Source organism: Aromatoleum tolulyticum (genome assembly GCF_900156155.1).
GTDB lineage: Bacteria > Pseudomonadota > Gammaproteobacteria > Burkholderiales > Rhodocyclaceae > Aromatoleum > Aromatoleum tolulyticum.
This window is the reverse complement of sequence record NZ_FTMD01000006.1, coordinates 288,358-334,441: the sequence shown is the minus strand read 5'-3', so window position 1 is coordinate 334,441 and position 46,084 is coordinate 288,358. Positions and strand designations below refer to the sequence as shown.

43 protein-coding genes and 2 tRNA genes are annotated in these 46,084 nt (G+C 65.1%); 8 read left to right on the top strand and 37 right to left on the bottom strand.

From position 1 onward, the window contains the following. On the top strand, positions 1–357 hold a 357-nt coding region (locus tag BW991_RS11700), incomplete at its 5' end, for an integrase core domain-containing protein (RefSeq protein WP_139335925.1). Between the two features lie 156 nt (positions 358–513). Here BW991_RS11700 and bamC read toward each other — a convergent pair. The 3 genes from bamC to BW991_RS11685 all read right to left on the bottom strand — a co-directional run bounded on the left by bamC (position 514) and on the right by BW991_RS11685 (position 3,616). Further along, positions 514–1,653 carry an outer membrane protein assembly factor BamC gene (gene bamC / locus BW991_RS11695; RefSeq protein ID WP_076602275.1) on the bottom strand — a complete coding sequence of 380 codons (1,140 nt, stop codon included), beginning with the start codon at positions 1,651–1,653 and terminating at the stop codon, positions 514–516. Between the two features lie 24 nt (positions 1,654–1,677). Continuing rightward, positions 1,678–2,556, bottom strand: coding sequence for a 4-hydroxy-tetrahydrodipicolinate synthase (gene dapA, locus BW991_RS11690; protein ID WP_076602274.1), 879 nt, complete (start codon positions 2,554–2,556; stop codon positions 1,678–1,680). A gap of 133 nt (positions 2,557–2,689) precedes the next feature. Continuing rightward, on the bottom strand, positions 2,690–3,616 hold the full coding sequence (locus BW991_RS11685; protein WP_076602273.1) for a histone deacetylase family protein: 927 nt from the start codon (positions 3,614–3,616) through the stop codon (positions 2,690–2,692). Positions 3,617–3,751: 135 nt separating this feature from the next. Between BW991_RS11685 and BW991_RS11680 the strand changes: the two genes are divergently transcribed. From BW991_RS11680 to mltB, 4 genes are read left to right on the top strand one after another with little or no spacing between them, the layout of a single operon-like run. Then, the gene (locus tag BW991_RS11680) at positions 3,752–4,669 is read left to right on the top strand and encodes an AAA family ATPase (RefSeq protein ID WP_076602272.1); all 918 of its coding nucleotides are present in this window, start codon (positions 3,752–3,754) and stop codon (positions 4,667–4,669) included. Between the two features lie 32 nt (positions 4,670–4,701). Further along, on the top strand, positions 4,702–5,664 hold the full coding sequence (locus BW991_RS11675) for a DUF58 domain-containing protein (RefSeq protein WP_244551673.1): 963 nt from the start codon (positions 4,702–4,704) through the stop codon (positions 5,662–5,664). Continuing rightward, positions 5,657–7,606 (top strand): transglutaminase TgpA family protein, encoded by a 1,950-nt coding sequence (locus tag BW991_RS11670; protein WP_076602270.1) that lies wholly within the window; start codon positions 5,657–5,659, stop codon positions 7,604–7,606. Before BW991_RS11675 ends, BW991_RS11670 begins: the two co-directional genes overlap by 8 nt. After that, positions 7,603–8,613, top strand: a complete 1,011-nt coding sequence (gene mltB, locus BW991_RS11665; RefSeq protein ID WP_076602269.1) for a lytic murein transglycosylase B — start codon at positions 7,603–7,605, stop codon at positions 8,611–8,613. Before BW991_RS11670 ends, mltB begins: the two co-directional genes overlap by 4 nt. 27 nt (positions 8,614–8,640) lie before the next feature. Here mltB and rpoS read toward each other — a convergent pair whose 3' ends face one another. The 21 genes from rpoS to BW991_RS11560 form a co-directional block, all read right to left on the bottom strand. Further along, positions 8,641–9,576, bottom strand: a complete 936-nt coding sequence (gene rpoS / locus BW991_RS11660) for an RNA polymerase sigma factor RpoS (RefSeq protein WP_076602268.1) — start codon at positions 9,574–9,576, stop codon at positions 8,641–8,643. 10 nt (positions 9,577–9,586) lie between these two features. Continuing rightward, the gene (locus tag BW991_RS11655) at positions 9,587–10,294 is read right to left on the bottom strand and encodes a murein hydrolase activator EnvC family protein (protein WP_425290211.1); all 708 of its coding nucleotides are present in this window, start codon (positions 10,292–10,294) and stop codon (positions 9,587–9,589) included. A gap of 230 nt (positions 10,295–10,524) precedes the next feature. Beyond that, a complete protein-coding gene (locus BW991_RS11650; protein WP_076602299.1) occupies positions 10,525–11,181 on the bottom strand; it encodes a protein-L-isoaspartate(D-aspartate) O-methyltransferase in 657 nt (218 codons plus the stop codon). Next, positions 11,178–11,921, bottom strand: coding sequence for a 5'/3'-nucleotidase SurE (gene surE, locus BW991_RS11645; RefSeq protein WP_076602266.1), 744 nt, complete (start codon positions 11,919–11,921; stop codon positions 11,178–11,180). The genes BW991_RS11650 and surE overlap by 4 nt, the downstream gene beginning before the upstream one ends. Before the next feature lie 166 nt (positions 11,922–12,087). Beyond that, positions 12,088–12,164: transfer RNA gene (locus BW991_RS11640), tRNA-Pro, on the bottom strand. A gap of 48 nt (positions 12,165–12,212) precedes the next feature. Further along, on the bottom strand, positions 12,213–12,593 hold the full coding sequence (locus BW991_RS11635; protein ID WP_076602265.1) for a MerR family transcriptional regulator: 381 nt from the start codon (positions 12,591–12,593) through the stop codon (positions 12,213–12,215). Then, positions 12,574–12,885: an integration host factor subunit alpha gene (locus BW991_RS11630; protein WP_076602264.1), complete on the bottom strand. Its 312-nt coding sequence runs from the start codon at positions 12,883–12,885 to the stop codon at positions 12,574–12,576. Before BW991_RS11630 ends, BW991_RS11635 begins: the two co-directional genes overlap by 20 nt. 7 nt (positions 12,886–12,892) lie before the next feature. Continuing rightward, entirely contained in the window at positions 12,893–15,271 is a 2,379-nt protein-coding gene (gene pheT / locus BW991_RS11625; protein ID WP_076602263.1) for a phenylalanine--tRNA ligase subunit beta, read from the bottom strand. A 7-nt stretch (positions 15,272–15,278) separates the two neighbouring features. Next, positions 15,279–16,310, bottom strand: coding sequence for a phenylalanine--tRNA ligase subunit alpha (gene pheS / locus BW991_RS11620; protein ID WP_076602262.1), 1,032 nt, complete (start codon positions 16,308–16,310; stop codon positions 15,279–15,281). 67 nt (positions 16,311–16,377) lie between these two features. Further along, positions 16,378–16,737, bottom strand: coding sequence for a 50S ribosomal protein L20 (rplT, locus tag BW991_RS11615; protein WP_018988925.1), 360 nt, complete (start codon positions 16,735–16,737; stop codon positions 16,378–16,380). 12 nt (positions 16,738–16,749) lie between these two features. Continuing rightward, on the bottom strand, positions 16,750–16,947 hold the full coding sequence (rpmI, locus tag BW991_RS11610; protein WP_076602261.1) for a 50S ribosomal protein L35: 198 nt from the start codon (positions 16,945–16,947) through the stop codon (positions 16,750–16,752). Positions 16,948–17,089: 142 nt separating this feature from the next. Beyond that, positions 17,090–17,614, bottom strand: a complete 525-nt coding sequence (gene infC / locus BW991_RS11605) for a translation initiation factor IF-3 (RefSeq protein ID WP_076602260.1) — start codon at positions 17,612–17,614, stop codon at positions 17,090–17,092. A 27-nt stretch (positions 17,615–17,641) separates the two neighbouring features. Next, positions 17,642–19,558, bottom strand: coding sequence for a threonine--tRNA ligase (thrS, locus tag BW991_RS11600; RefSeq protein ID WP_076602298.1), 1,917 nt, complete (start codon positions 19,556–19,558; stop codon positions 17,642–17,644). Between the two features lie 154 nt (positions 19,559–19,712). Beyond that, positions 19,713–19,789 (bottom strand) — tRNA-Val (locus tag BW991_RS11595). Between the two features lie 102 nt (positions 19,790–19,891). Beyond that, positions 19,892–21,484 (bottom strand): cytochrome D1 domain-containing protein, encoded by a 1,593-nt coding sequence (locus tag BW991_RS11590; RefSeq protein WP_139335924.1) that lies wholly within the window; start codon positions 21,482–21,484, stop codon positions 19,892–19,894. Between the two features lie 12 nt (positions 21,485–21,496). Then, entirely contained in the window at positions 21,497–22,702 is a 1,206-nt protein-coding gene (gene nirJ / locus BW991_RS11585) for a heme d1 biosynthesis radical SAM protein NirJ (protein ID WP_076602259.1), read from the bottom strand. Positions 22,703–22,791: 89 nt separating this feature from the next. Further along, complete coding sequence (ahbB, locus tag BW991_RS11580; RefSeq protein WP_076602258.1) at positions 22,792–23,298, bottom strand: siroheme decarboxylase subunit beta; 507 nt, start codon at positions 23,296–23,298, stop codon at positions 22,792–22,794. Then, positions 23,295–23,777, bottom strand: a complete 483-nt coding sequence (locus BW991_RS11575) for an Lrp/AsnC family transcriptional regulator (protein ID WP_076602257.1) — start codon at positions 23,775–23,777, stop codon at positions 23,295–23,297. Before BW991_RS11575 ends, ahbB (BW991_RS11580) begins: the two co-directional genes overlap by 4 nt. Beyond that, a complete protein-coding gene (gene ahbB / locus BW991_RS11570) occupies positions 23,774–24,835 on the bottom strand; it encodes a siroheme decarboxylase subunit beta (RefSeq protein ID WP_170879088.1) in 1,062 nt (353 codons plus the stop codon). Before ahbB (BW991_RS11570) ends, BW991_RS11575 begins: the two co-directional genes overlap by 4 nt. Before the next feature lies 1 nt (position 24,836). Then, a complete protein-coding gene (locus BW991_RS11565; protein WP_076602256.1) occupies positions 24,837–26,024 on the bottom strand; it encodes a cytochrome D1 domain-containing protein in 1,188 nt (395 codons plus the stop codon). Between the two features lie 46 nt (positions 26,025–26,070). Next, positions 26,071–26,388: a c-type cytochrome gene (locus tag BW991_RS11560; RefSeq protein ID WP_076602255.1), complete on the bottom strand. Its 318-nt coding sequence runs from the start codon at positions 26,386–26,388 to the stop codon at positions 26,071–26,073. A 282-nt stretch (positions 26,389–26,670) separates the two neighbouring features. Between BW991_RS11560 and cobA the strand changes: the two genes are divergently transcribed. Next, a complete protein-coding gene (cobA, locus tag BW991_RS11555) occupies positions 26,671–27,489 on the top strand; it encodes a uroporphyrinogen-III C-methyltransferase (RefSeq protein ID WP_244551677.1) in 819 nt (272 codons plus the stop codon). Between the two features lie 141 nt (positions 27,490–27,630). Then, positions 27,631–29,358 carry a nitrite reductase gene (locus tag BW991_RS11550; protein WP_076602253.1) on the top strand — a complete coding sequence of 576 codons (1,728 nt, stop codon included), beginning with the start codon at positions 27,631–27,633 and terminating at the stop codon, positions 29,356–29,358. A gap of 81 nt (positions 29,359–29,439) precedes the next feature. Here BW991_RS11550 and BW991_RS11545 read toward each other — a convergent pair whose 3' ends face one another. From BW991_RS11545 to gyrA, 13 genes are all read right to left on the bottom strand, one after another. Next, entirely contained in the window at positions 29,440–29,682 is a 243-nt protein-coding gene (locus tag BW991_RS11545; protein WP_076602252.1) for a GlsB/YeaQ/YmgE family stress response membrane protein, read from the bottom strand. 13 nt (positions 29,683–29,695) lie between these two features. Continuing rightward, the gene (locus tag BW991_RS11540; RefSeq protein WP_076602251.1) at positions 29,696–30,490 is read right to left on the bottom strand and encodes a 3'-5' exonuclease; all 795 of its coding nucleotides are present in this window, start codon (positions 30,488–30,490) and stop codon (positions 29,696–29,698) included. Positions 30,491–30,511: 21 nt separating this feature from the next. Further along, positions 30,512–31,402: a cysteine synthase CysM gene (gene cysM, locus BW991_RS11535; RefSeq protein WP_076602250.1), complete on the bottom strand. Its 891-nt coding sequence runs from the start codon at positions 31,400–31,402 to the stop codon at positions 30,512–30,514. 114 nt (positions 31,403–31,516) lie between these two features. After that, positions 31,517–32,839: a UDP-glucose dehydrogenase family protein gene (locus BW991_RS11530; RefSeq protein WP_076602249.1), complete on the bottom strand. Its 1,323-nt coding sequence runs from the start codon at positions 32,837–32,839 to the stop codon at positions 31,517–31,519. A gap of 74 nt (positions 32,840–32,913) precedes the next feature. Continuing rightward, the gene (lapB, locus tag BW991_RS11525; protein ID WP_076602248.1) at positions 32,914–34,089 is read right to left on the bottom strand and encodes a lipopolysaccharide assembly protein LapB; all 1,176 of its coding nucleotides are present in this window, start codon (positions 34,087–34,089) and stop codon (positions 32,914–32,916) included. Positions 34,090–34,094: 5 nt separating this feature from the next. Continuing rightward, positions 34,095–34,412 (bottom strand): LapA family protein, encoded by a 318-nt coding sequence (locus BW991_RS11520; RefSeq protein WP_076602247.1) that lies wholly within the window; start codon positions 34,410–34,412, stop codon positions 34,095–34,097. Positions 34,413–34,504: 92 nt separating this feature from the next. Beyond that, positions 34,505–34,789, bottom strand: coding sequence for an integration host factor subunit beta (locus BW991_RS11515; protein ID WP_015437141.1), 285 nt, complete (start codon positions 34,787–34,789; stop codon positions 34,505–34,507). 12 nt (positions 34,790–34,801) lie between these two features. Next, a complete protein-coding gene (gene rpsA / locus BW991_RS11510; protein WP_076602246.1) occupies positions 34,802–36,478 on the bottom strand; it encodes a 30S ribosomal protein S1 in 1,677 nt (558 codons plus the stop codon). A 141-nt stretch (positions 36,479–36,619) separates the two neighbouring features. Continuing rightward, positions 36,620–38,554, bottom strand: coding sequence for a bifunctional 3-phosphoshikimate 1-carboxyvinyltransferase/cytidylate kinase (locus BW991_RS11505; RefSeq protein WP_076602245.1), 1,935 nt, complete (start codon positions 38,552–38,554; stop codon positions 36,620–36,622). A gap of 2 nt (positions 38,555–38,556) precedes the next feature. Next, a complete protein-coding gene (locus tag BW991_RS11500; RefSeq protein ID WP_076602244.1) occupies positions 38,557–39,459 on the bottom strand; it encodes a prephenate dehydrogenase in 903 nt (300 codons plus the stop codon). 112 nt (positions 39,460–39,571) lie between these two features. Further along, entirely contained in the window at positions 39,572–40,636 is a 1,065-nt protein-coding gene (gene pheA / locus BW991_RS11495; protein ID WP_076602243.1) for a prephenate dehydratase, read from the bottom strand. A gap of 41 nt (positions 40,637–40,677) precedes the next feature. Next, positions 40,678–41,775: a 3-phosphoserine/phosphohydroxythreonine transaminase gene (gene serC / locus BW991_RS11490; protein WP_076602242.1), complete on the bottom strand. Its 1,098-nt coding sequence runs from the start codon at positions 41,773–41,775 to the stop codon at positions 40,678–40,680. Between the two features lie 25 nt (positions 41,776–41,800). Next, positions 41,801–44,413, bottom strand: a complete 2,613-nt coding sequence (gene gyrA, locus BW991_RS11485) for a DNA gyrase subunit A (protein ID WP_076602241.1) — start codon at positions 44,411–44,413, stop codon at positions 41,801–41,803. A 257-nt stretch (positions 44,414–44,670) separates the two neighbouring features. On the opposite strand from gyrA, the gene BW991_RS11480 reads away from it, so the two are divergent. After that, on the top strand, positions 44,671–45,990 hold the full coding sequence (locus tag BW991_RS11480; protein WP_076602240.1) for a TRZ/ATZ family hydrolase: 1,320 nt from the start codon (positions 44,671–44,673) through the stop codon (positions 45,988–45,990). Positions 45,991–46,084 lie beyond the last annotated feature (94 nt).

Genomic DNA, 46,084 nt, shown 5'->3' with positions numbered 1-46,084 from the left:
GAGGTCAGCCAAGCCTTGAAGATGGCGCTGAAGGGACGCCGGGGAAGTCAGCCGCTGGTCCATCATTCCGATCGCGGCGTCCAATACTGCGCCCATGAATACCAGGCCATTCACCGCAAACACGGGCTGATCTGCTCGATGACCGACGGCTACGACTGCTACCAGAACGCCTTGGCCGAACGGGTCAATGGCATTCTCAAGCAGGAATTCCTGCTCCAATTGCCCGACGATCTACACGAGGCTCGGCGCATGGTCAGTCAGTCTATCGCCATCTACAACACGGAACGGCCGCATTGCTCGCTACAATTGAAAACGCCCGATGAGGTTCATCGGGCATCTATGCAGGCCGGCCATTAAGCCGGCTTGTCCGTCACAACAGGTGTCAACCTAATTCAGGACGGGTCAACTTTCCCGATCTCGTCCGCTGCAGTTCAGCTGCGACGCCACCCGGACAAGGTCGCAGCTTCCGGCAACGGCCCGCCATGGGCCGTCGCCACAGCCACGACAGAACGCTTACCGCAACTGCTCCTGCAGCAACGCCAGGATCTTGCGGGCGGTTTCGGACGAATCCTCGCCCCCCTCGCGGGTCATCACGCTAACCACCGATTTCTCGCCCTCGCCGCGGACACGCAGGCGGTATTCGCCGCCCTTCTGCACCACCTGCTCGTTGCTGCGCCAGAAAGCGAGCTTGGACAGGATGCCCTCGGACTTCTTCGTCTGCACGTCCGCATCCGGATCCACGTAGCGGACGAAGAAGAGTCCCTTCGAGCGGTCACGGTCCTCGACCGTGAAGCCGATGCGGTCCAGCGCGAGACCCACGCGACGCCACGCCCGGTCAAAGGACTCGTCCATTGCCAGCGTCACGCTGCCGCCGGTCGCCCCCTTGAGTGCGGCACGCTCGGCCGCCGGCGCCGCCGCGACGATTGCCGCCGCGCGCTCTTCCGCAGCACCGAGTCGGACCATCAGGCGACGCAGCATTTCCGCTTCGAGCTCGGGATCGGCCGGGCGCGGCTGCCACACGGTCGAGTCCTTGGCCTCGTTGGGATAGATCTCCATCATGCCGCGGTGACTGATATAGATCTCGACGGTATCGGGATCCTTGCCCGCCTCCAGCCGCGTGCGGAACTTGTCGCGCACCGGCGTCGAGAACACGCCGTCGAGCACCTTGCCCAGCGCCGAGCGGATGAAGTCCTGCGGGATCTTCGCACGGTCCTCTGCCCAGTCGGTCTCCATCACCCCGACTTCAGGACGCTCGACGTTGAGGATGAAACCCGTTTCGAGCCAGAAGTCTTTGACCTTGGGCCACATGGTTTCCGCCGACCCCTGGACCACCAGCCAGCGCTGGCTGCCTGCGCGCTCGACGCGCATGCTTTCGACCTTCGGCAGCACCTGCTGCTGGCTCGCAGCCGGCTGGGGCTGCGCGCGGTCGGTCGCATACGCCGAGTAGGTCGCCACACCCTTGGGCGAGACGTCCGGCACCACATAGCGGTCGTCGCGCGTCGGTGCCGTGAGGTCCGGCGGAATCTCCAGCGACGGCAACTGCCGCGCGCTCTTGTAATCGATCTTCTTGGATTCGACGAGGGAGCCGGAACAACCCGACAAGGCGATGGCCGCGCCGAGCAGCGAGGCCGCAGTACGCAAGGTACGATTCATGAGTTTCGGTAATTCCAGGAAATATCAGACGTTCACGCCGGCACGACGCATTGCGGCACGTACCCGTTCGTGCAAGCCCTCGGACAGCGGCGTGAGCGGGAGGCGGATGCCGGACTTGATCAGGCCCATCTGCTCGACCGCCCACTTCACCGGAATCGGGTTGGCCTCGCAGAACAGGTCGCGGTGCAGACCGACCAGACGCGCATTGATCTCGCGCGCCTTGATCGCGTCGCCGGCGATGGCCGCGGCGCACATCTCGTGCATCGCACGCGGAGCGACGTTGGCGGTCACCGAGATCGCGCCATGACCGCCCAGCAACATGAAGGCCATGCCGGTCATGTCGTCGCCGGTATACAGCGCAAACCCCTTGGGCGCGCGCTCGATCAGGTCGCACGCCCGGTCGATGCTGCCCGTGGCGTCCTTGATGCCGACGATGTTGGGAATCTGCGCCAGCCGCAGCGCCGTGTCGTTGGACAGATCGGCCACCGTGCGCCCCGGCACGTTGTACAGGATCAGCGGCAGTTCGACCGCCTCGGCGATCGAGCGATAGTGGCGGTACAGGCCTTCCTGCGTGGGCTTGTTGTAGTACGGCACGACCGACAGGTGCGCCACGGCGCCCGCCTTCTGCGCGAAGCGCGTGAGCTCGATGGCTTCGGCCGTCGAATTGGCGCCGGTACCGGCGATCACGGGGACGCGTCCTGCCGCGTGTTCGACGGCGACGCGGATCAGCTCGCAGTGTTCTTCGACGGTCACCGTGGGCGACTCGCCGGTCGTTCCGACGATGACGATACCGTCGGTCCCTTCGGCAAAATGGAAGTCGATCAGGGCGCGCAGGCGCGGAATGTCCAGGCTGCCATCTTCGTTCATCGGGGTGACGATGGCGACAATCGATCCGGTAATCATGGAAGCGGCCGAAAATTAAAAGAACCGATTCTACCTGATCGAAGCCGGACGGCCAGTGGCTTGCTTGCAGGACCGGGCCGCGGATCCGGCTCGCGCCCGCACGATTCGCATCGGGCGCCCCGCAACCCGGCGCTCAAAGGTCGGCAAGCGCCTTGATATGCGCCACGACCGAACGCGCCAGCGACGACAGCGAATAGCCGCCCTCGAGGATCGACACGATGTTCTTGTGCCCGCATTCCTCGGCCACGGCCTTGATCTGCTCGGTGACCCACACGTAGTCCGACTCGACCAGCCCAACCGAACCCATGTCGTCCTCGTAATGCGCATCGAAGCCGGCCGAGATGAAGACCATCTGCGGCTTGTGCTCCCTCAGCGCAGGCATCCAGCGCTCGGCGACGATGGTGCGGAAGGCGTCGCCGCGCGTCCCCGCGGGCACGGGCACGTTGACCATGTTCGGCGCCGTGCAGTCCGCACCGCTGTAAGGATAGAAAGGATGCTGGAAGATGCTCACCATGAGCACCCGCGGGTCGTCGCGAAAGGCGTCTTCCGTACCGTTGCCGTGATGCACGTCGAAATCGACGATCGCCACGCGCTCCAGCCCGTGCGCCTCGAGCGCGTGACGCGCGGCGATGGCGACGTTGTTCAGGAAGCAGAACCCCATCGCCTTGCCGCGCTCGGCGTGGTGGCCCGGCGGACGCACCGCACAGAATGCATTCTCGATTTCGCCCTTCAGCACCAGATCCGTCGCCAGAACGCCAGCGCCCGCCGAGCGCAACGCCGCCTTCATCGTCCCGGAGCTCATCGCGGTATCGGGGTCGAGGTGGCGGATGCCGTGATCGGGCACGCTGGCGTTGAGTTCCGCGAGGTAGTTCGCCGGATGCACCCGGACGATCTGCTCGTCCGTCGCCAGCGGGGCGTCATAGAACGACAGGTACATGTCGAGACCGGCGGCGATCAGCCGATCGTTGATGGCCGCCAGCCGATCCGGACATTCCGGATGGAAGGTTCCCATGTCGTGCAACCAGCAATCGCGGTGCGTGATGAACGCAGTCGTCGTCATACCCCCCCTCTCTCGCGTGCGGGCCAAGCTTCCCGCATCCCTGTCTTCGAATCGGCGCGTCCTTGAAGGGCGCGGCCTGTCGGTCTTTGTTCTATTATCACCGCTTCCCGGTGAATTTCACAGTACGCCCGCGCCATGCCCCACCGTTACGCAATTCGCGTTCTCGAAGCCGCCAACTGCATCATCCTCGGCAAGGACCGCGAACTGCGGCTCGCCCTCGCCTGCCTCGTCGCGCGCGGACACCTGCTGATCGAAGACCTCCCCGGCGTGGGCAAGACCACGCTGGCGCACGTCATCGCACGTCTCATCGGCCTGCACTTCCAGCGTATTCAGTTCACGAGCGACCTTCTTCCCGCCGACATCGTCGGCGTGTCGATATTCGACCGCGAAGCAAGCAGCTTCCGCTTCCACCACGGCCCCATCTTCAGCCAGCTCATCCTCGCCGACGAGATCAACCGTGCCACACCCAAGACGCAGAGCGCGCTGCTCGAAGCCATGGAAGAGCGCCAGGTCACGGCAGACAGCGAAACGCACCCGCTACCCGAGCCGTTCTTCGTCATCGCGACGCAGAATCCGTCTCACCAGATCGGCACCTTCCCCCTGCCCGAGAGCCAGCTCGACCGCTTCCTGCTGCGCATCCGCCTCGGCTATCCCGACCGCAGCGCCGAGCGGGCACTGCTGATGGGCGAGGACAGGCGCGAACTCCTCGACCGCCAGCGAGCCGTTATCCAGCCGGACGATCTACTGGCCATGCAGCAGGCCGCACACTCGATCACCGTATCCGAACGTCTCATCGACTACGTCCAGGCGCTCCTCGCGAGCACACGCCATAGCCCCGAGCTCGCCGCCGGCCTCAGCCCGCGCGCGGGCCTGGGTTTGATCGCCGCGGCCCGCGCATGGGCCCTCATCGAGGGTCGCGACCACGTCCTGCCCGAAGACATCCAGACCGTATTTCCGCACGTCGCCGCCCATCGCCTGCATACCGCGGGTGATGGGCGCAGCATCGCCCCCGAGGTGCTAAGCCAGCTCATCCGCGACGTACCCGTCGTCTGATGCCCCCTCGCTCCGACGCTTGGCGCCGCCAATTGATCGCCCTGCGTCGCCACCTCGATCGCTGGCTGTTTCGCGTCGGCCCGCCTGAGACGGCCCCGATCGTGCTCGGCCAGCGGCGCATCTTCGTATTGCCGACACCCGCAGGGCTGGCCTTCGCGACCGCGCTCCTGGTCATGCTTATCGCATCGATCAACTACAACCTGAGCCTCGGCTACGCGCTGGTGTTCCTCCTCGGCGGAGTATCGGTCGCGAGCATCGTGCACGCCTTTCGCAACCTGCTGCACCTGTCCTTCACTCCGGGACGCGCCGAGCCGGTCTTTGCCGGCGAACGTGCCAGTTTCCACATCGTCGTGGCCAACCACCGGCCTGCGCGGAGACCTGCGCTGCGTCTCACGGCACGCGGAACGGTCGTGCCGTTCGAGATCGGCGCCGGCGACAGCGCCGACTTGATCGTTCCGGCCGTGACCGCAGGACGCGGCTGGATGGCGCTCGGCCGTGTACGCATCGAAACGACTTATCCGCTCGGCCTTATCCGCGCGTGGAGCGTACTGGTTCCCGAGCAGCGTTGCCTCGTGTATCCGGCCCCCGAACCGACGCCCCCGCCGCTGCCCGAAGGCGCATCCCGAAATCTCGGGCGGCGGACCGGCTCGGCCGGCGACGATGACTTCGCGGGGCTGCGCACGCATCAGCCGGCGGACTCTCCACGCCACGTCGCCTGGAAGACGCTCGCCCGCGGCGGCCCCATGCTCACCAAGCAGTTCAGCGGCATGGACGGCGGGGAAATCCATCTCGACTGGAGCACCCTGCCGGCCGAACTCGGCACCGAGGCCCGCCTGTCGCGCATGACGGCCTGGATCGTGGCCGCCGGGCAGCGGGGCCTCGCCTTCTCGCTCGCGCTGCCCGACGTCAGAATCGCAACCGGGCGCGGTTCCGAGCACAGCGCGAACTGCCTGCGGCGTCTTGCTCTCTTCGGAACGGACGCCGCCGATGCGTGACACGCACTCCCCCACTCGCACCCAGTTCGGCTGGCTGCTGGCCGCCGTGTCCGCGACGCTCGCGCCTCACGCGATCGAACTCCCCTACTGGCTGGTCATCCTCTGCGCCGGCCTCATCGCCATCCGCAGCACGCTGCTGTGGCGGCGCGGGAAGCCGCCCCGCCAGCTTCTCATCCTGCTGGTTGCGGTCGCGGCGGGCATCGGGGTGCGGTTCGAATTCGGCCATTTCTTCGGCAAGGATCCGGGCGTCGCGCTGCTTGCCGTGCTGCTGTGCCTCAAGCTGCTCGAATCGCGCACTACACGCGACCTGCGCGCGGCCGTCCTGCTCGCCTACTTCCTGCAGGTCGGACTGTTCTTCTACAGCCAGACGCCGGGTATTGCAGCCCTCGCGCTCGCCGGCGCGCTGCTGACCACGACGACCCTGCTGAGCCTCGAGGACGCTGCCGCACGGCCCGCGGCCCAGCTGCGCACCAGCGCGGTGCTCCTCGCGCAGGGCCTGCCCTTCATGCTGGTGCTGTTCGTGCTATTCCCTCGCGTGCAGGGACCGCTGTGGGGCCTGCCGTCGGATGCGTACAGCGGCATGACCGGACTCTCCGACACGATGACGCCCGGCTCGATCAGCCAACTCGGCCTGTCCGATGCCATCGCTTTCCGCGCCGAATTCAGCGACACCCCGCCGCCCCCTTCCCAGCGCTACTGGCGCGGCCCGGTCCTCACCCGCTACGACGGGCGAAGCTGGCGACCGGGCTTCAGCACGATCGCCGCCGCGCCTCGTTACGCCCCCTCGGGCCGTGCCTACGAGTACCGTCTCACGCTTGAGCCGCACAATCAGCCGTGGCTCCTCGCGCTCGATTTCCCGGCTGCGAACATCCCGAAAACGCGCTATGCGGACGACTTCCGGCTGCTCGCCGAACAGCCCGTGCGCATGCGCACACGTTTTGACCTGCGCTCGTATCCCGCAACCGCGGTGGGCAAGGACGAGAACGCCATCGTGCTCGCCGAGGCGCGGCGCCTTCCGGCCAACTTCAATCCGCGCAGCACGCGCCTGGCACAGGAAATCGCGGCCGAAGCTCCCGACTCCGCCGCGATCCTCGCTCGCATCCTCGAACGCCTGCAGGGGATGGACCTGACGTATACGGTCAGCCCGCCCCTTCTGGGCACCCATGCAGTCGACGAATTCCTGTTCGACACCCGGCAGGGGTTCTGCGAGCATTTCGCATCGGCCTTCGTGTTCCTGATGCGGGCGGCAGGCGTTCCGGCCCGCGTCGTCACCGGCTATCAGGGCGGCGAGATCAATCCGGTCGACGGCAGCCTCGTCGTGCGGCAGTCGGATGCCCACGCCTGGGCGGAAGTGTGGTTCACCGGACGCGGCTGGGTTCGCGTCGACCCCACCGCGCTGTCCGCTCCGGCCCGCATCGAGTCGGGCCTGAGCGCGGCCCTGGGGGACTGGGACGCCCTCCCGCTGCTCCGGCGCCCCGGCATGGACTGGCTGCGCGAGGTGCGACACCGCTGGGAAGCCCTGTCGAATACGTGGAACCAATGGGTTCTTGGATACAATCCCGACCGGCAACGCGACCTCCTCGAGCGGATCGGATTCCCGCAGCCCGACTGGCGCACGCTGGCGATGCTCCTGGGCACCTCTGCGGCGGGCTTGATGATGCTGCTCCTGGCGTGGGCCTTTGCGCTGCGCCGTCGCCGCGATCCGCTCGACGCCGTATGGGCACGCTTTTCCCGCAAGCTCGCCCGCCACGGCGCGGCCAGACATCCGTGGGAGGGCCCCCTCGATTACGGCAAGCGGCTGGCAATGACCTTCCCCGAGCGCGCCGAACCGCTGCGCACGATCAGCGAAGACTACGCCCGACTGCGCTATGGCGCGGAGCCTGCCGACCCGCGCAGCGTGCGCTTGCTTGCCCGATCCATCCGGAGACTGAAGCTGAAATGAAACGAACCCTCGCCGTCGCCGCCCTGAGCCTCGGACTGATATCACAGCCGAGCCTCGCCAACGGCTCCTACGCGGAACGCCCCGAAGCCATCCGCTTCGCGGACTCGATGCAGGAAAAACACGGCTTCGACCGCGACGCAGTGCTGGCAGCGCTCGCACAGGCCCGCCCCGAACCTCGCGTCATCGACCTCATCCGCCCGCCCGCGACGCCCGGCACACGCTCCTGGCAGCGCTACCGCGCCCGCTTCCTCGACGGCAAGCGGATCGACGGCGGCATCGCATTCTGGCAGGCACACGCGGCCGCACTGCAGAAGGCCGCCGATCGGTACGGCGTCCCGCCGGAAATCGTCGTCGCCATCATCGGCGTGGAAACCTATTACGGGCGCAACACAGGCAACTTCGAGACCGTCTCGGCCCTCGCGACCCTCGCCTTCGACTACCCGCCGCGCGCCGCGCTCTTTTTGGGCGAACTCGAACAACTGTTCCTGCTCGCGCGCGAACAGGTCCGCGACCCGCTGTCGTACTACGGCTCCTACGCGGGCGCGCTCGGCTATCCCCAGTTCCTCCCCAGCAGCATCCGCAGCTATGCCGTCGACTTCGACGGCAACGGGCACATCGACTTCGACAACGAGCCCGTCGACGCCATCGGCAGCGTCGCCAACTACCTTGCCAGGCATGGCTGGGTACGCGGCGAAGCGGTCGCCATTCCGGCCCTCGTGCCCCCCGAAGCGGATGCGCAGACACTCGTCAACGCCGGCATCGAACCGTCACTCGCGCCCGAGACAATCGCCTCCGCCGGTATCGTCGCCGCCAGCGCCAGTCCGCCGGCAGCGCCGGCGACCCTGGTCGACCTCGCGACCCCTGGCGCGCCCACCGAATACTGGCTCGGCTATCGCAACTTCTACGTGATCACGCGCTACAACAAGAGCAGCTTCTACGCGATGGCCGTGTACGAGCTGGCGCGCGCACTGCGCGACCAGTACGCGAACCTCGCCGCGCCGCAATAGCCACGGCCGCAAACGACGGGAAAAGCGTCAGAGCAGTTCGTCGCGCGAGATGCCGCGCCGCTTGACGGTGCGCCGCAACTGGCTCAGCGCCTCGAGCTGGATCTGGCGCACCCGCTCGCGCGTGAGCGACAGGCGTGCGGCCAGCTCCTCCAGCGTCATCACCTCGCATTCGTCGAGGCCGTAGCGGTGGCGAATCACCAGGCGCTGCTTCTCGTTGAGCATGCCGATCCACTCGCGGATCAGCTCCTCCACCTCGGCGTCCTGGATCGACACGTCGGGCGAGGTCGCCTGGTCATCGGCCAGCGACTCCCCGATCGACAGCGTCGGATCGATATCCAGCGGCGCATCGAGCGAGGCCGTGTGCTCGCTCAAGGACAGGATCGCACGCACCTCGTCGACGGACTTGTCCAGCATCGTCGCCACCTGCTCCAGCGTGAACTCGCCGTTCCCCGCCGCCTCCAGGCTGCGCTGGGCGCGCAACACCTGATTGAGCTCCTTCACCACGTGGACCGGTAGCCGGATCGTGCGCGACTGATTCATGATCGCCCGCTCGATGTTCTGGCGTATCCACCAGGTCGCGTAGGTCGAGAAGCGGAACCCGCGCTCGGGATCGAACTTCTCCAGCGCATGCATCAAGCCGAGATTGCCCTCCTCGACCAGGTCGAGCAGGGGAATGCCGCGATTGAGGTAATGTTTGGCGATGTTGACGACCAGGCGCAGATTGCGCTCGATCATCGTCTGGCGGGCCTGAAAATCTCCCACTCTCACGCGGCGCGCCAGCGCCGCCTCCTCTTCCGCGGTCAGCAGCGGATTCGCGCCGATCTCGTTGAGGTAGATCTGGGTGACGTCGCTGAGAAACTCGTTCTCGAAAACCGGCGCGGCCCGCTCGACAAAAACCTCCACCTCGAGGGGCAGATCCGGTTCCTGACTCTCTACATCGTCATGACTTGCCGGATCGTACATAGCCTCCTCGTCAGCGTGCAGGCAAATACTTCAGCGGATCTACCGGACGGCCCTGTTTGCGGATCTCGAAATGCACCTTGGGACGATCCGTATCGGTGCTCCCGAGCTCTGCGATCTTCTGGCCTTTCGACACCGAATCGCCTTCCTTCACCAGCAGCTGCTGATTATGCGCATAGGCTGTCAGGTAATTGGCATCGTGCTTGATGATGACCAGTTTTCCGTAGCCACGCAAGCCGCTTCCGGAGTACACCACCTTTCCGCCCGCCGACGCCACCACCGGGTCACCCGGCTTGCCGGCGATATCGACACCCTTGTTCGTCCCCTCGTCGAAGGTCTCGACCACCTGACCCGCGGCCGGCCACAGCCACGAGGTATTGCCCGGCGCCTTGTCCGGCTCCGGTGCGGCAGGGGCCGGGGCGGCAGGCACGCTCGCCCCCGCCCGCGGATTCAGCGAGGCCCACGCCTCGTCGCTATAAGGCTGCTTGCCTCCGCGGGGTTCCTGCTTGAACCCACCGGCGGCCGGCGGCGTAGTTTCGCCCGGCGGCTTGACCGGCTGGATGTCCACCGGCTGCGCGATCGCGATCGGCTGTGCCACGGCACCGGTCGTCGCACCTCCCGCCACTGCCGCGCCAGCCGGTCCGGCGCCTACCCTCAGCGCCTGCCCGACATGGATCTGGTTCGGGTCAGCGAGGCCATTCCAGCCGACCAGATCCTTCACCGTGACTCCGTACTGCCGCGCGATCCCCAACAAGGTGTCCCCGGGACGAACCACGTGAGTCGGGACCTCCGTTTTCGACACCGTTGCTGCACCCGAGACGGGTTCGGCAGCCGGCGGCGGTGTGCCGTCCCTGACAGGGGCAGGCCGCGGGGCTGCGCATCCCACCAGCACCGCGACGACGCCGCACAGCGTCAACCAGCGGCACATATGACCAAGCTTCACTGAATCACTCATTCCGTACCAGTCAATAATGGGACGAACCGCACAGCTTCGAGGCGGCTCTCCCGGAAAACATTCCCCTGCCGCTCGATCATCACGAGCCTCTGGTCCGCACCACCGACCGGCAGCATCAGCCGCCCGCCCGGAGCAAGCTGCTCCTTGAGGGACGCGGGCACACTCGCTGCAGCAGCCGCGACGATAATCGTGTCATACGGAGCGGCCTCGGGCAAACCCATCGTGCCATCGGCACATTTCAACCGCACATTGGGCAGGCGCAACGGCCGGAGATTTTCACGGGCGACATCGAGCAGCGGACGGATCCGCTCCACCGCATAGACTTCCGTGGCAACAAAGGACAACACCGCCGCCTGGTAGCCACAACCCGCTCCGACCTCCAGAGTCCGCCCGAGTTCGCGGCCGGCCCGCAACGCCTCGATCATCTTCGCCACCACGAACGGTTGCGAAATCGTCTGCTGATAGCCGATAGGCAGGGCCGTGTCGTCGTATGCGCTGTACGCGAGCCCCTCTTCGACGAACGCATGCCGCGGCACCTGCATCATCGCCGCGAGCACCTTGTCGTCCCGGATGCCCTGAGCGCGCAGGCGCTCCACCATGCGAGCCCGCGCACGCGCCGCGGCCTGCACGGCATCGGGTCGGCGCAGGCTCATCGTGCCAGCCATTCGGAGACGCCAGGCATGAGGTTGTAGTGCGTCAGATCGATCTGCAGGGGCGTGATGGAGACAAAACCTTCCGCCACGGCGTGGAAATCCGTTCCCTCGCCGGCATCGGCCGCCTGACCGGCCGCCCCGACCCAATATACCGTCTCGTTGCGCGGCGTCACGCTGCGGATCACCGGCTCGGCCTTGTGGCGCTTGCCCAGCCGCGTGATCTTCTGCCCGCGCAATTCCTCGTACGGCCGATCCGGAACATTCACGTTCAGTAGCACGGGCTGGCGGAACGGTTCGCGCAGGAAGCGTTCCGCCAGATCGCGCGCCACGCGCGCCGCGCCGGAAAAATCGCTCGCCTGCTTGCTCACCAGGGAAATCGCGATCGATGGCACGCCGAGCAGGTAGCCCTCCGTGGCCGCCGCGACGGTGCCGGAGTACACCGTGTCGTCGCCCATGTTGGCGCCGTGATTGACCCCCGACACGACCATGTCGGGCAGATGATCGAGCATTCCGGTCACGGCCAGATGCACGCAATCGGTAGGCGTCCCATTGACGAAATGGAAGCCGTTGGCCGCGCGGCGCAGCGACAAGGGACGATCGAGGGTCAGCGAGTTGCTCGCGCCGCTGCGGTCGCGCTCGGGCGCCACGACGGTCACGTCCCCCACCTCGGCGAGCGCCGCTGCCAGGGCGGCGATGCCGGGAGCAAAATAACCGTCGTCGTTACTGACCAGAATGCGCATGTTATTTCCGTTCGGAGGGATACGAGCCACGATGCGAGGCCGGATGTATCGCAGAAGCGGCGAAACATCTTAGCACACCGGCGCACCCCCGCCCGGTCACCCGGCCAGTCCGACGGAGTGCAGAAAAACAAAAACCGGCCAGCGGCCGGTTCTTGTTTGAATTTATTGGTCGGGGCGGCGGGATTCGAACTCGCGACCCCTTGCACCCCATGCAAGTGCGCTACCAGGCTGCGCTACGCCCCGACACAAGCCGCCATTATAGCAGCGCTATCGGATATTGCCAGTCCTGAATCACGCTTTCAGCAACGCGAGCGTCGCAACGACCTCCGCTCGCACGCCGGCGAGCGTTTCGCGCAGCCGATCGGACTCTTCCGCCTCCTCCTGCTCGTGGATGGCGGACTCGCCGAGCTTGTTGCGCGCACCGGAGATCGTGAAGCCTTCGTCGTACAGCAGTTCGCGGATGCGGCGCACCAGCAGCACTTCATGATGCTGGTAGTAGCGCCGGTTGCCGCGCCGCTTCACCGGTTTGAGCTGGGTGAACTCCTGCTCCCAGTACCGCAGCACATGGGGTTTCACCGCGCACAGCTCGCTTACCTCACCGATCGTGAAGTAGCGCTTGGCCGGAATCGGCGGCAGAGGCCCGGAGGCCTCGTTATGGCTGCTTGCCTGCATCGCTCAGCTGCTCCACGGCTGCCTTCAGCTTCTGACTGGCATGGAAGGTGACAACGCGACGAGCGGTGATCGGAATTTCCTCGCCGGTCTTCGGGTTGCGCCCGGGCCGCTGCGGCTTGTCGCGCAGCTGGAAATTGCCGAACCCGGAGAGCTTCACGGATTCGCCCTTTTCCAGGGCCAGGCGAATCTCCTCGAAGAAACCTTCCACCATGTCCTTGGCTTCACGCTTGTTGAGGCCGACACGCTCGAACAGCATGTCGGCCAGCTCTGCTTTGGTCAGGGTCACGTTCATTATGGGACTATCCACGCAAGCGGGCGCCGAGCACAGTTTCTGCATGATGCACAATCGCCGTGACTGCGGCATCCACCTCTGCATCCTCAAGCGTGCGCTGAGTATCTTGCATCAACACCCTGAACGCAAGGCTCTTTTTCCCCGGATCGATGCCTTTGCCATGGTACACATCGAAGAGCTCGACGCCCTTCACGATGGCGGGCGCCGACTCGTTCAGCACCTCGATCACACGCGCCACGGGCAGTGCCTGCTCGACCACCAGAGCGAGGTCGCGGGTGACCGCGGGCTGGCGCGAGATCTCCGAGTAAGCCGGCAGATCGGCCCGCAGCGCCACATCCATGTCGAGCTCGAACACTACCGGAGCGGTACCGAGTTCGTAGCGCTGGACCCAGACCGGGTGAAGCTCGCCGACGACGCCGATACGACGCCCGTCCAGCAGCACCGCCGCGGCACGGCCGGGATGGAGCGCAGGTTCGGAAACCGGCTCGAACTTCAGGGTGCGCGGCGCAAAAAGCGCCTCCACGTCGCCCTTCACATCGTAGAAATCGACGTTGCGGGTCGGCGTCCCCCATTGCTCGGGCAGCGCAGGTCCGGCCGCGAGACCGGCGACACGCACGGGCTGATGGAAGCCGGCGACCGGCTCGCCGTCCGCCTTGCGTTCGAAACAGCGCCCGACCTCGAACACGCGCACGCGGTTCAGCTGGCGCTTGCGGTTCGCAACGAGGTTGCCCGTGAGTCCGGGAATCAGGCTGCTCCGCATCACGCTCATCTGACTGGCGATCGGGTTCGCGAGCCGGATCGGCGTCTCGTTCGAGCAGAAATCGCGCTCCCATGCCTCTTCGACGAACGCGTAGTTGACCACCTCCTGGTAGTCGCGACCGGCCAGCAGATGGCGGACGTCCCAGGCACTGCGGCCGGACTCGGAACGGTCCAGCATCGCCAGGCCACCCTGCGGCGGCAGCGCCGGGATGTTGTCGTAACCGTAGAGACGCGCGATCTCTTCGATCAGGTCCTCTTCGATCTCGATGTCGAACCGGAAGGACGGCGGCACGACGAGGAGGTCTTCGCCCTCGTGGCGCACGCCGAGATGCACGCCGTTGAGCAGTTTCGCGATCGCGGCATCGTCCGGGTCGATACCGAGCAGGCGGCGTGCGCGCGCCGGACGCAGGCGGACGGGCTTGCGCGCGGGCAGGTGCTCCTGCGCCACCGCCTCGACGACCGGACCGGCTGCGCCGCCGCAGATTTCGAGGATCAGCCGGGTCGCGCGCTCGATCGCGCCGGCCGCGAGTTCGAAGTCCACACCACGCTCGAAGCGGTGCGAGGCATCGGACACGAAGCCGTAGCTGCGCGCACGCCCCGCGATTGCGTCGGGCGCGAAGAACGCGCTCTCGAGGAACATGTCGGTCGTGTCGAGCGTGATCCCGCTGTCTTCGCCGCCCATGATGCCCGCGAGCGCCAGCGCACGCGTCTCGTCGGCGATCAGCAGGGTGTCGGTCGCCGGAGTGACGGTCTGCTCGTTGAGCAGCAGCACCTGCTCGCCCGCGCGCGGATAGCGCACGTGGATTGCACCGGACAGGCGCGCGTTGTCGAAGGCATGCAGAGGCTGGCCGAGTTCGAGCATCACGTAGTTCGTGACGTCGACGAGCGCACTGATCGAGCGCACGCCGCAACGCTGCAGGCGCTGCTTGATCCAGTCCGGCGTCGGCGCCTTCGCGTCGACACCGCGCACGACGCGCCCGCAGTAGCGCGGGCATGCGGCGGGAGCGTCGAGGACGATGGCGCGGCGGTCGTCGATGGTCGGCGGAACCGCCACGATTTCAGGCACGGAAAGCGGCTGCCCCGTCAGCGCCGCAACCTCGCGGCCGACCCCGAGGAGGCTCAGGCAGTCCGAGCGGTTGGGCGTGAGCTTGATCGTGAACAACGTGTCGTCGAGTGCGAGATACTGGCGCAGGTCCGTGCCGACGGGGGCATCCGCGGGAAGGTCCATCAGACCGGCATGGTCTTCCGAGAGCCCCAGTTCGCGGGCCGAACACAACATGCCGAAGGACTCGACACCACGCAGCTTGGCCGCCTTGATCTCGAAGCCGGGCAACTTTGCACCGACGACGGCGCAAGGCACCTTCATGCCGACCGCGGCGTTGGGTGCACCGCAGACGATCTGCAGCAGGTCGCCCTGCCCGGCGTCGACCTTGCACAGCTTCAGCTTGTCGGCATTGGGGTGCTTTTCCGCCTCGACGATCCGGGCGACGACGACACCGGTGAAGGGCGGCGCAACGGGTGCGGATTCTTCCACCTCGAGGCCGGCCATCGTCAGGAGATGTCCGAGCGCCTCGCTGTCGAGCGGAGGATTGACGAGGCTCCGCAGCCACTGTTCCGAGAATTGCATGATTCGATTACCTGAATTGGCTCAAGAAGCGCAGATCGCCTTCGAAGAACAGGCGCAGATCGTTGACGCCATAACGCAGCATGGTGAGGCGGTCCGGCCCCATGCCGAAGGCGAAACCGGTATAGCGTTCGGGGTCGATGCCGCCAAAGCGCAGGACGTTCGGATGCACCATGCCGCAACCGGCGATCTCGAGCCAGCGTCCCTTGAGCGCGCCGCTCATGAAGGCGACGTCGATCTCGGCGCTGGGCTCGGTGAAGGGGAAGAACGAGGGACGGAAGCGCACCTGCAGGTCTTCGGTTTCGAAGAACTTGCGCAGGAAGTCGGCGATCACGCCCTTGAGATCGGCAAAGCTGACATTCTCGCCGACCCACAGGCCCTCGACCTGGTGGAACATCGGCGAATGCGTCGCGTCCGAATCGACGCGGTACACGCGGCCCGGCGCAATGATGCGCAGCTCGGGCATTTGCTCGCGCCCGGCATGGCGGGCGGCATGGTCCAGCATCGCACGCACCTGCACCGGGCTGGTGTGCGTGCGCAGGAGTACCTCGTCGTTGCCCTCGAGGTAGAAGGTGTCGTGCATCGAACGCGCCGGATGGTTTTCCGGCGTATTGAGCGCAGTGAAGTTGTGCCAGTCGGTCTCGATTTCAGGGCCGTCAGCGACGACGAAGCCGATCGAACGGAACAGCAGTTCGATGCGCTCGAGTGTGCGACTCACCGGATGCAGACCGCCGGCCGAGGTACCGCGGCCGGGCAGCGTGACGTCAAGCGCCTCCGCCGCGAGCTGGGCGAGCAGAACGGCTTCGCGCAAGGCATTGCGGCGGGCTTCGAGCGCCGCCTCGATCGCGTCCTTGGCGCGGTTGATCTCGGCGCCGGCCGCACGGCGCTCCTCGGGCGCGAGCTTGCCGAGCCCTTTGAGCCGCTCGGTGAGCACGCCCGTCTTGCCGAGAAAGCGCGCCTTCGCCTGTTCGAGCTGGACGCCGTCCGCTGCCGCGGCGAACTCGGTCGCGGCCTGTTGAACGAGTTGATCGAGCTTATCCATTTGCTTGCCGTGGAAAATTCAGGAAAAAAAAAGGAGGCCAGGCCTCCTTTTTTCGTGCTGCGTTCGATTACGCAGCGAGTTTGGCCCGGGCCTGGTCTGCGAGCGCCGCAAAAGCGGGCTTGTCGAACACGGCCAGGTCGGCCAGCACCTTGCGATCCACTTCGATCGCGGCCTTCTTCAGGCCGTTCATGAAGGTGCTGTAGGTCAGACCCACTTCACGCGCAGCGGCGTTGATACGGGCGATCCACAGGGCACGGAACTGGCGCTTGCGCTGACGACGGTCGCGGTAGGCGTACTGACCGGCCTTCATCACCGCCTGTTTGGCGATGCGGTATACGTTCTTGCGGCGGCCGCGGTAACCCTTGGCCTGATCGAGAACTTTCTTGTGACGCGCGCGGGCGGTTACACCACGTTTAACTCGGGGCATGGCGGTCTCCTATCAAGCGTAAGGCAGCATGGCGCGGATCAGCTTCTCGTCGGCGGCGTGGACTTCCGTCATGCCGCGCAGCTGGCGCTTGCTCTTGGTGGTCTTCTTGGTAAGGATGTGGCGCTTGAACGCCTGGGACCGCTTGATCCCGCCGCTCGAGCGGACCTTGAACCGCTTGGCGGCTCCGCTCTTCGTCTTCATCTTCGGCATTGCTAACTCCAGGTTTATGAATGACGTCAGGTAGCGTCGCCATGCGGCGCGTTTTCAACCCGACACCACTTGTTTTCCGGCGGCCAACGTCCACCGGGGTTTGCCTCCCGCCCGAAAGCGGAAAGCAGATTCTCCGTCGCGCTCAGCGATTCTTGCGAATCGGCGCAATCACCATGACCATCTGACGCCCTTCCATCTTGGGCATCTGCTCGACCTGGCCCAACTCCTCCAGATCGGCCTTGACCCGCTCGAGCTGACGCAGGCCGAATTCCTGGTGCGCCATCTCCCGACCACGGAAACGCAGCGTCACCTTGCACTTGTCACCTTCCTCAAGGAAGCGCTTCAGATTGCGCAGCTTGATCTGGTAGTCGTTCTCGTCAGTCGCCGGGCGCAGCTTCACTTCCTTGACCTGCACCTGCTTCTGCTTGAGCTTGGCTTCGTGGGCCTTCTTCTGCTCCTGATACTTGAACTTGCCGAAATCCATCACCCGGCAGACCGGGGGCTGCGCCATCGGCGCAATTTCGACAAGATCCAGCCCGGCTTCTTCCGCCGCCTCGAGGGCCGTTCTCAGGGAGACAATACCGATGGGCTCGCCGTCTTCACCGACCAGACGAACTTCGGGCGCGCTGATCTCCTCATTGACGCGCTGCTTTTTTTCTTGAGCGATGGTTCAGTTCTCCACGAATGCCAAAAATCAAATCGAGGCCGACCGCGCTTCAACTTCGCGCTGCCAACGCTCGATCAGGGTATCGAGGGTCATCTGGCCAAGATCCTGGCCCCCTCGGGCACGCACGGCAACTAGGCCTGCCGCCTTTTCCTTCTCGCCGATGACGATCTGGTAAGGCAGCTTGTGCACGCTATGTTCGCGGATTTTATAGGTAATCTTTTCGTTACGCAAATCCGCCTCGACCCGGAAACCCGCCTGTTTCAAGCGTTTTGTAACTTCCGTCGCGTATTCCGACTGACCTTCCGAGATATTCAGCACCACGGCCTGCACCGGCGCGAGCCATAGCGGCAGCGCGCCCGCGAAGTGCTCGATGAGGATGCCGATGAAGCGCTCGAGCGATCCGAGGATCGCGCGATGCAGCATCACGGGGAATTTCTTTGCATTATCCTCGGCGACATATTCGGCACCGAGGCGCACCGGCAGGTTGAAGTCGAGCTGCAGGGTGCCGCACTGCCAGACCCGGCCGAGGCAGTCCTTGAGCGAGAATTCGATCTTCGGGCCGTAGAACGCCCCCTCGCCCGGCTGCAACTCGTACGCCAGCCCCTGCGCGTCGAGCGCGGCGGCCAGCGCAGCCTCCGCCGCATCCCATTGCGCATCGGTACCGACGCGCTTGTCGGGACGCGTCGACAGCTTGATCAGGATGTCGTTGAAACCGAAATCGGCATACACCTTCTGGAGCAGTCGGATGAAGGCGGCCGATTCGGCCTGCACCTGATCCTCGGCACAGAAGATGTGTGCGTCGTCCTGCACGAAGTTGCGCACGCGCATGATGCCGTGCAGCGAGCCGGAGGGCTCGTTGCGGTGACAGGAGCCGAACTCGGCCATGCGCAGCGGCAGGTCGCGGTAGCTCTTCAGACCCTGATTGAAGATCTGGATGTGACACGGACAGTTCATCGGCTTGACGGCGTAGTCGTGCTTCTCCGACTGCGTCGTGAACATCAGATCGGAATACATGCCCCAGTGACCCGATTTCTCCCACAGCGAGCGATCGACGATCTGCGGCGTCTTCACTTCCTGGTAGCCGTTGTCGAGGATGGTGCGGCGCATGTACTGCTCGACCTGCTGCCACAGCGTCCAGCCGTTGGCGTGCCAGAACACCATGCCCGGCGCCTCTTCCTGCAGGTGGAAGAGGTCGAGCAGGCGGCCGAGCTTGCGGTGATCGCGCTTCTCGGCTTCCTCGAGCATGTGGAGGTAGCTCTCGAGATCTTCCTTCTTCGCCCAGGCCGTGCCATACACGCGCTGCAGCATCTCGTTCTTCGAGTCGCCGCGCCAGTAAGCGCCGGCGAGCTTGGTCAGCTTGAACACCTTGAGCTTGCCCGTCGAAGGGACGTGCGGGCCGCGGCACAGGTCGATGAAATCACCCTGACGATAGAGCGAGACGTCCTCGCCCTGCGGGATCGAGGCGATGATCTCGGCCTTGTAGTTCTCGCCCTGCGACTTGAAGAATTCGACCGCCTTGTCGCGCGACCAGACTTCGCGCGCGACGGGAATCTCGCGCTTGGCGAGCTCGGCCATGCGCTTTTCGATGCTCTCGAGATCTTCGGGCGTAAAGGGGCGCTTGTACGAGAAGTCGTAGTAGAAGCCGTTCTCGATCACCGGACCGATCGTGACCTGGGCATCCGGGAAAAGCTCCTTCACCGCATGCGCCAGCAAGTGGGCGGTCGAGTGCCGGATGATGTCCACGCCCTCGTCGCTCTTGTCGGTGACGATCGCAAGCGATGCATCGCTTTCGATGCGATGCGAGAGATCGACGAGCTTGCCGTCGACCTTGCCGGCGAGCGACGCTTTCGCGAGACCCGCACCGATCGATGCCGCGACGTCGAGCACGGTCACCGGATGGTCGAAGCTGCGTACGGAACCGTCGGGGAGCGTGATGTTCGGCATGATCTCGAAGCCTCTGGCAAGGATGATGAAAAACGTGGACGAAAAAAAAGCGCGGACGGGCCGCACTTTTTTCCTGGAGCACTACAGCGGAGCCCGACTTTTCAGTTTCCGGCTTCAGTAGTAGTTCGGAAGATCATCTTCCTGCTCCATACGTTGGTAGGCGCGATTGGACTCGAACCAACGACCCCCACCATGTCAAGGTGGTGCTCTAACCAGCTGAGCTACGCGCCTGCTAAGAGCTGCGCATTATAGGCATCACTTTCGAGGTGCGCAACACCCTTTTCAAAATTTCTTCAAAAATCCTCCGAGTGTCCCAAACGGGAAACGTCCGCCTCAATGGCTGGTGCCTTCCTCGCGCGAGATCTTGTTCCACACGTTGTACTTGCCGACCGGTTTTTTCATCGGCAGGCGCTTTACTTCCTCGAGCGTCCTGGCGTCGTAGACGATCAGCGCACCGTCCATCTCCCACAGGCTCGCGAGCGCATAGCGGCCGTCGCGCGTGAACTCGATGTGCGCTAGGGTCTGGCCCGGCGCGGCCTTGAGTTCCTTGACGATCTCCAGGGTCTGTTTGTCGATGACCTGCAGCGTATTCTTGGCCTCGCGGCTCATCATCGAGTCGACGAAGGCGTAGCGGCTGTTCTCGTGGCTGCGCAGGAAGAAGCCGGGGCCGCGCGTGGGGATGCGCTTGACGACGCTCCAGTCCTTGAGGTCGATGACCGTGACTTCGGCGGCCTTGAGGTTGGTGCTCGCCATGACGCGCCGGCCCTGCCAGTCCCAAGAGATGCCGGAACCGAGATGGGGCATGCCGTCGAGCGCGAGATCGGCGATCTTGCGACGCACGTCGAGGTGCACGACCTGCCCTACGCCTTCGCGCGAGGCGCCGAGGACGGTGGAGTAGTCCTGCGTAAAGAAGAAGTCGTCGAGCGGATCGGCGAGCGTGGTGCGGCGCGGATTGAGGTAACCGGGAACGAAAGCGCCTTCGCGGTACTTGAAGTCGTGGACGAAACCGGTAGGGATGTCCTCGACGTGGCGGTCGTAGCTGATCTCCCAGATCTCGGGCACGTCCTTCAAAGCGGCGACGAAGCTGTTGCGTGGCGTGGCCTCATAGACCGCCGACACGCGCGAACTCGTCTTGCCGTCGCGATCGGTAACCGGGATGGATTTCAGCAGGTTGAGTTCGCCGTCGAGCAGCACCAACGTGTGTGGCAGGTAGTTGGCGACGGCAACGTGCTTGCCGTCGGGCGACACGGCGACGTTGCGCGTATTGATGCCGGCGCGGATCTCGGTGACGACCTTGAGGTTCCACAGGTCGTACTTGGTGATCCAGCCATCGCGCGAAGCGAAGAATACGAAGCGGCCATCGGCCGTGAACTTCGGCCCGCCGTGCAGGGCATGGCGGCTCTGGAAGCGATGGATGCGCTCGAGTTTATCGCCGTCGAGCACCGAGACGTGGTGGTCGCCGGTTTCAACGACTAGGAAGAGGTTCATCGGGTCGGCGTCGAACACCGGCTTCGCGGATAGCGTCGTGGGATCGACGTGAGCGATACGCGAAGCCCGGATGTCCGACTCGCTCCAGCTTGGTGCGGGGACGACGGGCGTGTAGATCCACGAGACGAGCGAAGCGATCTGTTCCTCGGTAATCAAGGCGCCGAACGGCAGCATTTGGGTCGCAGTACGACCGTCGCGGATCACCGTTGCGGCCTCCTCCTTGCGCAGGCGCGCGAGGTTCTCGGGCAGCAGTGCGGGACCGGTTGCACCGAGGCGATCGGGGCCATGGCATGCGGCGCAGTGCTGCTGGTAGATCGCTGCGGAGCCGTCTGCACCCTTCGAATCGGCCGCATGCAGCGCGAGGGCGGCACCGACGAGGAAGCCGGAAAGAACCAGGACGCGCCGGACGGGCGACGGCAGGGTGTGCGTGGATTTCATGGAAGCCTCGGATCAGGCGGTGCGCCGACGGGAAACGAAGGGCGTGGTGACGACGCGTTCGCCGACGACTTCGCCGGCCTGCAGACCGATTTCGTCGTCACTGAGGTAGCAGCCGGGATCCTCGGCCCACGGATCGCCGGTGATCTGCTGCGCACGCACGCGCGAGCTGCCGTTGCAGATGTCGAGATGGTGGCAGGCGCCGCAGCGCCCGGACAACGCGCGCGGGTGCTGCTTGAGTCCGGCCATCAGCGGATTGGACAGATCGCTCCAGATCTCGGAGAACTTGCGCTCGCGGACGTTGCCGAGCGGCACGTGCCACCACATCGTGTCGGGATGGACCACGCCGAGATTGTCGATGTTGGCGACGTTCACGCCGCTGGCGTTGCCGCCCCATTGCACGAGCTTGCCGCGGATGTGGTCGACATGGTCGGGGAAGCGCCGCGCGATCCAATGCAGCAGGTAAACGCCGTCGGCATCGTTGTTGCCGGTGACGAAGTCCTTCTCGATACCACGACGGTGCAGGTCGAGGCAGGTTTCGAAGAGCAGGTCCATCGCGTCGCGCGTGGTGTGGTGGCGTGCGTCGTCGGCGCGGTGCTTGTTGCCGCGGCCGGCGTAGTTGAGGTGCGAGAAATAGAACTTGTCGATGCCCTCGTCCTCGACGAGGCGCAGCAGCGCCGGCAGGTCGTGGGCGTTGTCCTCGGTCATGGTGTAGCGCACGCCGACCTTGATGCCACGCGCGAGGCACAGGCGGATGCCGGCCATCGAGGCCTCGAAGGCGCCGTCGAGGCGGCGGAACTTGTCGTGGGTGGCGCCGATGCCGTCGAGGCTGACGCCAACGTAGTCGAAGCCGGTGTCGTCGATCGCGTCGATATTGGCGTCGTTGATCAGCGTGCCGTTGCTGGACAGGCCGACATAGAAGCCCATTTCCTTCGCACGCCGGCCGATCTCGAAGATGTCGGGGCGGAGCAGCGGTTCGCCGCCGGACAGGATCAGCACCGGCACACGGAACGCCTTGAGGTCGTCCATCACCCGGAATACGTCAGTGGTCGACAATTCGCCGGGGAAGTCCTTGTCGGCGGAAATCGAATAGCAGTGCTTGCAGGTGAGATTGCAGCGACGGATCAGGTTCCAGATGACGACCGGGCCGGGGGGATTGCGGCGCGCGGCGACGGGCGTCGGGTGGTCGAGTTCGCGGATGAAGTGCGAGATGCGGAACATGGATTGCCTCCAAGGCTCCGGCCATTAGAGCGCGGACGTGCTGACGAAAAAATGACGGCCATCAAGCGGGCTGAATCGGCCCACCGGGGTTACTCCTGCCCGGCGATGCGCAGACCGGTCTTCTTCAGGATCGCGGAAGAGAACAGCACGTCGCGGGCGCGACAGGCGCACGGGAAGCGCACCTCGAGCCGTGCGGCGATGTCCTCGAGCTGATCGCGCACGGCATCATGGCTGCGACCATGCACCATCGCGAACAGGTTGTACGGCCAGTCCGGCAGGCGGCGAGGGCGGCGATAGCAGTGCGTGACGGCGGCGAGCGCGCCAAGCCATTCGCCTACCGCGTCGATCGCCTCGTCATCGATGTCCCACACGCTCATGCCATTGGCCGTATAGCCGATCGCGTAGTGGTTCGGTACCGCCCCGATGCGACGGATCACACCCCGTTCGAGCATGGATCGGATGCGTGCGAGCAGCTCCTGGGGAGGGATGCCCAGTTCGTCGGCGACCGCGCCCCACGGGTCTGAAACCAGCGGCAGCCCCCCTTGGGTCGCGACGATGATGCGGCGTTCGAGGTCGTCGGGAGCCACGTCCGTCATGCCTCCAGCTTCATTTCGACGAAGTACTCGCGTTCCTTGGGAAAGAGGAACACGGGCAGCCCCGTTGCAGATTCGATGCGTCGGGCGCACTCGGCGATGCCGTCGGGACGCTCGGTCGCGAGCACGAACCACATGTTGAGGGCGTGCTCGCGCCGGTAATTGTGGGCGACTTCGGCGAAGGCGTTAACCTGCGCGGTAACGTCTTCGAAGGCATCGCCGGGAACGCTCATCGCAGCCAGGCAGAAAGCGCCGCCGATGCGTTCGATCTGGAACATCGGCCCGAAGCGGGTCAGCACGCGAGCGTCGAGCAGGCGCTGCAGGCGCACGAGAACCTCGTCCTCCGCGAGCCCCTGCCGCACACCGACCTCGGCAAAGGGCCGGCGGGAAAGCGGAAAGTCGCCCTGCAACGCGTTGATCAGCGCACGATCGATGTCATCGAGCGCAACGGGACCGTCGGTTGGTGTGCGAAGACCGCTCATGCGTCCGCATCCGTCAGGTAACAGGCGCCCTGCTGCTTGAAGCGACGGCAGCTGAAGAGCACCTCGTGCGCCCAGCGGTCCAGGCCGAGGCGACCGGCGATGTCATCACGGGTCGCGCTCACTGCTTCGCGCGAGCGTCCGTGAATCATGCAGAAGAGGTTGTAGCGCCACCCTGGCAGCGCGCGGCGACGGCGATAGCACAGGGTGACCGCGGGCTCGGCTGCGAGCAGGCGACCGAGCCGGCTGACCTCCTCGTCCGGAACATCCCATACGCACATCGCGTTGGCGCGAAAACCCAGTTCGTGATGCCGCACGACGATGCCGAAGCGCTTGACGATACCGTCGGCGAGCCAGCGTTCGATGAGCTCGAAGACCATCCCCTCGCTGATCCCGGCCTTGCGCCCCAACGCGTCGAAAGGACGCGATTCGAGCGGCAGCCCTTCCTGCAGCGCACGCATCAGGGCGCGCTCCAGCCCGGGCAGCGCACAGGCCTCCTCGGCGGGGGGCTGTGCCGGCGCGACCGACTCCTGGCGTGCCGCACGCGCGGCGCCGCCGCCGGCCAGATCGAAGCCGAGATCGATGTGGAACTCCTCTTCCAGCGGCAGCACGATCACCGGGCAGCCGGTGTCGTGCTCGATGCCGGCGACGATCTCGCGCAGCCGTCCCGGTGACGCCGCGGTGACCACGAACCAGAGGTTGTAGGCGTGTTCGCGCTGATAGTTGTGATTGACCTCGGCGACGCCGCTCACGCGTGCGGCAATCTCCTCAAGGCGCTCCGCGGGCGCGGCAAGGGCCGCAAGGGCGCTCGCGCCGATGCGCCGCGGCGCGAACACGGCGCCGACGCGGCTGACGACGCCCGAAGCCTGCCAGGCCCGCAGCGCATCGAGCGCCTCGTCCTCGCCGAGACCGCATTCCGCCGCGATCGCGGCGAACGGCCGCGAGACGAGCGGAAATGCGCGCTGGTATTCGTTGAGGAGACGGAAAGTGCCCGAGCCGGCCGCGGCGCCGGGAACTCCCGCGGCGGCAAGATCCACGATGCGCGCGCCGTGACAGCTCATCTCAGAACCCCGTGCGGAACGCGCGGCTGGTGAAGAAGATGCCGCTCGGGCTCGCGGCGGGCAACTCCGCCAGCTTGCGGCGAGTGGCGGTGTCGTATATCGCGACCTTGTTGTCGTCCCGCGCCGAGATCCACACCGCCTCGCCCTTGGGCGTGAATTCCAGATGCAGGATCGCCCGGCCGGGCTGGAAGGTGTCGACGAGACGATTCGTGAAGGTGTCGATGACCTGCATCCAGCCGTTGTCCGGGAAGGCGAAATTCACCCACACCTCGCGCCCGTCCGGCCGCGCCATCACGAACACGGGCTGGCTCTTGACCGGGATGCGCGCGACCTCCTTCCAGCTCCCGAGTTCAACGACGAGCACCTCGTGGCGACCGATCGCCGGCAGGTAGGCGCGTCCGGCAGCCACCGCCCAGCCCCGCAGGTGGGGCATCTTGTAGACGGGCAAGGCCTGCTCGCCGCGGCCATAGCCGGGCAGGATGGCACGCACGCCCTGCGCCGGCTGCCACAGGTCGAGCATCGACAGGCCGTCCTCACCGAAGAGTCCGGCGATGTAGTAGCGGCCGTCGGGCGTCACGAGCGCATCGTAGGGCTGCTTGCCGGCGGGATAGCGTTCGGTTTTCGGGTTCTTCGGATCCGACAGGTCGGTGACGCGGATCTCGTTCGCATCGAACAGCGAATAGATGAACCGGTTCCCCGGCAGATCCGCGAGCCCGACGACCTTCGAGCGCTTGCCCTCGGTGCCGTAATCGGCCGGTACGTCGGCGACGAGCTCCAGCGTAGCGGCGTCGAAGGCCTTGATGCCGCCCGGCTCGTAGTTCTGCGCCACCACCAGGCGGCCGTCCTGCGACACCGCCCCGCCGATCGAATTGCCCGCCTGCACGACGCGTCCGGCAATCGTGGCGGTCAGCAGGTCCACCTTGGTGAGCCCGCCATCACGTCCGAAAACATACGCGTAACGGCCGTCACGCGAGAAGACCACCGACGCGTGCGACAGGTCGCCGAGACCCGACACCTGCGCAAGCGACTTGCGGCCGGAGGTCTCGATCACCTGCACCTGCCCCGTCGCGCGCTCGATCACCACTCCGAGGTCACCGGTGCCGCGCAGCGTCGGCTGCGGCGTCGCACACGCAGAAAGGAGCAGGACCGGGACGATCCACCACATGTATTTCACGATCAGGTGCAGCATTTGATCCTCATCTCATATCGAGCCGCACGGACTACGAAAACCCCGCTCAGCGCGAGGCGCCGGGATCTGGCGGAAATCCTTCGGCAAGCCGATCCACGATCCATGCGGCCTCATCTTCCGCGACGATGCCGCGGAACGGCGGCATCGGCGTGCCGGGGCGACCGCCCAGGATCGTCGCGACGAGACTCTCGCGTGGCTTGTCGCGCAGGGCCGGGGCCGTCAGCGCGGGCCCCAATCCGCCCTGCAGGGTCAGACCGTGGCAGGAACCGCAATCCTGGCGCACCAGATGCACCAGTTCGCGGATGCGCTGGGGCTGCAACTGCGGGGACGCCTCCTGCGCGGCAGCCGGCAATCCCGCCGCCATTGCGACAAGTGCCAGGAAAACCGTCCGATACGTCCCATGCGCCACGCCGCCACCCCCCAGTATTGAATCGCCCGCCCCGTCACGCACCGCGACGCATGCACGATGCCCGAATCCGCGACGGCGCGACAAGTATCAAGCGCATAGCATTCTGCGCTCCTTGATATCGGTTAATTTCCCCGGCGATGAGTAGGGATACAGTGTCGGCGCGAATCAGCTGATTGCCACACAAGAACCAGCCGCGCTGGTACGTCCGCGCGGCGTCCTGGAGAGCCATCCATGAGCATGCACAATCGCGTCGCCGACCTCAGGCAGTGCAGCGCGGGCGACGCATCGCGCCCGACCGGCAAAGTGTATCTGGTGGGAGCCGGCCCGGGCGACCCGGACTTGCTCACACTCAAGGCGGCACGCCTGATCGGCAGCGCCAAGGTGGTCGTGTACGACCACCTCGTCGGCGACGGCGTCCTCGCACTGGTCGGCCGCAATGCCCGCATGATCTATGTCGGCAAGGAGGCCGGCAATCATTCGCTGCCTCAGGATCAGATCAACGGACTGCTGGTCGAGCTCGCGCGTGCCGGCCTCGACGTGGTGCGGCTCAAGGGCGGCGACCCCTTCATGTTCGGGCGCGGCGGCGAGGAGATGGAAGAACTGCTCGATCACGGCGTCTCGTGCGAAGTCGTGCCCGGCATCACGGCGGCCTGCGGCATCTCCGCCTGTACCGGCATGCCGCTCACGCATCGCGATCACGCCCGGTCGGTGATCTTCACCACCGGCCATCTCAAGGACGGCACGGTGAACCTCGACTGGCCTGCCCTGGCGCGGCCAAACCAGACGGTCGTGATCTACATGGGTCTCGGCGCGCTCGACATCATCTGCCGCGAACTCATCGCCCACAGCCTGCCCGGCGACACGCCCGCCGCCGTCGTACATGCCGGCACCACGGAACGGCAGGTCGTCCTCACGGACCGGCTCGACCGGCTCGCAGCATCGGTCAACCGCGCCCGGCTCAAGTCGCCGGCGCTGATCATGATCGGATCGGTGGTCTCGCTGCACGGCCTTCTGGTGCAGGTGCCGCGGCACGAGGAGCTCGCGCTCACCGCCTGACCGGTGTCCGCAGCGATTCCGTCATAAACGTATTGATTAAGACCCCAATTTGATCGAGGTTAAGGATTTGGCGTCGGAGGAGGATCAGTCTGTGCTTCTGCAAGGCTTCACCACACGACATCTTTCAGAAGGGAGATCGCAATGAGTAAGCAAGGTAAATGGCTGTCCGGCGCAATCGTCATCGCCAGCCTGCCTCTGGCCATCGCGCAGGCTTTCGCAGAGGAGCCCAAGCACGTTGGCGAGGCTGAAGCGAAGTATCAGGCCGGCGGCTCGCCGCTCGCCGATGTGGATTTGTACAAGGACACCAACCCCGACGCTCCCAAGATCAGCAAGGCCGAATTCGACAAGGCCCGCAACATCTACTTCCAGCGCTGTGCCGGCTGTCACGGCGTGCTGCGCAAGGGCGCGACCGGCAAGCCGCTCACCCCGGACATCACACTGGCGCGCGGCACCGAATACCTCAAGGTCTTCATCAAGTACGGCTCGCCGGCGGGCATGCCCAACTGGGGCACCTCGGGCGAACTCACCGACGATGAAGTGGACCTCATGGCCCGCTACATCCAGCAGACGGCCCCCACGCCGCCCGAATTCGGCATGGCGGAAATGAAGCAGACGTGGAAGGTCATCGTCCCGCCGGCGCAGCGGCCGACGAAGAAGATGAACAACTACAACATCGCCAACGTCTTCTCGACCACGCTGCGCGACAGCGGTGAAGTCGCCCTCATCGACGGCGACACGAAGAAGATCATCAACATCGTCAAGACCGGCTATGCGGTGCATATCTCCCGCATCTCGGCTTCGGGGCGCTATCTCTTCGTGATCGGCCGCGACGCACGCGTCAACATGATCGACATGTGGATGGAAAAACCCGACAACGTTGCCGAAATCCGCATCGGTCTCGAAGCGCGTTCTGTCGACACGTCCAAATTCAAGGGCTACGAGGACAAGCTGGCGATCGCCGGCGCCTACTGGCCGCCGCAGTTCGTGATCATGAACGGCGACACGCTCGAGCCGCTCAAGATCGTGTCGACCCGGGGCCTCACCGTGGACACGCAGGAATACCACCCCGAGCCGCGCGTGGCCTCGATCGTCGCCTCGCACTTCAAGCCCGAGTTCGTCGTGAACGTCAAGGAAACGGGCAAGACGCTGATGGTCGACTACTCCGACATCACCAACCTGAAGATGACCGAGATCGGCTCCGCGCGCTTCCTGCACGACGGCGGCTGGGACCTGTCGAAGCGCTACTTCATGGTGGCCGCGAACCAGTCCAACAAGATCGCCGCGATCGACGCCAAGGAAGGCAAGCTCGCGGGCATGGTTGAAGTGGGCAAGATCCCGCACCCCGGTCGCGGCGCCAACTTCGTCCATCCGAAGTACGGCCCGGTGTGGGCGACCGGCCATCTCGGCGACGAAACGATCGCACTCGTCGGCACCGACCCGAAGGGCCACAAGCAGTATGCGTGGAAGCTCGTCGAGAACCTCAAGAGCCAAGGCGGCGGTTCGCTGTTCATCAAGACGCACCCGAAGTCGAATCACCTGTACGTGGATAACCCGCTGCATCCGGAGGCCAAGGTCAGCCAATCGGTCGCCGTGTATGACCTGAAGAACCTGCAGGCCGGCTACAAGGTCCTGCCGATCGGCGAATGGGCCGGCCTCAAGGACGACGGCGCCAAGCGCGTCGTGCAGCCGGAGTACAACAAGGACGGCAACGAGGTGTGGTTCTCGGTATGGTCGGCGAAGGACAAGGAATCGGCGATCGTCGTCGTCGATGACAAGACCCTGCAGCTGAAGACCGTGATCAAGGATCCCAAACTGATCACGCCGACTGGCCACTTCAACGTGTACAACACGCAGCACGACGTGTACTGATCGCGCGGGGCGGCCCGTCCGCCCCCGTGCCGCAACGCCTACGGCCAGCCTTGCGCTGGCCTTTTCATTTGCTGCGGAAGGCTATTTTCTGAGGCGCGTGACGATGAACAGGATCACGATCGCGCCAACGACCGAGCCGACGAAGCCGGCGGGCTGGCCCGGGCGATATAGGCCGAAAAATTGTCCGCCATAGCCCGCCAGCATCGCGCCGGCGATGCCGAGCAGCGTCGTCATGATGATGCCCAGTCCATCCTTTCCCGGATGCAGCAGGCGGGCGAGCAAGCCGACGACAAAGCCGATGACGATGGTAGCGATCAGGGACACCGGAAATGCCTCCCTACGGTTTAGGCCCCGTCCAGGCGGCGAGGAACTCCTTCCAATGCGGCGCGTCGATGCGCGCAAGCGACTGGCGCACCACGTCCAGCTCGGCCTCATAGGCCGCCGTATCGAGCTGGCCGCGCATGCGCTGGAAGCCAAGATACACGAGGTAGGTATTCACGACATCGGTCTCGCAGTAGTCGCGAATCTCCGCGATCCGCCCCTCCTGCCAGGCGGGCCACACCGCCGAGCCGTCCATTCCGAGCTTGCCCGGAAAGCCCATCAGCTTGGCAAGCTCATCCAGCGGCGCATTCGCGCGCGGCTGGTACATCGCCAGCAGATCCATCAGGTCGAGATGGCGGCTGTGATAACGGCCGATATAGTTGTTCCACTTGAAGTCGCGCGAGTCGTGATAATCGCCCTCGCCCTGGTCCCAGTAACGCGGCGCCGACACGCCGTGCCGCAGGCCGCGGTAGTGCAGCACCGGCAGATCGAAGCCGCCGCCATTCCACGATACGATCTGCGGCGTATAGCGCTCGATGCCGTCGAAGAAGCGCTGGATGATCTCGCCCTCGCCGCTATCCGGCTCAGACAGGGAAAACACGCGGAACTGGTTCGCGTCGCGCAGCGCACAGGAAATCGTCACGACACGCTGCAGGTGATGCTGCAGGAAATCGCTCCCGCCCGCGGCACGGCGCTGCTGGAACGCGAATTCGGCGACCTCGTAGTCGCTCAGGTCCGCCGGCAGGCCATTGAGCACGCGGATGCCGGCGACGTCCGGAATGGTTTCGATATCGAATACGAGGACCGGCACTGCGCGTCTCCAGAAAGATCGTCAGCCGGGAAAGACGCCCGTCGACAAATAACGGTCACCACGATCGCAGACGATCGAAACGATCACGGCATTCTCCAGCTGCGCGGCAAGGCGCACCGCCACGTGCATCGCCCCGCCCGACGAGATGCCCGCGAAAATGCCCTCTTCGCGGGCAAGCCGCCGTGTCATGTCCTCGGCATCGGCCTGGCTCACGTACTCCAGCGCATCGACGCGCGGCTTCTCGTAGATGCGCGGCATATAGGCCTCCGGCCACTTGCGGATGCCGGGAATCTGCGAACCCTCCTCGGGCTGGCAACCGATGATGCGGATCGCCGGATTCTTTTCCTTGAGGAAGTGCGAGCAGCCCATGATCGTGCCCGTCGTTCCCATGCTGCTTACGAAATGGGTGATGCGGCCGCCCGTCTGCTCCCAGATCTCCGGTCCGGTCGCCTCGTAATGCGCGAGCGGATTGTCCGGGTTGGCGAACTGATCGAGGATGATGCCTCGGCCCTCGTCGCGCATGCGTTCGGCGACGTCGCGCGCCATCTCCATGCCGCCTTCGCGCGGTGTCAGTACCAGCTCCGCGCCGAAAGCGCGCATCGTCTGACGCCGCTCCACGCTCTGGTTCTCCGGCATGACCAGGATCATGCGATAACCGCGGATCGCCGCAGCCATTGCGAGCGCGATGCCGGTGTTGCCGCTCGTCGCCTCGATCAGCGTATCGCCCGGGCGGATGTCGCCGCGCTGCTCCGCATGCACGATCATCGACAAGGCGGGGCGGTCTTTCACCGACCCGGCAGGGTTATTGCCTTCGAGCTTGGCGAGGATCACGTTGTTGCGCCCCGCCCCGATGCGCTGCAGGCGCACCAGCGGAGTCTGACCCACATAATCGTCGAGCGTCTTGAAATCCATCTTGCCTTGTTCCGGAATGATTGGTCCGCCCCGATCTTAAGCCGCCGCCCCCCGAATCGATAACCCGCGCCGCGGTATAAGCTTATAGCGCCGACGGTACCCGGCGCCCGCGAATCAGCGCCGACCGATCCCGTGATACTCCAGACCGGCACGCCTCATCGTCACCGGTTCATACATGTTGCGACCGTCGAACACCACCGGATGACGCAGCAGTTCGCGGATGCGCTCGAAGTCGGGGCTGCGGAACTCCTTCCACTCCGTGACGATCACCAGTGCGTCAGCCCCTTCGAGCGCCGCCATCGGGCGATCGACGTAACGCAGCCGCGCCTCGCCGCCAAAGATGCGGCGCGCCTCGTCCATCGCCACCGGATCGTAGGCCGACACAGTCGCTCCGCGACGGAAGAGCTCCCCGATCACCACGCGGCTCGGTGCATCGCGCATGTCGTCCGTGTTGGGCTTGAATGCGAGCCCCCACAGGCCGAAATGCATTCCCGAGAGATCCGGCCCGAAGCGCGCGACGATCTTATCCACCAGCCGCAGCTTTTGCCCCTCGTTGGCCTGCTCGACCGAGTTCAGGATCAGCAGGTCATGCCCATGCTCGCGTCCGGAGCTGACCAACGCCTTGACGTCCTTCGGGAAGCAGGAGCCGCCATAGCCGCAGCCCGCGTAGAGAAAGTGCCAGCCGATGCGCGGATCCGAACCGATGCCCTGGCGCACCAGCTCGATGTCCGCACCGAGCGCCTCAGCGAGGTTCGCCAGCTCGTTCATGAAGCTGATGCGGGTCGCGAGCATCGCGTTCGCGGCATACTTGGTCAGCTCGGCGCTGCGCACGTCCATAACCAGGAGCTTTTCGTGGTTGCGCTGGAACGGCCCATAGAGCTCGCGCATCAGCAGGATCGCGCGCTCGTCTTCGGCACCGACGATGATGCGGTCCGGGCGCATGAAGTCCTCGACCGCAGCCCCTTCCTTCAGGAATTCCGGGTTCGACACCACGCTGAAGGGCAGGTCGGCCCCTCTCGCCTTCAGCTCCGCCGCGATCGCCTCGCGAACCTTGTCGCCGGTGCCGACCGGAACAGTCGACTTGTCGACCACCACGCGATAACCGTCCATGTGGCGACCGATGTTCCGCGCCGCAGCCAGCACGTACTGCAGGTCTGCCGATCCATCCTCGTCCGGCGGGGTGCCGACCGCGATGAACTGTATTGCACCGAATTTTGCGGCGTATTCCACGTCGGTCGTAAACGAAAGACGTCCGGCTGCGACGTTGCGCCGGACGATCTCCTGCAGTCCCGGCTCGTGGATCGGGATCCCGCCCTCCTCGAGGATACGGATCTTCGCCGGATCGACGTCCAGACACAGCACATCGTTGCCCACGTCGGCAAGGCAGGCGCCGCTGACGAGGCCCACGTAACCGGTACCGACCACGGTGATCTTCATGAATCTACCCCACTCGAAATGAAAAGCGGCCCGCAAGCTGCGAACCGCCGGAAACCGGGATCAGTGCGTGACGCTCACGGCGCCAGATCGTACTCTTCGGTACGCCGCGGCGGATAGGTCTCCCAGCCGCCGCAGGCGGGACAGCGCCACTGGAACTGCCGCGCCTTGAAACCGCATTCGGCGCAGCGGTAGCGCGCCACCCGGCGCGTATGGCCGTGGATGAGCTGCTTCACCATCTCGATGTCGCCGCGCTGCTCCGAAGGCGCATGCAGCAGCGCGGCCTCGAGCAGCTTGTCGAGACCCAGCAGCGTCGGGTTGCGCCGCAACTCCTCGCGCACCAGGTCATACGCGGCGCGCGAACCTTCCTTTTCCAGTTCCCAGTGGAAGACTTCGTCGAGGAGATCCAGCGAGGCATGCCGCTCGAGCCACGAGCGCAACAGCGTCTGCCCCTGCTCGATACGGCCCAGCTTTGCGTGCGCATCCATCACACGCTCCGCGACCAGCGCCAGATAGATTGGATCCTGGCTCTCGACGCGCTTCCACACGTCGATCGCCTCCTCATAGCGAGCATGCGCCGCAAGCAGATCGCCCTGGACCAGACTCGCCCGCACGCAACGCCGGTTGATCGAGAAGGCCTCGTCGAGATACTTCTGCGTTTCGTCGTACTTCGAACTCGCGAGAGCCGAGGTCGCCAGCTCGCAATAGAAGTTCGCCACCTCCTTGCGCCACATCACGCTCTCGTGATCCGGCAGCGCCTTGGCCGCCTCGACGGCCTTCGCCCAGTCTTTCTCCTGCTGGTAGATCTCCAGCAGATAGCGCATGGCAACGTCGTTGAGCCGGGAGTCGCGCAGCTGCGCGAACACCGCCTCCGCGCGATCGAGCAGACCGGCCTTGAGATAGTCCTGCCCCAGTTCGCCCATCGCCTGAAGGCGCTGCTCCTCCGACAGATCCTCGCGATCGACCAGATTCTGGTGCATGCGGATGGCGCGGTCGGTCTCGCCCCGCCGCCGGAACAGGCTGCCGAGCGCAAAGTGCAGTTCGATCGTCTGCGGATCGATCTTGACCGCCTCGATGAAGGCGTCGATCGCCTTGTCCTGCTGCTCGTTGAGCAGGAAATTCAGGCCCGAGAGATAGGAACGCGGCAGCGCGCGCGACTCATGGACGACCTGGCGGATGTCGATGCGCGCAGCCAGCCAGCCCAGCGCGAAAAACAGCGGCAGGGCGAGAAACCACCAAAGTTCAATGTCCATCGGAGTCAGAAGGTTTCCGGTGCCTGCATCTCAGGGGCCGGCGGGGCCGTCACGCCCGGGGCGGCCTGCCGGTCACGTTCGGCGCGGGCGAGTTGGCGGCGCAGGCGGCCGATCTCGCGCCGCTGGCGCAGCAGCGAGCCGAAGGTGGCCGTCACCCCCAGCAGCGCCCCGGCAGTGAAGGAGACCAGGATCACGAAAACGAGCGGCAACTGCCAGGCACTTCCGAAGAAGAACTGGAGGCCAACCAGATGATCGTTCTTCACTGCGAAACCGAACAGCAGGAAGAACAGCAGGAGACGGAAGAACCACATCAGGATACGCATGGGTCTGAATTATCCCCGAGCAAATGACAAAAAAGAAGGCGGCTCACGCCGCCTTCCCTGTCGATCACGAGGCAAATGCTGGAACTGCACGCTCAACCCGCGATATCCACGCGTTCGCGCAGTTCCTTGCCTGCCTTGAAATGGGGCACGTACTTTTCGGGCACGTGCACCTTGTCACCCGATTTCGGATTACGCCCGACACGCGGCGGGCGGTAATTCAACGCAAAGCTGCCAAACCCGCGGATCTCGATGCGATCCCCGCGCGCAAGCGCATCGGACATCGCATCGATCACCATCTTGACCGCGTAATCGGCATCCTTTGCGACGAGCTGCGGAAAACGCGCCGCGAGCCTCGCAATCAGCTCCGATTTGGTCATGACCGATCAGATTTACTGCTTCTGCTCGTTCAGCTTGGCCTTCAGCAGCGCACCCAGGTTGGTCGTACCGCTCGAGGCGGTATCCGAAGCCAGCTTCTGCATCGCATCGCTTTGTTCGGCCTGGTCCTTCGCGCGGATCGAGAGGTTGATCGAACGGGTCTTGCGATCCACATTGATGATCATCAGCTCGAGTTCCTGACCGTCCTTGAGCACCGTCGTCAGATCGTCGACACGGTGGGCAGCCGCTTCCGAAGCACGCAGGTAGCCTTCGACGTCGTCGTTCAACGCGATCACCGCGCCACGCGCATCGACCGACTTCACGGTGCCGCGCACAAGGCTGTTCTTCTCGTGGGTAGCGATGAAGTTGGTGAAGGGGTCGCCTTCCAGCTGCTTGACACCCAGCGAGATGCGCTCGCGCTCGACGTCGATCGCCAGCACCACGGCCTCGACTTCGTCGCCCTTCTTGAAGCGGCGCACCGCGTCTTCGCCCGTATCGCTCCACGACAGATCCGACAGGTGCACCAGGCCGTCGATGCCGCCATCCAGGCCGATGAACACGCCGAAGTCGGTGATCGATTTGATCTGGCCGCGGACCTTGTCACCCTTCTTGTGGTTGATCGCGAAATCGTCCCACGGGTTCGACATGCACTGCTTCATGCCCAGCGAGATGCGGCGACGGTCTTCGTCGATCTCGAGGATCATCACTTCGACTTCATCGCCCAGCTGGACAACCTTGGTCGGGTGGATGTTCTTGTTGGTCCAGTCCATTTCGGACACGTGGACCAGGCCCTCGATGCCCTGCTCGACTTCAACGAACGCGCCGTAGTCGGTGATGTTCGTGACTTTGCCGAACAGGCGGGTACCCTGCGGGTAGCGGCGTGCGATGCCCACCCACGGATCTTCGCCGAGCTGCTTGAGACCCAGCGAGACGCGGTTCTTTTCCTGGTCGAACTTGAGCACCTTGGCGTCGATCTCGTCGCCGACGTTGAGCACTTCCGACGGATGGCGCACACGACGCCAGGCCAGATCGGTGATGTGCAGCAGGCCGTCGATGCCGCCCAGGTCGACGAACGCACCGTAGTCGGTGATGTTCTTGACGATACCCTTGACGACAGTGCCTTCCTTGAGGTTGGCCAGCAGCTTTTCGCGCTCTTCGCCCATCGTCTCCTCGAGCACCGCACGGCGGGACACGACGACGTTGTTGCGCTTGCGGTCGAGCTTGATGACCTTGAATTCGAATTCCTTGCCTTCGTACGGCGTGGTGTCCTTGACCGGACGCATGTCGACCAGCGAGCCCGGCAGGAAGGCGCGGATGCTGTTGGTCATGACGGTCAGACCGCCCTTCACGCGACCCGAGATCAGGCCCTTCACCAGCGTGCCTTCGTTGAGCGCCTTCTCCAGATCGTTCCAGGCGGCGATGCGCTTGGCCTTCTCGCGGGACAGGCGGGTTTCACCGTAACCGTCTTCCAGGGCGTCGATGGCGACGTGAACGAAATCGCCGACCTGCACTTCGAGCTCGCCACGGTCGTCGCGGAATTCCTCGATGGGAACGTAGCTCTCGGACTTGAGGCCGGCGTTCACGACCACGAAGTTGTGGTCGATGCTGACCACCTCGGCGGTGATCACTTCGCCAGGACGCATGTCCTGACGGGCCTCACTCTCGGCGAGCAGCGCGGCGAAATTTTCCATGGAATCGGAAACGGAGGAAACAGAGGTCATAAGGAGTTGAAATCCAAAAGCCGCCCGAAAGCGGCCACCAGCGGTAGATTGAAAAGAACGGATCGCCCCGGAATCCGGAGCCGGCGACCCACCTTCAGCGGAAACGCCCCATCAGGAACGAACCCGGTCAAGCACAAAGCCGACGGCCTGCTCGACGTCCATTTCGGTGGTGTCGAGGAGCGCCGCATCCGGCAGCTTCTGCAGGGGCGCCACGGGTCGGGCGGCATCGCGCGCATCCCGATCCTGAAGATCCTTTAGAAGACTTTTCATGTTAGCAGCCATTCCCTTTTCGATCAACTGCTTATAGCGGCGTGTGGCGCGTGCCTGCGCAGTGGCGGTCAGGAAGATCTTGGTACCGGCATCGGGAAAGACCACGGACCCCATGTCCCGCCCCTCGGCAACCAGGCCGGGCGCGTGACGATATTCACGTTGGCGATCGAGCAGGGCGGCACGTACCTCCGCCAGCACCGCCACCTTCGAAGCACCGACCGAGGCTTCCTCGGTGCGGATCGCATCCGTCACATCTTCCTCGCCGAGGAACACACGCCCCTCGGCGAAGCGTGCCGGCAACGTCGCTGCCAGTCGCGCAAGCCCGGGCTCGTCGTCGAAGGACACCCCCGCCCGCATCGCGGCAAGGGCAACGAGGCGATACAGGGAACCGCTGTCGAGGCAGTGATAGCCCAGCGCTTCGGCCACCCGTGCCGCGACGGTGCCCTTGCCGGAAGCCGAGGGCCCGTCGATCGCAACGACCGGCACCGGGCGAGTGACCTCGCCAAAGCGCTCGAAGTAGGTCGGAAAGGTCTTGTTGACGCACTTCGGATCGTTGATCCGCACGCGACAATCGCCCAGCGACACGAGCGAGAAGCACATCGCCATGCGATGGTCGTCATAGGTGTCGATCGCCGCGGGGACGAGCCGCGCGGGAGGTGTCACGCACAGGTAGTCCGCGCCCTCCTTGACCGCGGCACCGACCTTGCGCAGTTCGTTCGCCATCGCCGCGATGCGGTCGGTCTCCTTGACCCGCCAGCTTGCGATGTTGCGCAGGCGGCACGGACCGTCGGCAAAAAGGGCGGTAACGGCGAGCGTCATCGCCGCATCGGGGATGTGGTTGAGGTCGAGATCGAAGGCCTTCAGGCGCCTCCCCTCGGGCGCACGCGCCTCGATCCAGTTGTCGCCCATGTCGATGCGGGCGCCGAGCTGCCTGAGGGCCTCCGCGAACCGCACGTCCCCCTGGATGCTGCTGCGCCCGACCCCCTCGACGCGCACCGGCCCGCCGCCGATCGCCCCGGCCGCGAGGAAATACGAGGCCGACGAGGCATCCCCTTCGACGAAGACGACGCCCGGAGTGCGATAGCGGACACCGCCCGGCATCGTGAAGCGCTCCCAGCCCTCGCGCTGAACGACTACGCCGAAGCGCGCCATCAGGTCGAGCGTGATGCCGATGTAGGGCTTCGAGATGAGCTCGCCCACAACCTCGACCGTGGTCGCGACGCCGGTGAGCGGCAGCGCCATCAGCAGGGCCGTCAGGAACTGGCTCGACACGTCGCCGCGCACGCGCACCACACCGCCCGAGCGGATCGCAGCCGGACGAATGTGCAGCGGCGGGAAACCATCATTGCCGGTGTAGCAGATATCGGCGCCGATCTGGCGCAGGCCATCCACGAGGTCGCCGATCGGGCGTTCGTGCATGCGCGGAACACCCGACAGCCGGTACTCGCCCCCCGACAGCGCCAGCGCGGCCGTCAACGGCCGGAACGCGGTCCCTGCATTACCGAGGAACAGGTCGGCGGCCTTCACCGGGAAGGGGCCACCGACGCCGCGCACGCGATAGTTGTCGCTCTCGCCGTCGCGCGTCCATTCGACGCCAAGCGCCCGCAGCGCCTCGAGCATGCGCTCCACGTCGTCCGACGCAAGCAGGTCGCGGATATCGGTTTCGCCCTCGGCCAGCGCCGCCAGCAGGAGCGTACGGTTCGAGATGCTCTTGGACCCGGGCAGACGAACGCGCCCGCTCGCACCGAGCAGCGGCGGCAAATCAAGAAAATCCATGGTCACTCCGACCTTGAAGCTGGGTTGGCGGAATTGGCGAACTGCTCGCCCCACTCGTTGCGCGCGTGGCGAGCCTCGCTGAAGAGCTGTTCGAGCCGGGCCGCATCGCCCGACAGGAGCAGGGCGCGCATGTAGGCCAGCTCGGCAAGATACTGATCCAGTTCGGCGAGCAGCGCCTGGCGGTTTGCGATGCAGATGTCGCGCCACATCTCGGGGTGGCTCGCCGCGATGCGGGTGAAGTCGCGGAATCCGCCGGCAGCGAAGCTGAACAGCTGCTCGGCATTGGCCCGCCCCGCGAGGTCATGCACAAGACCGAACGCGAGCAGATGCGGCAGGTGGCTGACCGCGGCGAAGACCCGGTCGTGCTCCTGCGGCGGCATCTCGTGGATCACGGCGCCGCAGGCTTCCCAGGCCTCGCGGACGCGCAGAATGGCCGCGGGCTCGTTCTCCGGCAACGGCGTGACGACGACGCGCCGCCCCTCATACAGGCTCGCGAAAGCCGCATCGACGCCGCTCTTCTCGGCACCGGCGATGGGATGCCCCGGCACCGTGTACGCCAGATGTCCGCCAAGATGGCGATAGGTCGCCTCGATCACGTCGCGCTTGGTACTGCCCGCGTCGGTCACCACCGTGCCCGGCGCCAGATGGGGCGCCATGGCCGCCATGACCGCGTCCATCTGCCCCACCGGCGGAGCGAGCAGCACGAAATCGGCACCGTCGAGCGCCGACGCCCAGTCCGCACTCGCCTCGTCGATCACGCCCAGTTCCACCGCACGCGCCAGCGACTCCTTGCTGCGCCCGATACCGACAACGCGCCGCACCATCCCGGCGCGCCGCAACGCCAGCGCGAAAGAGCCTCCGATCAGGCCGACGCCGCACACCACCAGCTTGTCGATCACACCCATGCACGAAACTCCGGGGACCCGCGTCCCTCATCCATCCCTTGCCGACGAGACAGGAGCGCGCCCGCCGGACGACCGGCACGCATACTGCCCGCCTCGCGCCTGCGGTGACGCCTCAGATCGCGGCCACCGGATAGGACCCCAGTATCTTGACGAATGCGGCCCGCTCGTTGAGTTCCTGCAGCGCCGCCGCGACGTTCGTATCTTCGCGATGGCCGTCGATATCGACGTAGAACACGTACTCCCACAGCCCGCCGCGCGCCGGGCGCGACTGCAGCTTGGTCATGTCGACGCCGTGCCGCGCGAGCGGCTCGAGCAATGCATGCATCGCCCCGGGGCGGTTCAGCGCGGAACACACGAGCGAGGTCTTGTCGCACCCGGACGGGCCCGCGTCGTGATCGCCGATCACGACGAAACGCGTTGTATTGTTGGGGTCGTCCTCGATGTTCGCCGCCAGCACGTTGAGTCCGTACAACTCTGCTGCGGCCTCGCCGGCGATCGCGCACGACTCGGGATCCTCGGAGGCCATGCGCGCAGCCTCGGCGTTGCTCGCCACGGGAACACGCGACAGATCCGCAAGATTGCGGTTGAGCCACTCATGGCACTGCGCGAGCGACTGGGCGTGGGAATACAGCCGTTTCGCCGCACCAATGCCTTCAGACTTCGACAGCAGGTGCTGATGGATGCGCAGATTCACTTCGCCGCAAATCTTCAGCGGATTCGCGAGCAGCAGGTCGAGTGCTCCGCCGACGGCGCCCTCGGTCGAATTCTCGACGGGCACGACACCATAATCGGCATTCCCCGCCTCCACCGCGCGGAACACGTCGTCGATCGCGGCGGTCGGCATCAGCGCCGCGGCGCCGCCGAAATGCTTGCGCGCGGCACTCTCGGAGAAAGTGCCGGCGGGTCCGAGATAGGCGACCTTGGTCGGATGCTCCAGCGCGAGGCAGGCAGACATTATTTCGCGGAAGATCCGCTGCACCGCCTGATCGGGCAAGGGCCCCGGGTTCGCGGCGGCGAGGCGTCGCAGCACCTGCGCCTCGCGCTCGGGACGATACAGATTGCCCTGCTTGATCTCGCCGATGCGCTGCGCGCTGCGCGCACGCTCCGCAAGACGCGCAAGGATCTCCTCGTCGAGCCGGTCGATGTTGTTTCTGAGATTCTGCAGTTCGTCGCTCATGCTCGCCTCTTCACCCCCCCATCGGGGCAGCTCAAGCCGTTTCAACCATGTTGCGCGGCAAAGTCGCGCATGTAGTCCACCAATGCCCTCACGCCTTCGATCGGCATCGCGTTGTAGATCGAGGCACGCATGCCGCCGACGGACTTGTGCCCCTTCAGCTGCGTGAGCCCAGCCGCGTTCGCGCCGGCAAGGAATGCTTCGTTCAGCGCGTCATCCTGCAGCAGGAACGGAATGTTCATGCGCGAACGGCTGCCGACTTCGACGGTATTGCGATAGAAACCGCTGGCGTCGATGAAGTTGTATAGCAGCGTCGCCTTCTCGATGTTGCGCTTCTCCATCGCCGCAAGCCCCCCCTGGGCCTTCAGCCACCGGAACACGAGTCCGGCGACGTAGATGCCGTAAGTCGGCGGCGTGTTCAGCATCGAACCGTTGTCCGCCATGACCTTGTAGTCCATCACGGTCGGCGTCAGCGGGTGCGCGCGGCCCAGCAGATCCTCGCGCACGATCACGATGATCAGCCCGGAGGGGCCGATGTTCTTCTGCGCGCCGGCGTAGATCAGGCCGTAACGGCTGACGTCGGTCGGCCGCGACAGGATATGCGAGGACATGTCGGCCACGAGCGGCGCCACAGCCGGCGGCAGACCGTCGTCTCCGACCTCGACACCGTGGATCGTCTCATTGGTGCACAAATGCACATAGGTGGCCTGCGGGTCCAGCGCAAACTCATCCGCGCGCAAGGCGCGCGTGAACCCCTCCGCTTCGGTGCTGCCAACCAGGCGCACCGTGCCGCCAAGCGGCCCGGCGAGGCGTTGCGCCTCCTTGAACGCCTTCTTCGACCAAGTGCCGGTCACGAGGTAATCCGCCGAACCGCTCCCCAGCAAGTTCATCGGAATCTGCGCGAACTGCTGCGTTGCACCGCCCTGCAGGAACAGCACGCGATAGTTCTGCGGAATCGCCATCAGCTCGCGCAGGTCCGCTTCGGCCTGTTCGATGATCGACATGAACTCCCTGCCGCGATGGCTCATTTCCATCACGCCGCAGCCGGCACCGTGCCAGTCGAGCATCTCCTCGGCAGCCTGGCGCAACACCGGCTCCGGCAGGGCCGCCGGTCCGGCACTGAAATTGAACACCCGGGTCATGATCCAGTCACTCCTTGTGCACGTCTCATTCGGCCTGAACGTCGTCGCCCGCCTCATCCGCCGCGTCAGACGCATCTGTCTGCTCGCCGATCGTCGTATCGTCCGCTTCCGACTCGGCCACCTTCTCGATCCCCGCCAGCGTATCGCTGTCGTCGAGGTTGATGAGCGTGACGCCCTGCGTCGCCCGCCCGAGCTCGCGGATGTCCTGCACCTTGGTGCGGATCAGCACCCCGCCGGTGGAGATCAGCATCACCTCGTCCGTTTCCTCGACCAAACAGGCCCCGACGAGCCGGCCGTTACGCTCGGACGTCTGAATCGCAATCATGCCCTTCGTACCGCGACCGTGGCGCGTGTACTCCGCGACCGGCGTGCGCTTGCCGTAGCCGTTCTCGGTCGCCGTCAGCACGCACAGATCCTCTCGCTTGGCCACCAGCATCGCAATCACCCGCTGCCCTTCCTCCAGCGTCATGCCGCGCACGCCGCGCGCCTCGCGGCCCATCGGCCGCACGTCTGACTCGGGGAAGCGGACCGCCTTGCCGGCATCGGAGAACAGCATCACGTCGCTCTCGCCGTCGGTGATCGCCACACCGATCAGGCGATCGCCATCATCCAGGCTCGCGGCGATGATGCCGGCCTTGCGCGGATTGGCGAATGCAGTCAGCGCCGTCTTCTTCACCGTGCCTTCGGCAGTCGCCATGAACACGAAGTGATTGTCGTCGAAGGTCTGCACCGGCAGGACCGCGTTGATTTTCTCCCCTTCCATCAGCGGAAAGAGATTCACGATCGGGCGCCCGCGCGAATTGCGCGTGCCTTCCGGCACCTCGTACACCTTCAGCCAATACACCCGTCCGCGACTGGAGAAGCACAGGATGTAGTCGTGCGTATTGGCGACGAAGAGATGGTCGATGAAATCGTCGTCCTTCATCCCCGTCGCCTGCTTGCCGCGCCCGCCGCGGCGCTGCGCGCGATAGTCGGCAAGCGGCTGGCGTTTGAAGTAGCCGCCATGCGACAGCGTGACGACCATGTCCTCGGGCGCGATCAGGTCCTCGATGTTGATCTCGCCGGTGTTCAACACGATCTCCGAGCGACGCGGGTCGCCGAACTGGTTGCGGATCGCGCCCAGCTCCTCGACGATGATCGCGGTGATGCGCGCGGGATTCGCAAGGATGTCCAGCAGGTCGGTAATGAGATCCATCACCTCGCGGTACTCGGCGACGATCTTGTCCTGCTCGAGGCCCGTGAGACGCTGCAGACGCAGTTCCAGAATCGCCTGTGCCTGCGCGTCGGACAGGCGGTAGCCCTGCGCCGACAGCCCGAACTCGGCAGCGAGTCCTTCCGGCCGGTAGCTGTCGGCCAGCGCACGCGCCAGCATCTCCTCGACCAGCGCCGAACGCCACTGGCGCGCCATCAGTTCGCGCTTCGCATCCGACGGCGTCGGCGCTGCCTTGATCAACGCGATGATTTCGTCGACGTTCGACAGCGCGACGGCCAGACCTTCCAGGATGTGACCGCGTTCACGCGCCTTGCGCAGCTCGAACACCGTGCGCCGCGTGATGACCTCGCGCCGGTGCGCAAGGAAGCAATCCAGCATCTGCTTCAGGTTCAGCGTGCGCGGTTTGCCGTCGACCAGCGCCACCATGTTCATGCCGAAGGTGTCCTGCAGCTGCGTCTGCTTGAACAGGTTGTTCAGCACGACCTCGGGCACCTCGTTGCGCTTGAGCTCGATCACGACGCGCATGCCGGACTTGTCCGACTCGTCGCGGATCTCGCTGATCCCCTCGATCTTCTTCTCGTTGACGAGTTCGGCGATCCGTTCGAGCAGCGTGCGCTTGTTAACCTGATACGGCAGCTCATCGACGATGATCGCCTGCCGGTTGCCCTTCTCCAGGTCCTCGAAGTGCGTGCGTGCGCGCATCACCACGCGTCCGCGCCCCGTGCGATAACCGTCATGCACGCCGGACAGGCCGTAAATCAGAGCCGCGGTGGGAAAGTCCGGCGCCTGCACGACGCGGATCAGGTCTTCGATATCGGTCGCCGGCTCCTTCAGCAGCAACAGGCAGGCATCGATCACTTCACCGAGATTGTGCGGCGGGATGTTCGTCGCCATGCCCACGGCGATGCCCGACGAACCGTTGATCAGCAGATTGGGGATCCTGGCCGGCAGGATCAGCGGCTCCTTCTCCGAGCCATCGTAGTTCGGCCCGAAGTCCACGGTCTCCTTGTCGATATCGGCGAGCAGCTCGTGGCCGATCCGCGCCATGCGGATTTCCGTGTACCGCATCGCCGCGGCGTTGTCGCCATCGACTGACCCGAAGTTGCCCTGCCCATCCACCAGCATGTAGCGCAGCGAGAAGTTCTGCGCCATGCGCACGATCGTGTCGTAGACCGCCGAATCGCCGTGCGGATGGTACTTGCCGATCACGTCGCCGACGATACGCGCCGACTTCTTGTACGGCCTGTTCCAGTCGTTCGACAGCTCGTGCATCGCATACAGCACGCGTCGATGCACCGGCTTCAGACCGTCGCGGGCGTCGGGCAGCGCCCGCCCGACGATCACGCTCATCGCGTAATCCAGATAGGAGTGCCGCATCTCGTCTTCAAGACTGATCGGCAGAGTTTCCTTGGCAAACGAAGTCATTTGGCGGCGACGGCAAAAACGGCGGGGTAAAAACGTTAGATCTTAACACGCCGACCGTTCTTGCCGCCCGCCGCGTCCGGGAGCGCGATTGTCGCCCCCGGACCCATGTGCTTAAATTTGAAGCGCGACAAGGCGTACAGCCGCCCGACAAAGCCCCGCACCCGCGGGGTCCCCGCCATCCACGATGCACCTGCCCCCCCCCGGCCCGGCCGGCGCGCGGGCAACGCCCCTTCCCGACCAATCCTGGAGACTGCACGGTGAGCCAACCCGCCGATCTCGTGATCAACGCACGCTGGGTCATTCCCGTCGAACCGGCGGACGTAACCCTGGAACACCACGCAGTGGCAATCCGGGGCGGAACGATCATCGACCTGCTCCCCCAGGATCTCGCACGCACGCGCTACCGGGCGGACCGGACCGTCAGCCTGCCTGATCACGTACTCATTCCGGGCCTGGTGAACCTCCACGCGCACAGCCCCATGGCCCTGATGCGCGGCATCGCCGACGACCTTCCACTGATGCGCTGGCTGCAGGAGGCCATCTGGCCCGCCGAGGGCAAATACGTCTCGAGTGCCTTCGTCCGCGAGGGGACCCTGCTGGCGATTGCCGAGATGCTGCGTGGCGGCATCACCACCTGCAACGAGATGTACTTCCACCCCCATGCCGCCGCAGAAGCCTTCGACCTGCTCGGCATGCGCGCCGTGATCGGCCTCACGACGCTCGAATTTCCGACACCCTATGCCAGCGACGCCGACGACTACCTGCGCAAGGGCCTTGCCGCAAGGGACGCGTGGAACGGCCATCCGCTGATCGGTTTCGCGCTCGCGCCGCATGCGCCCTACACCGTCGCCGACGCCACCTTCGCGCGCATCGCAACCCTCGCGGCGGAGCTCGACATTCCGATTCACATGCACATTCACGAGACCGCACAGGAGGTCGCCGACTCGCTCGCGCAACACGGCAAGCGTCCGCTGGCGCGGCTTGCCGCACTCGATCTGCTCGGCGAAAACTTCATCGGCGTGCATGCAGTCCATCTCGATGACTCCGACATCGAATTGCTGCAGCGCCACCGCTGCAGCGTCGCGCACTGCCCCACGTCGAACATGAAACTTGCCAGCGGCATCGCCCCCGTCGCAAGACTGTTGGCAGCGGAAATCCGCACCGGCCTCGGTACCGATGGCGCCGCAAGCAACAACCGCCTCGATCTCTTCCAGGAAATCCGCCACGCGAGCCTGCTGGCGAAGGTATCGACATTCGACGCCACGGCCGTACCCGCACACACGGCACTGCGCATGGCGACCCTGAACGGTGCGCAGGCTCTTGGCCTGGGGGACCGTATCGGCTCCATCGTGACCGGAAAGGCCGCCGACCTGTGCGCGATCGCCCTGGACACGTTCGAGACCCGCCCGTGCTTCAACCCGGCATCCCACCTGGTGCACGTGGCGGGCCGCGAACACGTCTCGCACGTATGGGTTGCAGGCGAGATCCGCGTAAATAAAGGGGATACAGTGTTGCAATTAAACGACACGGAATTGCTTGGGTTTGCCGCGCTGTGGCAAACTAGGCTTAGTAACTGAACTGGATATGTGCTGCGAGTTGCTGTCGCGGAAATTCACGCATCAGACTTGGCAGGCTTAATCGTTACCCTATTCATCCTCTTGCCAATCGACG

Coding starts and splice junctions, on each gene's coding strand:
- bamC (WP_076602275.1), bottom strand. CDS start 1,653: ATGAATCGTACCTTGCGTACTGCGGCCTCGCTGCTCGGCGCGGCCATC.
- dapA (WP_076602274.1), bottom strand. CDS start 2,556: ATGATTACCGGATCGATTGTCGCCATCGTCACCCCGATGAACGAAGAT.
- BW991_RS11685 (WP_076602273.1), bottom strand. CDS start 3,616: ATGACGACGACTGCGTTCATCACGCACCGCGATTGCTGGTTGCACGAC.
- BW991_RS11680 (WP_076602272.1), top strand. CDS start 3,752: ATGCCCCACCGTTACGCAATTCGCGTTCTCGAAGCCGCCAACTGCATC.
- BW991_RS11670 (WP_076602270.1), top strand. CDS start 5,657: ATGCGTGACACGCACTCCCCCACTCGCACCCAGTTCGGCTGGCTGCTG.
- mltB (WP_076602269.1), top strand. CDS start 7,603: ATGAAACGAACCCTCGCCGTCGCCGCCCTGAGCCTCGGACTGATATCA.
- rpoS (WP_076602268.1), bottom strand. CDS start 9,576: ATGTACGATCCGGCAAGTCATGACGATGTAGAGAGTCAGGAACCGGAT.
- BW991_RS11650 (WP_076602299.1), bottom strand. CDS start 11,181: ATGAGCCTGCGCCGACCCGATGCCGTGCAGGCCGCGGCGCGTGCGCGG.
- surE (WP_076602266.1), bottom strand. CDS start 11,921: ATGCGCATTCTGGTCAGTAACGACGACGGTTATTTTGCTCCCGGCATC.
- BW991_RS11635 (WP_076602265.1), bottom strand. CDS start 12,593: ATGCAGGCAAGCAGCCATAACGAGGCCTCCGGGCCTCTGCCGCCGATT.
- BW991_RS11630 (WP_076602264.1), bottom strand. CDS start 12,885: ATGAACGTGACCCTGACCAAAGCAGAGCTGGCCGACATGCTGTTCGAG.
- pheT (WP_076602263.1), bottom strand. CDS start 15,271: ATGCAATTCTCGGAACAGTGGCTGCGGAGCCTCGTCAATCCTCCGCTC.
- pheS (WP_076602262.1), bottom strand. CDS start 16,310: ATGGATAAGCTCGATCAACTCGTTCAACAGGCCGCGACCGAGTTCGCC.
- rplT (WP_018988925.1), bottom strand. CDS start 16,737: ATGCCCCGAGTTAAACGTGGTGTAACCGCCCGCGCGCGTCACAAGAAA.
- rpmI (WP_076602261.1), bottom strand. CDS start 16,947: ATGCCGAAGATGAAGACGAAGAGCGGAGCCGCCAAGCGGTTCAAGGTC.
- thrS (WP_076602298.1), bottom strand. CDS start 19,558: ATGCCGAACATCACGCTCCCCGACGGTTCCGTACGCAGCTTCGACCAT.
- BW991_RS11590 (WP_139335924.1), bottom strand. CDS start 21,484: ATGAAATCCACGCACACCCTGCCGTCGCCCGTCCGGCGCGTCCTGGTT.
- nirJ (WP_076602259.1), bottom strand. CDS start 22,702: ATGTTCCGCATCTCGCACTTCATCCGCGAACTCGACCACCCGACGCCC.
- ahbB (WP_076602258.1), bottom strand. CDS start 23,298: ATGACGGACGTGGCTCCCGACGACCTCGAACGCCGCATCATCGTCGCG.
- BW991_RS11575 (WP_076602257.1), bottom strand. CDS start 23,777: ATGAGCGGTCTTCGCACACCAACCGACGGTCCCGTTGCGCTCGATGAC.
- ahbB (WP_170879088.1), bottom strand. CDS start 24,835: ATGAGCTGTCACGGCGCGCGCATCGTGGATCTTGCCGCCGCGGGAGTT.
- BW991_RS11565 (WP_076602256.1), bottom strand. CDS start 26,024: ATGCTGCACCTGATCGTGAAATACATGTGGTGGATCGTCCCGGTCCTG.
- BW991_RS11560 (WP_076602255.1), bottom strand. CDS start 26,388: ATGGCGGCGGGATTGCCGGCTGCCGCGCAGGAGGCGTCCCCGCAGTTG.
- cobA (WP_244551677.1), top strand. CDS start 26,671: ATGCACAATCGCGTCGCCGACCTCAGGCAGTGCAGCGCGGGCGACGCA.
- BW991_RS11550 (WP_076602253.1), top strand. CDS start 27,631: ATGAGTAAGCAAGGTAAATGGCTGTCCGGCGCAATCGTCATCGCCAGC.
- cysM (WP_076602250.1), bottom strand. CDS start 31,402: ATGGATTTCAAGACGCTCGACGATTATGTGGGTCAGACTCCGCTGGTG.
- BW991_RS11530 (WP_076602249.1), bottom strand. CDS start 32,839: ATGAAGATCACCGTGGTCGGTACCGGTTACGTGGGCCTCGTCAGCGGC.
- lapB (WP_076602248.1), bottom strand. CDS start 34,089: ATGGACATTGAACTTTGGTGGTTTCTCGCCCTGCCGCTGTTTTTCGCG.
- BW991_RS11520 (WP_076602247.1), bottom strand. CDS start 34,412: ATGCGTATCCTGATGTGGTTCTTCCGTCTCCTGCTGTTCTTCCTGCTG.
- BW991_RS11515 (WP_015437141.1), bottom strand. CDS start 34,789: ATGACCAAATCGGAGCTGATTGCGAGGCTCGCGGCGCGTTTTCCGCAG.
- rpsA (WP_076602246.1), bottom strand. CDS start 36,478: ATGGAAAATTTCGCCGCGCTGCTCGCCGAGAGTGAGGCCCGTCAGGAC.
- BW991_RS11505 (WP_076602245.1), bottom strand. CDS start 38,554: ATGGATTTTCTTGATTTGCCGCCGCTGCTCGGTGCGAGCGGGCGCGTT.
- BW991_RS11500 (WP_076602244.1), bottom strand. CDS start 39,459: ATGGGTGTGATCGACAAGCTGGTGGTGTGCGGCGTCGGCCTGATCGGA.
- pheA (WP_076602243.1), bottom strand. CDS start 40,636: ATGAGCGACGAACTGCAGAATCTCAGAAACAACATCGACCGGCTCGAC.
- serC (WP_076602242.1), bottom strand. CDS start 41,775: ATGACCCGGGTGTTCAATTTCAGTGCCGGACCGGCGGCCCTGCCGGAG.
- gyrA (WP_076602241.1), bottom strand. CDS start 44,413: ATGACTTCGTTTGCCAAGGAAACTCTGCCGATCAGTCTTGAAGACGAG.